Raw genomic sequence first — 55,415 nt, 5'->3', positions numbered from 1 at the left:
GGCCGTCGCCGTACCGGCGGGCTGGTGGCTGGCCCGGGACGCCGCACGGGGGCTCGGGCACGGCGTGGCCGGGTCGCGGCTGCTGATCAGGTCCGGCACGTTCAGCCGGGACCTCGTCGCCCTGCGGCGCGAGTCCGTCCTCTCCTGGACGTTCACCGGGACGCCGCTGTCCCGGCGTGCGGGGCTGCTCTCGGTCACGGCCGGGGTGGCCGGTGGCGAGGACGGCTACCGAATACCGGACATGTCGGCCCACGACGCCGTCGCCTTCGCCCACGCGGCAGCGCCCGGCATCCTCGACGACTTCCTCGTCCCGAACCACCGCGCGGCCCCGGCCTGACCCACGCCACGAACCGGACCGCGCCTGCCGCCCACGCCCAGCCCGTACCCCACCCTCGCGGACTCGCGGACTACGGCGAGGCTGCGGGCGGTGGTCGACGGCCACGGACGCCGGGCCGGCCACGGCCGCCGGCCACAAGGCCAGGGGCCAGGGGCCACGGCCGCCCGTCTACGAGTGGGGCGAGGCCGCCAGGGCGTGCACGGTGGGCTCGGTCTGCTCGTACAGGTTCAGATAGTGGTCGTAGAGCGCGGCGTACGTGGGGCCGTGTGCCGGGTCGGGGGTGACCGTGGATTCGATGGGGTTCCATGTGGCGATGTCCTCGCGGTGCGCGAGGCCGACGCCCACGGCGGCGAGGAACGCGTCGCCGTACGCGGCGCCGACGGTGTAGCGGGGCACCTGCTGCTCGCGGCCCGTGACGTCGGAGACGATCCGCGTCCACAGCTCGCGTGCCCCGCCGCCCACCGCGACGAGTCTGCGCGGGTCGCCGCCCGCCTCGGTCATCGCGGCCAGGTTGTGCCGTACGCCGAAGGCCGTGGCCTCCAGCGCGGCCCGGTACAGGTGCGCGCGTCCGTGCCGGAGGGTGAGCCCCGCGATGACGCCCCGCGCGTCGGGGTCGAAGCGCGGGGTGCGCTCCCCCGCGAAGTACGGCAGCATCAGCAGCCCCTCGGCGCCGGGCGGCAGTCCGGCCGCCTCGGCGGTCAGCGTGGCGTAGTCCGCGCCCGTGAGGTCGCGCAGCCAGGACGTCACCGCGCCCGAGGTGGCCATGCCGCCCGCGAGGCAGTACGTGCCCTCGAAGGCGCCCGCCGTGGACCACAGGCGGGCGTCGGGCACCGGCTCGGGGACCACGTTCACCAGGAACATCGTCGTGCCGTACATCAGCATCAGGTCGCCGGTGCCCGTCGCGCCCACGGCCGTGGCCTCGGACCAGGCGTCGACGGTGCCCGCCGTGACCGGCGTACCGGCCGGGATGCCGGTGGCCTCGGACGCCGCCGCCGACACCTCTCCCACCACGTCGGAGGGCCACACCAGCTCGGGCCACTCCAGGCCCGGCGCGATCTCTTCGCGCCAGTCCTCGATCCAGGCGCGCTCGCGCAGGTCGTAGAGCGGGGTGCACTGGCTGGCCGAGTGGTGGTCCAGTACGTACGCGCCCCCGGACCCCGGGCCCGAACCGGAGCCAGAGGGGTCCGTCAGGGGGTCCGTCAGGGGGTCCGTCAGGCGGTGGACGAGCCATGAACTCGCCATGTACCAGCGGCGGGTGCGCGCGTACACCTCGGGCTCCCGTTCCCGCAGCCACGCCAGCTTCGGGCCGACGGCCTGGCTGGTCAGCGGCGAGCCGCAGCGCTCCAGGACGCGCTGTGCGCCGTAGCGCGCGGTCTGCGCGGCGATCTGGTCGCCCGCGCGGGTGTCGACGCCGTAGAGGACGGCGGGGCGCAGCGGTGTGCCGTGCGCGTCGGCCGGGAGGAGGCAGGGGCCGATCCCGCTGACGCAGACCCCGGCCAGCGCGGTCACGCCCTCGCACAGCTCCCTCGCGAGGGCCCGCAGGTCGTGCCACCAGACCGTTTCGGCGTCGTGCTCGAACCAGCCGGGTCGCGGCGTCTCCGTGCGGTGCTCGCGCACGGCCTCGGCGACGAGCGTCCCGTCCGCCGCGTCGACCAGCACCCCCTTGGACGACGACGTGCCGATGTCGATGCCCAGCAGCAGTCCGTTCCGTGTCACGTGGCCTTCGCGCTCCCGTCGTGCCTCGCCGTTCGCCGTCGCGCCGTCGCCGTTCCGCCGCCGACGGCGTGCTCAGTCTCCAGACGGCTTCCTCAGTGTCCAGGAGGCGGCGTCATGCCTCCTCGTACGGGGCCCAGTTCCGTCCGCCGTCCTTCGAGGTCCACATGCCCTCGCCGTCGGCGATCCCGTACAGCGTCCGGCCGAGGGGGACGATCTCGTCGAAGGCGGCGGGCGTCTCCAGGCGGTGGAAGGAGGCGTTGGCGGGGGTGTCGGCCAGCCAGTAGCCCGCGTCGCGCTCGCCGATGAGGAGGCGGCCGTCGCGCAGCGCGGTCAGGGCGGGGTCGGTCAGGGAGGAGAGGGGGAGCCGCGAGGAGTCCGTGAGGGTGCGCCAGGTGGCGCCCGCGTCCGTCGTCAGGACGAGGGCGCGTACGCGCGGGTCGGGCGCCGTCTCGTCCTCGGCGAGCGTGACGGCTGCCGTGCCGCCGTCGGCGGCGAACTCCTGCGGCGCGGTGCCTTCCGGCAGCCCGAACGTGTGCCGCCCGCGCTCCCCCTTCGCCGTCAGCCAGGCGACGGACGCGTCCTTCTCGCCCCACATCGGCACCGACCACGTGGTGCCAGCGCGGTCGACGGCCGTGTGCTGGTTGTCGTCCGGCAGCCCGCCGAGCGGGGCGAGGGTGCCGGCGGACGGACGATAGGCGACGGTCGGCTCCAGCTCGTTGACCAGCACGTCCCCCTTGCGCACGGCCCGCGCGCCGTCCTCGGTGCGCAGCTCGCGCGCTTGGCCGCTCACGTCGAGGAAGAAGCCCTCGGTCTCCGCCTTCGGCGCGAACACGAACCCGCCCCCGACCCCGTGGACCTGCCAGTACCGGTAGCCCGCCTGCCCGTGCTCGGCGACCTCCTCGCCGTCCGGGCCGTAGACGCGCCAGGCGACGGCGCCGTCCTCGCCGCCCTCCTCGTCGCGCAGGTAGTAGGCGAGCAGCAGCGACCCGTCCGTGGCGCGGGCGACCTCGCTCGGGGCCCCGGCGGCCTCGATGATCTCGTCGGCGTCCGGGTCGGGGTCGGCGAGGACGCGCTGGAGCGCCGTGGCGCCGTCGGGTCCGGGCGAAGCGGAAGCGGACCCGCACCCCGCCAGCAGCGGCACGGCGCCGACGACGGCCACGGCGAGCGCCCTCGTGACCCGTGCGCCCCTGGCGCCCTTGCCGTACCCGGTCCTCGTCCCACTGCGCGCCGCCATGCGGATCAGCCCCCTGCCGATGGTTCTGACGATGGTTCCGTTGCGGTAGGGGACGCCGTGACGGAAGTGTCCAGTTCCGTCACGGCGTACGGTCAGCCCGTCGGGCGCAGCGCCGCGAGCTGTTCCTCGAAGGGGACGACCGTGTCGGGGTCGTACGCGTCCGCCCCGGCACCGGCGCCCGGAACCGCATCCGTACCTGCGCCCGCGCCACGGCCCCGTACCAGCAGGGCCAGCTCGCCCGCCGCCCTGTCGATGCGCGCGTGCAGCCCCTCGCCCGCGCCGCCGCCCGCAGCACCCTCCGTGCCGCCCCAGTCCTCCGACGCCGCGTACACGCCCGTGGGCACCACGAGGGCGCGCAGGTAGGAGAACAGCGGACGCATCGCGTGGTCCAGGACCAGCGAGTGGCGCGGGGTGCCGCCCGTCGCCGCGACGAGGACGGGCTTGGCGGCCAGCGCGGTGTTGTCGATGACGTCGAAGAACGACTTGAACAGCCCGCTGTAGGACGCCGTGAACACGGGCGTGACGGCGATCAGCCCGTCGGCCTCCGTGACCGCCTCCACCGCCTCGCGCAGCGCGGGCGCGGGGAAGCCGGTGAGCATGTTGTGGGCGATGTCCGACGCCAGGTCGCGCAGCTCGACCACGCGCACCTCGACCGTACGGCTGCCGTCGTCCAGGCGCTCCCTGGCCGCCTCAGCCAGCCGGTCCGCGAGGAGCCGGGTGGAGGAGGGCTGGCTCAGCCCGGCCGATACGGCGACGAGCTTCAGGGGTTCCATCGTGTGCGTCCTTTCCCGCTGATGTCTCTTTGCGTGTACGTATGCGTACGGGCCGGCCAGCCACCGGCCGGCCTGGGCGTCAGGCCCCCGGCGTCGCGCCCACCGCCGCGCCCGTGTTCGCCGACGCGCCCGTGTTCGCCGACCCGACCCGCGCCGCGTGCGTCGGCCCCTCCGGGACCTCCGCCGGGCGCCCGGCGGCGAACTCCTTGCGCAGCACCGGCACGACCTCCTCGCCGAGCAGGTCGAGCTGCTCCAGGACCGTCTTCAGCGGCAGCCCCGCGTGGTCCATCAGGAAGAGCTGGCGCTGGTAGTCGCCGAAGGACTCGCGGAAGGTGAGGGTCTTCTCGATGACCTCCTGCGGGCTGCCGACGGTCAGCGGCGTCTGGTCCGTGAACTCCTCCAGCGACGGGCCGTGCCCGTAGACCGGCGCGTTGTCGAAGTACGGGCGGAACTCGCGCACCGCGTCCTGCGAGTTCTTCCGCATGAACGCCTGGCCGCCGAGCCCGACGTACGCCTGCTCGGGCGTGCCGTGCCCGTAGTGCGCGTAGCGCTTCCTGTAGAGCTCGATCAGCCGCTGGAAGTGCTCCTTCGGCCAGAAGATGTTGTTCGCGAAGAACCCGTCGCCGTAGTACGCGGCCTGCTCCGCGATCTCCGGGCTGCGGATGGAGCCGTGCCAGACGAACGGGGCGACCCCGTCCAGCGGGCGCGGCGTGGAGGTGAAGCCCTGGAGGGGCGTGCGGAAGCGGCCCTCCCAGTCCACGACGTCCTCGGTCCACAGCTTGTGCAGCAGCGCGTAGTTCTCGATGGCCAGCGGGATGCCCTGCCGGATGTCCTTGCCGAACCAGGGGTAGACGGGCCCGGTGTTGCCACGGCCCATCATCAGGTCCACCCGGCCGTCTGCCAGGTGCTGGAGCATCGCGAAGTCCTCGGCGATCTTCACCGGGTCGTTGGTGGTGATCAGCGTCGTGGACGTGGAGAGGATCAGCCTCTCCGTTTGCGCGGCCACGTAGCCCAGCATCGTGGTGGGTGAGGACGGCACGAACGGCGGGTTGTGGTGCTCGCCGGTCGCGAAGACGTCCAGGCCGACCTCCTCGGCCTTCTTCGCGATGGCCACCATGGCCTTGATCCGCTCGTGCTCTGTCGGGGTCCGGCCCGTCGTCGGGTCGGCGGTGACGTCGCCGACCGTGAAGATCCCGAACTGCATGATCCTCTTCACCACCCAGGTAGTTTATCGTTCAACTAGTCCCTGGAACCCCAACGCCCGCCGCACTATTCCCGCCCCGGCCACGGGCCCTCCGGGCCAGGGGCCGTCCCGCAGCCTCGCAGCTCAGCAACCCCGCCGCCCAGCCGCCCAGCCGCCCGAGCCCTCAGCCGCCCAGCGCCGCGCGCCACTCCCGCACCCGCGCCGCCTCGACGGGCGAGCCCCAGCCGTGCGGTCGCGCGGCGCCGCCGATGTGGAAGGCGTGGACACCCTCGGCGCGCAGCCCCGCCACGTGGTCCAGGCGCAGCCCGCCCCCGACCATCAGGGTCTGCTCGTAGCCGGGCTCACCCGCGGCCGTGCGGGCGGCCTCGGCGCGCAGCGTCTCCAGCCCGTCGTCGACGCCGTCGGCCGAGCCCGCCGTGAGGTACGCGTCGAGCCCCGGCACATCCGCGAGCCGCTTGCGCAGCCCGTCGCGGTCGGCCGCCCTGTCGATGGCGCGGTGGAAGGTCCAGCGGCAGCCCCGTACCGCCTCGGCCAGCGCCTCGACGGCGGGCAGGTCGGGCTGGCCCGCCTCGTCGAGGAAGCCGAGCACGAACTCCTCCGCGCCCTCGGCCCGCAGTGCCGTCGCCCGTGCGCACAGCGCCTCGACCGCCTCCTCGCCCCCCGACGAGAAGCCGTCCGAGGCACGGAGCATCACGCGCACGGGGATGCCGACGGCCGCGCGGACCGAGGCGACGGTCTCCCGGGAGGGCGTGAGGCCGTCGGCGGCGATGTCGGTGACCAGTTCAAGGCGGTCGGCGCCTCCGGCCTGCGCGGCGCGCGCGTCGTCAGCGTCGAGGGCGATTACCTCAAGAATTGGTCTAGACATATAACAAAGCCTGCCATACCCCGGTCAGCCCTGGAAGACGCCGATCATCACGGAACACAATTGTTCCCATGGCTACGACCGAGGCGCACCACGAACTCCACGACAGCCTGCTCTCCCGCTGGGCGGCGCTGCTCGTCAGCGCCCGCGACGGAGCACAGGACCCGGACCCCTACCCGTACGGCGAGAACCTCCTCGCCCGCTGGAGCGAGCCCCAGCGGGAGTACCACACGACCGAGCATCTGCTCCACGTCCTCAACCGCGTCGACGAGCTGGCCCCGCACTCCCCCGGCGCCGACGTGGACGCGGTCCTGCTGGCCGCCTGGTTCCACGACGCCGTCTACCGCCCCGACCGCAGCGAGAACGAGGAGCGCAGCGCCCGCCTGGCCGAGCTGGCCCTCCCCGAGGCGGGGGTGTCCGAGGCGCGTACGGCCGAGACGGCGCGCCTCGTCCGGCTCACCGTCACGCACGACCCGGAGCCCGGCGACGCGGGCGGCGAGCTGCTGTGCGACGCGGATCTGGCCGTGCTGGCCGGTTCGCCCGAGGAGTACGCGCGCTACGCCGCCGCCGTACGCCAGGAGTACGCCTTCGTCCCCGACGACGCCTTCCGCGCGGGCCGCGCCGACGTGCTGCGTCAACTCCTCGGCCTGCCACAGCTCTTCCGCACCCCGTACGCGCAGGAGCACTGGGAACGCGTGGCCCGGCGGAACGTGGGCACCGAGCTGGAGCTGCTGACGGCGGCCACGGACGAGTGACGGCACCGGGCTCCCGAGGCCCTGGGCGTCCGGGCTGCCGGGCTGCCGGGCTGCCGGGAAGCGGAGCCCGTCGCACCATGGACACATGGCACGCGACGAAGGAACATCCGAAGGCACACGCGGAAGCACCCACGAAGGCTTGCGGCTGATCGACGCCTACGACACGGCCCTCGACGAGTTCGACCGGCTGGTGCACCGGGCCGGGGTTGGCCAGTGGGACGACGGGACGCCCTGCACCGACTGGTCCGTCAGGGACCTGGTCAACCACCTCGTCAGCGAACACCTTTGGGCTCCCTACCTGCTCGGGGGCTCGACGCTGGAGGAGGTAGGGGACCGGTTCGACGGGGACATGGTCGGCGACGACCCGGTACGGGCCTGGGAGAAGGCCGCGAAGGGGTCGCGGGAGGCGTTCCACAGGGACGGTGCGCTGGAGGGGCAGGTGCACGTCACGGGCGGCCGGATCCCCACGGCCGACTACGGGTGGCAGATGACCACGGACCTCGCCGTGCACGGCTGGGACCTGGCGCGCGGCATCGGCGTGAGCGGGACCGTCATCCCGGACGGGCTGGCGCGGACGGTCCACGAGCGGGTCGCGCCGCAGGTCGGCGGTTGGCAGGGCGCGGGGATCTTCGACCCGCCCGTCGAGGTCCCGGACACGGCGAGCCCGCAGGACCGCCTGGTGGCGCTGCTCGGGCGCCGCCCGTGAACGGGACGTAACTCCCGGCGAAGGTCCGGCGAAGGACTCCGGGCCGGGCCCACCTGGAGGAATGCGCGCCACGGCGGCGGGGTTGGTGACTGGCATGCCTGCCGATCCCGATCACGCCCCGTCGTCACACCCGCCCGCCCCCCGCTCCACGAAGGACCCCGGGAAGAACCGCACCCGGATGCCGATAGCGGTGCATATGCTCGGTTTGTCCGTATTCGCATTGGGCACGTCCGAGTTCATGCTGTCCGGGATCCTGCAACCCCTCGCCCGCGACATGGGCGTCTCCATACCGCAGGCCGGGATGCTGATCTCCGCGTTCGCGGTCGGGATGGTCGTGGGCGCGCCCGTGCTCGCCGCCGCCACGCTGCGGCTGCCGCGCCGCACGACGCTGATCGCGCTGCTCGCGGTCTTCGGGCTCGGCCAGGTCGCGGGCGCGCTGGCTCCCACGTACGAGGTCCTCTTCGCGTCCCGCGTCATCAGCGCCCTCGCCTGCGCGGGCTTCTGGGCCGTCGGCGCGGCCGTCGCCGTTTCGCTGGTCGCCGAGAACGCGCGGGCCCGCGCGATGGCCGTCATGGTGGGCGGCCTCAGCGTCGCCAACATCGCGGGCGTGCCCGCAGGGGCGCTGCTCGGGCAGCACGCGGGGTGGCGGTCCGCGTTCTGGGCCGTGGCCGCGCTGTCAGTGGTCGGCCTCATCGGGGTCGTCGCGCTCGTCCCGCGTACGGCGGTGCCGACCGGCGACGACCGGCCCCGGCTGCGCAAGGAACTGCGCATCTACGCCGACAAGCAGGTCTGGCTCGCGCTGGTCACCATCGCCCTCAACGCCGCCGCCGTCTTCGCCCTCTTCTCCTACCTGGGCCCGCTGCTGACCGACGCCGCCGGACTGGACGAGAGCTGGGTGCCCACTGTCCTGGGGCTGTTCGGGCTCGGCGGCCTGATCGGCACCGCGATCGGCGGGCGCATCGCCGACGCGCACCTGTTCGGCACGATGTACGGGGGCATCGCGGCGTCGACGGCTGTCCTGGCGCTGCTCGCCCTCCTCGCGCACAGCGCGGTGGCCGCGATCGCGCTGGCCCTGCTGCTCGGGGTGACGGCCTTCACGACGGCCCCGGCGCTGAACGCGCGCATGTTCAACGTCGCCGACGCGGCCCCGACGCTGGCCGGTGCGACGACCACGGCGTCCTTCAACATCGGCAACACGCTCGGGCCCTGGCTCGGCGGGCTGGTCATCAGCGCGGGCTGGGGCTACCCGGCCGTCGCGTGGGTCGGCGCCGCGCTGGCCGCCGCAGGCGTCGTCGCGACGGCGGTGGCGTCCCGCGTCCACCGCGCGCGGGGCGCCCGCGAGGCGGGTACGGGTGCGGGGGCGGGTACGGGCGGTTCGGTGCCGGTGCCCCATGCCCCGTCCCGCGTCGTCGCCTCCCACACCCCAGATGCCGAAGCGCAGCCTCTCTCCCCGGCCGACGCACCCCGCTGACGGAACTCCCACGGACGGGGCCCAGGACACGTGCCCCTGGCCCCGTCCACCTCAGAGTGACGCCACGAACGCGCTCCAGGCGTCAGCGCCGACGGCTATGACGGCCCTCTCGGGGCGCTTGCTGTCACGCACCGGCACCAGGCCGGGGAATTGGTCGGCCACCTCGACGCAGTCGCCGCCCTCCTGATTGCTGTAGCTGGACTTGCGCCAGATGGCGGCGCTCAGGTCGGGTCGGGGCACGCGAAGCACGGCGGGATTCCTCCACTACGTCTCTGAGCAAGTCGGCCGACCCAGCCGGGGGAAGCGCCAAGGCTCGCAGCCGGTCGTAGGTCGCGGCATAACCCTCCACCTCCTCGGCCTCCTCCACAAGTTGACCCGAATCCGCGCCCTCCGTGTATGCCACACGAGATCCGTCCGGCATGCGGAGCAAAGTGAGCGAACCGCCGAGCGCGGAGTGTTCCCCTGAGCTGAACGGCAGAACCTGAATCGTCAGCTTCTGCCCCGCCTCACCGTCACGGAGCAGCCGGAGGATCTGCGCGCGCATGGTGCCGCTGCCCCCGACCTCACGCCGCAGCACGGACTCGTCCAGCACCACCCACATCTCCGGCGCATCCGGCCCCCGCAGCCGAGCCTGCCTGTCGAGACGAGCCGCGAGCCTCTCGTCGAGCTGCTGCTGACTTCGCAGAGTGCGTCCTACGCGAAGGAGCGCTCGGGCGTATTCGGGAGTCTGGAGCAGACCGGGCACGACATGCGCCGCGTACTGCCGGATCTCCAACGCCTTGGCGGAAAGATCTATGAAGCGCTGCGACCAGTCCGGGAACGACTCCCGCCGGACATATGGCCAAAGGTCAACGAGTAGCCCATCAGCATCGAGCACATCATCGAGCTTCCTCGCGAGATCGAGTGTGGGCCGGGCTCCTGTCGCCCCCTCGATCTGAGAAATTCGTGTGCGCACCACAAAAATCTTCGCAGCCAACTCCTCCTGTGTGAGCCCAGCACGCTGCCGCAAGCGCGACACACGTCGCCCGAAGAGCACCGCCATTGTGGGGGCGCCAACGACTTCCTGATCCTTGGCCATTGATTAACTCCCGACGTTACTGCTCGCGCTGTAACGCCAACTCCCCTGGTCCGCCGACTGGTTTCGTACAACGCTGAGTATTCCGCATTCGACCAGCACGGACGAGAGGAACTGAAATGGCCGCGATGAAAAAAGACGAGCGCGACACCGAAGGGCGCGGAGAGGCGGAAGATGTCATGTATCAGCTTGCCGCTGCGCTGGGCCGTTTGGGCATCACCCTGCCTTCTCTGCGACTCGACCCCCTCTCCTATGCCGGAGGGCGAGCACCCCTTGTCGAACTGTCGCGCTGCAACCTCGACACCGCCCGCAAACTGACCGAGGTACTGAACGCCGTACCTCCGTCCCAGACGTAGCGCGCGCCGTGGAAGACCCCAACGTCTCCGTCTTCGCCGAACTCGCGGCCCGTGTCGACGCGTTAGGACGGGCGGTGAACGCCCAGTTGTACCGGGAGCACCCTCAGGACCGGCCCTGCGCCGTCGTGTGCGTGGTCTGCGTCCGGGCCGGACGGCAGCCGTATCCCTCTCGGATCATCAACCCAAGCTCTCGGATCATCGCCCCAAGGAAGTGAACCGATGTCCCCCACACACTCGCCGGAACCCGAGAATTCTCGTGTGCGTCGTCCTGCCGAAAGAGACACGTACAGGACTTTACGATCAGACGTGAATTCGGGCTCGGGATTCGGAACCGCCGCAGGCGTGTTGCTCTCGGTCTCGGTAATGGTCGCGTGGATCGCCATCATCATGGCTCCCGTACTTCATCGGTCACCCTAGAAACCGCGCACCGGAAAGTGGCCCCGCGCCCACATGGGCGGGGCGGGGGCGGAGCGCCCGTCAGTCCGTGGCGTCCTCGCGCCGCGCACCCGGCCGCTTGCGGCGCCGCAGCCCCGCCTCCGTGAGGCGCCGCAGCAGTTCCTTGCTGCCCACTTCGCGCGCACCGGCCCGCACGGCGTCGGCGTACCGCGTGCTCGGGACGTCGTAGTGGTCACCGTCGAAGGCGCGGCGCGGGCAGCCGATGGACGCGGCGAAGGCGTGCAGCTCGTCGTAGGAGATGTCGCTGACGAGGTGGGACCACATGCGGCCGTGCCCCGGCCAGTCCGGCGGGTCGATGTAGACCGTCAACGGACCTCCCCCGGCGCGGGGGCGGACCCGCTCGCCGTCACAGCTTCCGCCCCAGCGCCCCCACCCGCGCGACCGAGGTCGTCGTCTTCACGCAGACCCAGTGCGGGTCCTCCCCCAACTCCGGTTCGACGTCCAGCGCGTGCGGGTCTGTCCCCACGCACACGGGGCACAGCGGCCAGCGGCCGTAACGGTCCAGGAGCGCGTCCTGCACGTCCTGCGCGACCAGGCCGTCCACGAAGGCGACGCCCTCGGGCCACTGCTGGACCCACCACCGGCGGTGGGTGATCGACTCCTCGACGAGCGAGACCACGTCAGGCTGCGCGACCTCGCTCGCCTCAAGATCGGCGAGCACGAGCGCCCGCGCCGCGTGAAGTGCCTGCTCAAGCTGATCCATGTCTCCATTGCACCAGACACGGCGCGCCCACGTCCCGGCGTATCCCGGCACACGCCCGCCTCGGAGGCCTTGACGACGCCGCGTGTCGAAAATATCTTCCATCCGTGACGACAAAACTGAAGGAAACTTTCGCCAGCGGTGCGGCGGACCCCGCCCCCTCCGGCATACGTCCCGGACCACCGGGCCCCGCCGCGCTCGCGGCGAAGGTGCGCACCATGGCGCCGTCGATGACCCGCTCCATGCAGCGCGTCGCCGAGGCCGTCGCCGGTGACCCGGCGGGCTGCGCCCAGCTCACGGTGACAGGGCTCGCCGAGCGCACGGGCACCAGCGAGGCGACCGTCGTCCGCACCTCGCGGCTGCTCGGCTACCCCGGCTACCGCGATCTGCGCCTCGCACTGGCCGGGCTCGCGGCGCAGCAGGAGTCCGGGGCCGCGCCGTCCGTCACCGCTGATATCGCCGTCGACGATCCGATAGCCGACGTCGTCGCCAAGCTCGCGCACGACGAGCAGCAGACCCTCGCCGACACCGCAGCGGCGCTGGACACCGCGCAGGTCGAGGCGGCCGTCACCGCGCTGGCAGCGGCACGTCGCATCGACGTCTACGGCGTCGGCGCCTCCGGTCTCGTCAGCCAGGACCTCGCCCAGAAGCTGCTGCGCATCGGCTTCGTCGCGCACGCGCACGCCGATCCGCACCTCGCCGTCACCAACGCGGTCCAGTTGCGCGCGGGCGACGTGGCGCTCGCCATCACCCACTCGGGCCGCACCGTCGACGTCATCGAACCGCTGCGCGTCGCCTTCGACCACGGCGCCACGACGATCGCCATCACGGGGCGTCCCGACGGGGAGGTCGCGCAGTACGCGGACCATGTGCTGACCACCTCCACGGCGCGGGAGAGCGAGCTGCGGCCGGCGGCCATGTCGAGCCGTACGAGCCAGCTCCTCGTGGTGGACTGCCTGTTCATCGGGGTCGCGCAGCGCACGTACGAGACGGCGGCGCCCGCGCTCTCCGCCTCCTACGAAGCGCTCGCCCACCGCCACACGCCCCGCCCCACCCGCTGAGCCGCAACCCGCACACCACGCACCACGCACCGCCGAGACGACGCGCATACGGGGACGAAGGCGCGCCCGCGAGAAGACACGAGAAAGAGCCGCACCTTTCATGACCTCCTCCCCCACCGACGCCACGTACAGCGCCCTGCGCGCGCAGTTGGAGACGCTGACCACCGAGGCGTTCCGCAGCGAGCTGGCCGAGATCGACCAGCTCCCCACCCTTGAGATCGCCCGCATCATGAACGGCGAGGACACCACCGTGCCCGGTGCCGTCGCCGCGCAGCTCCCCCGTATCGCCGAGGCCATCGACGCCACCGCCGCGCGCATGGCCCGTGGCGGACGGCTCGTCTACGCGGGCGCGGGCACGGCCGGGCGCCTCGGCGTACTCGACGCGAGCGAGTGCCCGCCCACTTTCAACACCGACCCGGACGAGGTCGTCGGCCTCATCGCGGGCGGCCCCTCCGCCATGGTCACGGCGGTCGAGGGCGCCGAGGACAGCAAGGAGCTGGCCGCTTCCGACCTGGACGGCATGGGCCTGACCAGCGACGACACCGTCGTCGGCATCTCGGCCTCGGGCCGCACCCCGTACGCCGTCGGCGCCGTCGAGCACGCGCGCACCGCGCACGGCGCGCTCACCATCGGCCTGTCCTGCAACGCGGACTCCGCGCTCGCCGCAGCGGCCGAGCACGGTATCGAGGTCGTCGTCGGCCCCGAGCTGCTCACGGGCTCGACCCGGCTGAAGGCCGGTACGGCGCAGAAGCTCGTCCTCAACATGCTCTCGACCATCACCATGATCCGCCTGGGCAAGACCTACGGGAACCTGATGGTCGACGTCCGCGCGTCCAACGAGAAGCTGCGCGCCCGCTCGCGCCGCATCGTCTCCCTCGCGACCGGCGCCGACGACGCGACGATCGAGTCCGCGCTCACCGAGGCCGACGGCGAGGTCAAGAACGCCATCCTCATCGTGCTCGGAGAGGTGGACGGGCCCACGGCCGCGCGCCTTCTCGACACGTCGGGCGGACATCTGCGCGCCGCGCTCAAGTCCGCCCGCACCTGAGCCACCCACGCCCCACCCCGCCCCCCTGCACCTCAAAGAAGAGCGACTGCACCACATGAGCACCAGCACGCACCAGAACCGTCAGATCGCCGAGGCGATCCTGCCCCTCGTGGGCGGGCCCCGGAACGTCACCTCCGTCACCCACTGCATGACCCGGATGCGCCTGGGCCTCGTGGACCGCTCCCTGGTCGAGGACGAGGCGCTGAAGGCGCTGCCCGACGTGATGGGCGTCGTCGAGGACGACACGTACCAGATCGTGCTCGGGCCCGGGAAGGTCGCCCGCGTCACCCCGGAGTTCGAGGCGCTGGTGGCGGAGGCGACCGACGCGTCCGACGCGGCGGACACGCCCAGCACGGACCCCGCGAAGGACACGGCCCCCGACCGGAGCACCGGCCCCAAGACCGCCGAGGAGCTGGCGGCGGAGGGCGCGGCCCTGCGCGCGGCCCGCAAGCAGCGCAACGCGACCCCCGTGAAGCTCATGCTGCGGCGCATCGCCAACATCTTCGTGCCGCTCATCCCGGCCCTCATCGGCTGCGGCATCGTCGCGGGCATCAACGGCCTGCTCACCAACCTCGGCTGGGCCCCCGGCCTGGTCCCGGCGCTGGGCGCCATCGCGTCCGGCTTCATGTCGCTGATCGCGGTCTTCGTCGGGTTCAACACGGCCAAGGAGTTCGGCGGCACGCCGGTGCTGGGTGGCGCCGTCGCGGGGATCATCGTCTACGCCGGGGTCGCCGACATCTCCGCCTTCGGCCAGAAGCTCGCCCCAGGGCAGGGCGGCGTGCTGGGCGCGCTCTTCGCGGCGCTGCTGGCCGTGCAGGTCGAGAAGTGGTGCCGCCGCTGGGTCCCGGAGGCCGTCGACGTCCTCGTCACGCCCACCCTCACCGTCCTCGTCGCCGGCCTGGTCACCCTCTACGGCCTGATGTTCGTCTGCGGCGAGATCTCCACCGGCATCGGCCACTTCGCGAACTGGCTGCTCCAGCACGGCGGCGCCTTCGCGGGCTTCGTCCTGGGCGGGCTCTTCCTCCCGCTCGTGATGCTCGGCCTGCACCAGGCCCTCATCCCGATCCACACCACCCTCATCGAGCAGGACGGCTTCACGATCCTGCTGCCGATCCTCGCCATGGCCGGTGCGGGGCAGGTCGGCGCCGCCGTCGCGATCTTTCTGCGGCTGCGCCACAACACGTCGATCCGCAAGACGATCCGCTCGGCGCTGCCCGCCGGGTTCCTGGGCGTGGGCGAGCCCCTGATCTACGGCGTCTCGCTGCCCCTCGGCCGCCCCTTCATCACCGCCTGCGTGGGCGGCGCGTTCGGCGGCGGCGTGGTCGGCCTCTTCTACCAGCTCGGCACGTCCGTCGGCTCCACCGCCATCGGCCCCTCGGGCTGGGCCCTGTTCCCCCTCCTCAAGGGCAACCAGGACCTCGGCTCCATCGCCGCGATCTACGGCCTCGGCCTGCTCGCGGGCTACGCGGTCGGCTTCACCGCCACCTACTTCTTCGGCTTCAGCAAGCAGATGCTGACCGACCTCAACACCGTGCCCGAACCCGCCCCGGCCGACGCCCCCACCGACAACCCGACGGAGCCCACCCCACCGAAGACCCCGGCCCCGGCAAACGCGAACGCCAACGCCAACGCCTGACGGGGCCGCTGGCCCGCCTTCCGGACCCGCCCGTCACCCGTTCGGAGGACGGGCGGGAAATCCGGCCGAGTACGCTGTATCCGTCGGCGACGATGCGGCTCATGCAAGCAGCGATGAGTGCCGAGCCCGAGTACGACGAGTACGAATGGCCGCGCCCTCCCCAGGGCGGATACACGGCCGATGATCTGGACCGGCTGCCGAATCTGCCTCCGCACACGGAGCTGATCGACGGGAGCCTCGTCTTCGCGGCCCCGCAGACGAACTTCCACATGCGCATGGTCGATGTGCTGCTGACGCACCTTCGGCGTTGTGCGCCGCCGGAGGTCGCGGTCATCCGCGAGATGACGGTGACGCTCGGCCACCACGACCGCCTCGAACCGAACATCATGCTGGTCCGGACGGACGCCGACACGGGCCCGGACCAGACCACGTACCACCCCGAGGACGTACTCCTCGCCGCCGAGGTCGTCTCGCCCGACTCCATCGCCCGCGACCGCGAGGCCAAGCCGCGAAAGTACGCCGCGGCTGGCATCCCCCACTTCTGGCGCGTCGAGAACGACGGTGGCCGCGCGATCGTCTACGTCTTCGAGCTGGAGCCCGCCACCCGCACCTACGCTCCGGTGAGCATCCACCACGACCAGCTCAAACTGACGACCCCGTTCCCCCTCGACATCCCCCTGACAGAGGTCCAGCCCTGACGCCCCCGCTTCCGGCTCCCGACGGAGCCGCACCCGCGCCGCCAGCCAGCATGAAGGCCCGGCTCCGCACGCCGGACAACGCGCGAGGTCAGTCGCCGGAGCCCGGTTCCGGGTCCGGTTCCGGGTCCGGTTCCGGGTCCGGTTCCGGGTCCTGATCGGGTTCCGGGTCCGGGACCGTCGCAAGACGGTGGTCGATCTCCGCACGCATCCGCACCGTACGCGGATCGTCGTAGCGGCCGAGGAGCCGCAGCGCCTCCGCCCAGGACCGACGCGCCTGGCCCGGGTCCTGGATCTCCAGGGCCCGGGCCAGCCCGTCGAGGGCCGCGGCCTCGTTCCACGCGTCACCGAGCGCGCTGTGGGCCGCCACGGCGCGGCGGTGGAACGCGACGGACTCCGCCACCCGGCCGATCCGGTGGTACGTCGCCCCGGCCCCCTGCCAGGCGAGCGCCTCCCGGCTGTGGTCACCGAGGCGCCGGTGGAGCGAGGCGGAGCGGTGGTAGGAGACGAGCGCGTCGCCGGAGCGGCCGAGCGCTTCTTGCGCGTCGCCGAGCGCCAGCAGCCAGCACGCCTCCATCACGTTGCTGCGCAGGTCCAGGGCCAGCGCCACCGCTTCCTCCGCGGCGTCCAGCGCCTGCCGCGGCTCGCCGCGGTCGAGGTGGATCCCGCTCAGGATCCACAGCGCGTTGCCGATGCTCCGGGCGGCGCCTTCGTCCCGGTGGACCGCCAGTGCCCGGTGGATCGCCTCGTCCGCCTCGGCCAGCCGCCCGGCGCGGTAGTGCACGAGGGCGAGGTTGGCGACGGCGACGGTCTGCCAGTGGTTCTCGCCCAGTTCCCCGAAGAGGGCCGCCGCCTGCTCCAGCCGCTCCGCCGCACGGGCCAGCTCCCGCCCTCGCAGATGCACCAGCCCGAGCGCGTTGAGCGCTGCTGCCTCGCCCTCCCTGGCGCCCGTGTCGCGGTGGATGAGCAGCGCTTCCCGGTGGCAGTCGAGCCCCTCCGCCAGCCGGTTGAGCTTGGTGTGGGCGAACCCGAGGTCCTCCAGGAGGAGGGCCTGCGCGGGCCGGTCGTCCAGCCGCCGGGCAGCGGCCAGCCCGGTCCGGCCCATCGGCAGCCAGTCCGTCGTGAGAGAGGACGGCGCCTTGGCGTTCCAGAGCACGGCGGCCAACTGCCAGACGTACCGGTCGAGACCGGCGCGCTCGGCCGCGCGGACCAGGGGAAGGAAGTTGGGGTGTTCCCGCTCGGCCCAGTCCACAGCCTGGTCGTAGTCCGTGAAGGCCGACGGTGACACCTGGGCCTCGGGCTCTCCCAGGTCCAGGTGTGCCTCCGCGGGTCTGATCCAGCTCTGCGCGGCGTCGGCCGTCCGCACGTACCAGTCGAGCAGCCTCCGCAGCGCGGCGGAGCGCTCCTCGGCGACCTCCTCGCGCTGGGCGCACTCCCCCGCGTAGGCGCGCAGCAGATCGTGGAAGGCGAACCGGTCCGGCGCCGTCTGTTCCAGCAGATGCGCCCCGGCCAGCACGTCCAGCAACTGCCGCGCCCCGCGCTCCCTGACCCCCGCCAGCGCCGCGACGGCGCCGATCCCGAACTCGGGCCCCGGGTGCAGCCCGAGCAGCCGGAACAGCCGTGCGGCGTCCGGGGACAGTGCCCGATAGGACCACGTGAACACCGCGCGCACGGCCTCGGCCTCCTCCTCGTCCCCCGTGCTGAGCGCGTCCCACAGCGCCGATTCGTCGCGCAGATCGGCGATCAGCTCGTCCAGTCGCATGTGGGGGTGCCCTGCGGCGCGTTCCGCCGCGATACGCAGTGCGAGCGGCAGCCGCGCACACAGCCGGGACAGCTCGACGAGCTTGTCGACGTCGTCCGGGACCGGCCGGTACCCGGAGGTCACCGCACGCAGCAGCGCGACGGCTTCTTCCTCGTCCAGGGTGCCCAGGGTCAGCCGGTACGCGCCGTCCCGCACGGCGAGTCCTGACAGCCGCCCCCTGCTGGTCACCACGGTCAGACAGCGCGCTGTGCCTGGCAGCAGCGGGCGGACCTGGGCGACGGTGGCCGCGTTGTCCAGGAAGATCAGCATCCGGCGATCGGCCAGCAGCGAGCGGTACAGCGCGGACGCGTCCGCCGGATCGGCCGGAACCTCGGCGGGGGCGACCCCCAGCGCGGTGAGGAACCGCGGCAGCAGTTCCTCCGCGGTGACCGGTTCCCCCGGGTCGTAGCCGCGCAGGTTGACGTAAAGGTGCCCGTCGGGGAAGTGGTCCCGTATCTGGTGCGCCCAGCGCAGCGCGAGCGAGGTCTTGCCCGCGCCCGCGGTGCCGACGATCACGCAGACGGGTGCCACGAACGGCTCGCCCTCGCCGGAGAACGCCTCGTTCAGACGGCGGAGTTCCTGCGTACGGTTGACGAAGTTCCGTACGTCGCCGGGAAGCTGACGTGGCCTCGGACGCCGGTCGCGCTTCGGTTCGTCGCCATCGGCGGGGGCAGGGGCGGGTGCGTGGAAGTGGACGCCGCCGCTCACCTGGCCCGCCTGCACCACGTCACGGGAGGAGCCCGACAGGTCGGAACGCGTCCCGCTCACGGGCCCGTCCCCCTCGCCCTCCCCGTTCTCCACGCCTTCGCCGCTGATGCCTACTCCTCCGTCGTCCGGGAAGCGGGCCGGGGGCCGAGACAGCGGTCGGTGTAGGACATGACGTCCTCGCCGTCCGCGTAGAGATGCTCGATGAACCTCTCCCAGCGCCCGACGAGTTCCGGACCGGTGAACCTGACGCAGCCGTCGAGCAGTCCCGCGTCGGTGTAGACCACCTCGTAGAGCACGTCGCCGCCCAGGGTGACGACCTCCGGCAGCATGCCCCGGCCCTCCCACGGCTCCAGTGCCCCGGCGCCGACGACCCGGACCGGCATCCCGCTCTCGGCCTGGACCCGCAGGGAGTGCAGCTCCCACCACAGGTAGGGCGTCAGCGGTTCCTCCACCACGCGGACGCGGTGGAAGACGCTGTCCCGTTCCTTGTCCTCCCGCGCCACCTCACGCCAGTGCTCCCCCCGCTTCACGGCGAGCCGCAGCGCCTCGTCGTAGTCGCCGCGGCGGAACGCCTCCCAACTGGGCGAGTTCAACTCCTGGAAGTGCTGCCGCCGCTCGAACTTCCAACCCGCCCGGCCTGTGATTGCCTCCTTGTACCGCTGGAAGTCGCTCCTGTAGGCGTCGAGTCCGAGCCGCTCACCGAGATCGCGGTCGAGGGTGAGGTCGAGGCCGGAGGAGAACGGCGTACGGTCAGACATCGGCGATGTCCGGCTTCGCCGCACGGAGCGTGTTGCCCGGGATGACGACCAGCCGCTCTCCCCGCGAGATCCTGGCGTCCGGCGGAAGCCGGTCCGCGTACTCCGCCGTGAGGTCCCGGCCGATCACCGCGATGTCGCCGTTGTCCAGCTCCCAGATGTCGGGGCAACCGGTCTCGTCCTCCGTGTTCCCCAGTTCCTCGGCGGTCTTCCCCAGCCTGCGCGTGAACAACGCGGCCGGATCGGCCTCCCACACTCGTGCCATTCGAACCCACCCCACTTCGCTGGCGATCACGTCACGTCATTGATTACTTTACGGAGGGTGACGACGGCAGGCAACGCCACTACCGGACAGGCCGCGTCCCCCCGCCGCCCAGCCATGAGGGGCCCGGCCGCCGGAAAACGCCCGCGCGGCCGGGCCCCTCATGTCGCTGGACGCGTCGCGCGTCGCGCGTCACATCCTCAGCAGCCGGTCCATCGCCTCCCTGTACTGGCGCAGTGCCAGCCGGAGTTCCTCGGTCTCGGCCGTGCCGGCCGGGCCCGACGCGGCCGACGTGCCCGGCGCGGCCTCGCCGGGCCTGCCGCCGTAGTGGTCGTCGCCCTCGGGCTTGGCCGCCGCGCCACGCCACGGTTCGCGCAGGGCGCGCTGGCGCTCGACGAGCGCTTCGGTGATATGGCGGCTCAGCTCGTCGAAGACGGCATCCGCCTCCTCGACAGACCGGCGCGGCCCGTCCACGAACCCCGTGACGGCGTGCTGGAGGCGCTCGGCCAGGCGGTCGCGTTCGGTGCCGGGCACCAGCGGGCCCGCGTGGGGGTGCGTGGACTCGCGGGGGTCCAGGGGCGGTTCGTCGGCGCCGGGCCTGTCGGCGCCGCCCCGCTCCTCCGCCGAGGTCACGGGCGTGCCGGCGCTCCTCGGCGGGCCCGGATCAGCGCTGCCGCCGCCGCTGCGCCGGGGAGCCACGGCCGTCTCGGCACGCGCCCCCGTGGGGGGAGCGCCGGGCGGCGGGCCCGTCGGCGGCACGGGCGGCGGGGTCACGGGCGGAGCCGTGGTGCCCGGCGGCGTGCTGGCCGGGGGTGCGGTCGGCGGCGGTGTGGTGGGCGGCGGGGCCGCGCCGGGACGGTTCTCGTGGTCGTCCATGTCCCTGCTCACGGCGTCTCACTTCCCCTCGTCCGGTGGCGGCGGTTGCCGCCGATGGGCCAGCGCGAGTGCGTACGTCCGTCGTTCGCGTGGGCGCGCCCGTCAGGGGCCCCGGGAGGCGCGGCGCCGGGTGCTGTGGAGCCGGGGGCCGGGGTGCCGGGCGTGGCGGTTCCGCCGGGCGTGGCGCTACCGGGCGCGCCGGAACCCGCCGTACCGGGCCCCGTGGTCACCGGGCGGCGTCCCTTGCCCGCCGTCGCGGGACGGTCCTCGGCCAGCGCGTCGAACAGCGCCCGCGCCTCCAGCATCGCCTCGCGCATCCCCTCCGTACCGGCGCGGCCGTGCGCGGCGGCGTGCACCATGCGGTAGCCGTGGATGTGGTGGGCGTGGTGCACGGACAGCGCGTCCATGTGCTCGTCGGGCCGGTCGACGCCCGGGAAGCCGCGCTCCTGGGCGAGCCCGGCCAGCAACTGGTCGGCCTCAGCGATGGCCTCGTTCGGTGAGTCGACGAACCGCTCCTGGGCTCCGGCCCACCGGACCAGGTACTGCTCCCGCACCTCGGGGGTCAGCGGCTGGAGCCGCAGGCGCCCGTACCGCCTGACGCGCTCGTCCAGTTCGTGTTCCGCCGCCTTGACGTCGCCGTTGTGCCGCGCGAGGACCCGCTCGTACTCGGGGCCGAAGCGCCGTTTCAGACCGCCCTTGCCGCCGCCTTTCGCGCGGCTCATATAGAGGGCACCGGCGGCGAGGGCGACCACCACCAGTACCAGGATCACGATCACGACTGCGGTCATGTGTCCCACCCCGGGCTTTCGTCTCTCGTAGCTCGTGCGGCTCGTGAAAAACTTCGTGGAAACCTGCCCGGTCCGGTTAGCCCCGCTGCGGCGGGCTAAACCGCCGTGGGCGCGACAGCGGTTGGCGCGCCCGCCCCGTACAGCGCGCCCGTGCCCGGCCCCCTCCGTACGTGCGCCGTACGCCCTCCGTACCTGCCCACGGCATACCCACGCGCGCGACCCCCGTACGAGAATCCGTACGCATCCTTCGGCACCCCCTCCTACGCAGCCCGACCCCTGACACGCGCCGAGGGCGGCACCCCCGTGCAGGGGATGCCGCCCTCGGTCCGATCCGTACGGCGTGGAGCCGCCGATCCGCCGGGAGGAAACTCCGGTGGATCAGAAGTCCATGCCACCGCCCATGCCACCGGTCGGGTCGGCGGCGCCGGCCCCGGCCTTCTCCGGCTTGTCGGCGATGACGGCCTCGGTGGTGAGGAACAGCGCCGCGATGGAGGCGGCGTTCTGGAGCGCGGAGCGCGTCACCTTGGCCGGGTCGATGATGCCCTCGGCGATCATGTCCACGTACTCGCCGGTGGCGGCGTTGAGGCCGTTGCCCGGGGTGAGGTTGCGGACCTTCTCGACGATGACGCCACCCTCGAGACCGGCGTTGACCGCGATCTGCTTGAGCGGGGCCTCCAGGGCCAGCTTGACGGCGGCGGCACCGGTGGCCTCGTCGCCCTCCAGGTCCAGCTTCTCGAAGACGCTGGACGCCTGGAGCAGAGCCACGCCACCACCGGCGACGATGCCCTCCTCGACGGCGGCCTTGGCGTTGCGCACCGCGTCCTCGATGCGGTGCTTGCGCTCCTTCAGCTCGACCTCGGTGGCGGCACCGGCCTTGATGACGGCCACGCCGCCGGCCAGCTTCGCCAGACGCTCCTGGAGCTTCTCGCGGTCGTAGTCCGAGTCGCTGTTGTCGATCTCGGCGCGGATCTGGTTGACGCGGCCCTGAACCTGCTCGCTGTCACCGGCACCGTCGACGATGGTGGTCTCGTCCTTGGTGATGACGACCTTGCGGGCGCGGCCGAGCAGCTCCAGACCGGCGTTCTCCAGCTTGAGGCCGACCTCCTCGGAGATGACCTGACCGCCGGTGAGGATGGCGATGTCGCCGAGCATGGCCTTGCGGCGGTCGCCGAAGCCCGGGGCCTTGACGGCGACGGACTTGAAGGTGCCGCGGATCTTGTTGACGACCAGCGTGGAGAGGGCCTCGCCCTCGACGTCCTCCGCGATGATCAGCAGCGGCTTGCCCGACTGCATGACCTTCTCCAGCAGCGGAAGGAGGTCCTTCACGTTGCTGATCTTGGAGTTGACGATGAGGATGTACGGGTCCTCCAGCTCGGCCTCCATCCGCTCCATGTCGGTGGCGAAGTAGGCGGAGATGTAGCCCTTGTCAAAGCGCATGCCCTCGGTGAGCTCAAGCTCCAGACCGAAGGTCTGCGACTCCTCGACGGTGATGACGCCTTCCTTGCCGACCTTGTCCATCGCCTCGGCGATGAGCTCGCCGATCTGGGCGTCGGCGGCGGAGATGGAGGCGGTGGAGGCGATCTGCTCCTTGGTCTCCACGTCCTTGGCCTGCTCCAGCAGCGCGCCGGAGACGGCCTCGGTGGCCTTCTCGATGCCGCGCTTCAGCGCCATCGGGTTGGCACCCGCGGCCACGTTGCGCAGGCCCTCCTTGACGAGCGCCTGGGCGAGGACGGTCGCGGTCGTCGTGCCGTCACCGGCGACGTCGTCCGTCTTCTTCGCGACCTCCTTGACCAGCTCGGCGCCGATCTTCTCGTAGGAGTCCTCGAGCTCGATCTCCTTGGCGATGGAGACACCGTCGTTGGTGATCGTGGGGGCGCCCCACTTCTTCTCCAGCACGACGTTGCGGCCCTTGGGCCCGAGGGTGACCTTGACGGCATCGGCGAGCTGGTTCATACCGCGCTCAAGGCCGCGCCGCGCCTCCTCGTCGAACGCGATGATCTTGGCCATGTGAAGTGGTCCTCCCGGACTGGGGGTCCCCCCGGCGAAGCCAGGGTACGGATGATCCGGACCGCGCTGGCGCCCGCGACGGACGGCCTGCAACCCGGGCGGTTCCTTGCACCCACCCGGCTGCGGGCCTCACCGACCCGGTCCTTCGTTGTCACTCTCACTCGTAGAGTGCTAACGCCAATGATTAGCACTCGACCCCCGCGAGTGCAAGCGGCTGCGGCGGTTCGAAGGCCCGGCGCGGGGTGCTCGGCGGGGCGCGTGTATACGCGCGCGGACGTGCGCGGCTGTGCGCGCGGACGTGAACGGCCTCCGGCACGGGTCCGCGCGCCCTCCGTATCCGACGGTACGACTCCGGACCGGCCGACCGGTCCGGGCACCCCCCCCCATGAGCCGGGCCCCGGACGCCCCCGGACGAAAACACCCCCTGGACAGACATGAGGGGCCGCATCCGAAGATGCGGCCCCTCCACGCTCTGCGCAGTCTGGTCGGCGCTCAGCCGGTCACGCGGACCATGTCCGCCTGCGGCCCCTTCTGACCCTGCGAGATCTCGAACTCGACCCGCTGCCCTTCGTCGAGAGTGCGGTAGCCGTCCATCTGGATCGCGCTGTAGTGGACGAACACGTCCGCACCACCGTCGACCGCGATGAAGCCGTACCCCTTCTCCGCGTTGAACCACTTGACGGTGCCCTGAGCCATTCCTAACTCCCCTATTACTGGCCCTTGCACGAGCCCGCACTTCACGAACCCGGGTCAGACCTCACTTCTGCCTAAGCGGAAGCGTGCGCCGGAACGCGTCGACCGCGGCTGAATGTATCTGCACGGACGCCCTCTGCAACAGGTCAATCGGACGAGAATTCTGGGTACGGCCGATCGGGAATAAACGCTGAAGTCCCTTGAAATCAGGGCAAGTCGGGCCGGGCATAGGCCACCAACACGACAATTGCGGCCTCGTTTTGGGGCACAACTTGTCGCGTTCTCATATGCGCTGGGCGCGCACGGGGGAGGGGATTGACGCCACCCTATCGCGGCCCGGAATGCGGAATCGCTCCCTCCGGTCGGATCAGGAGGGAGCGATTCGACAATATTCGATGCGTTGACCGTTCACGGACGCTTCGGGCCCGTCATCAGTGAAGATTCAACGAAGACCCATCGAAGAATCATGGAGGTCCGGACAGCCGGACCCCGTCGGGGCTCGGCCCGGGCTCAGCAGCCGCCCGCGACGGCCGGGATGATGGAGACGCCCGCGCCGTCCGGCGTCGGCGTCTCCAGACCCTGCTCGAAGCGGACGTCGTCGTCGTTCACGTACACGTTGACGAAGCGGCGCAGCTTGCCCTCGTCGTCGAGAACGCGCGCGCCGATGCCCGCGTGGTTCTTCTCCAGGTCCGTCAGCACCTCGGACAGCGTGGCGCCCTCGGCGCTCACTTCGGCCTGGCCACCGGTGTACGTACGGAGAATGGTGGGGATACGGACATTCACGCTCATGATGCGAGGCCAGCCTCTCGGAAGGAGTCCAGGTTCGGACGGATGATGGCGGACGGCCCGGTGGTCGGGGCGACCGCGTCCAGGGTCTTGAGTCCGTCGCCCGTGTTGAGGACGACGGTGGTGAGGGAGGGGTCGAGCTTCCCTTCCTCGATCAGCTTCTTGGTCACGCCGACGGTCACGCCGCCCGCGGTCTCGGCGAAGATGCCCTCCGTGCGCGCCAGCAGCTTGATCGCGTCGACGACCTGCTCGTCGTTCACATCCTCCACCGCGCCGCCCGTACGGCGTGCGATGTCCAGGACGTAGGGCCCGTCGGCCGGGTTGCCGATGGCCAGCGACTTGGCGATGGTGTCGGGGCGCACCGGGCGCACGACGTCGTGCCCGTCCTTGAAGGCGCGGGAGACGGGCGAGCAGCCCTCGGCCTGGGCGCCGAAGATCTTGTAGGGCCTGTCCTCGACGAGCCCGATCCTGATCAGCTCCTTCAGACCCTTGTCGATCTTCGTGAGCTGCGAGCCGGAGGCGATCGGGATCACGATCTGGTCCGGCAGCTCCCAGCCGAGCTGCTCGCAGATCTCGTACGCGAGTGTCTTCGAGCCCTCGCCGTAGTACGGGCGCAGGTTGACGTTGACGAACCCCCAGCCCTCGCCCAGCGGGTCGCCGATCAGCTCGGAGCAGAAGCGGTTGACGTCGTCGTAGTTGCCCTCGATGCCGACCAGGTCACCGCCGTAGACGGCGGCCATCACGACCTTGCCCTGCTCCAGGTCGTGCGGGATGAACACGCAGGAGCGGAAGCCCGCGCGGGCCGCTGCGGCGCCGACGGCGCCGGCCAGGTTGCCCGTCGACGAGCAGGACAGCGTGGTGAAGCCGAAGGCGCGGGCCGCCTCCACGGCGATGGCGACGACGCGGTCCTTGAAGGAGTGCGTCGGGTTGCCGGAGTCGTCCTTGATGTGGAGGGACCCGGTGATGCCCAGCTCACGGGCCAGGTTGTCGGCCTTGACCAGCTTGGTGAAGCCCGGGTTGATGCTGGGCTTCGAGGCCACGTCGGCGGGGACGGGCAGCAGCGGCGCGTACCGCCAGATGTTGTCGGGGCCCGCCTCGATCTGCTTGCGCAGACCCTCGGGGTCGCCGCTGGGAAGGTCGTAAGCGATCTCCAGCGGCCCGAAACACGCCTCGCACGCGAAGACCGGGCCGAGCGGGATCCGCTCTCCGCACTCACGGCAGGAGAGCGCGACGGCGGGGCCGAGATCGACGGTGGCGTTGTCCTGCGGGGATACGGTGTCCTGCTGCTCAGCAGCTTGCACAGCCATGGAGGCGAGGCCCTTTCTCCTCATCTTCCCCGTGACGTATCTCGCCACGAGACGGAATTGGCACCTTCCCAAGCCGGGAGCCTCGCCATGATCGCGAGACCGGCTGGAGGGTTGCCGGGGCTTCAACGGGCCGTTTCCCTCTGCCCCTCTGGATGAGCGGTATGAAGTTTTGCGGTGCACGCACTGGACCGTGCAAGTGCACACTACGCAGATCGACCCCGACATGCGGTCGTCATCCGCGTTGTTCAAGACTGTAACCGAAGGCCCCGAGTCTTGAGATAGTCGTCCGAACCGCGAGATGGATCACATGGGGAGCGTCCAGTGCTGCCAGAAGTAGAGCAGTGGCTGAGCCATCGGTCCTGGTCAGCGACCGATCGCCGCCCGATCGGCGAGCTTCTCGCGGCCAAACGGAACGCGGGCAGCACCGTCAGCGTCGTGCTGCCCGCGCTCAACGAGGAGGCGACGGTCGGGAAGATCGTCTCCGTCATCCGCGGCGAGCTGATGACCGGGGTGGCGCCCCTCGTCGACGAGCTGGTCGTCATGGACTCCGGCTCCACCGACCGCACGGCAGAGGTCGCCGCCGCCGCGGGCGCGAAGGTGATCCACCGCGACGAGGTGCTGCCCCGGCTGCCCGCGCTGCCCGGCAAGGGCGAGGTGCTGTGGCGGTCGCTGCTGGCGACCGACGGCGACATCGTCTGCTTCGTCGACGCCGACCTCATCGACTTCTCGTCCGCCTTCGTCTCCGGGATCGTCGGACCGCTGCTGCTGGAGCCCGAGCTGCACCTGGTCAAGGCGATGTACGACCGCCCGCTCGGGTCCGACCCCGCGGGCGGGGGCCGCGTCACGGAACTGGTGGCACGCCCCCTGCTGAACCTCCACTGGCCCCAGCTCGCGGGCTTCGTCCAGCCCCTCGGCGGCGAGTACGCGGCGCGGCGCTCCCTGCTGGAGCGGCTGCCGTTCCCCGTCGGCTACGGGGTGGAGCTGGGACTGCTGATCGACGCGCTGCACACGGTGGGGCTCGACGCGCTCGGGCAGGCCGACGTGGGCATACGGCGGCACCGCCACCAGGACGGGCAGGCACTCGGGCGCATGGCCGCGACGATCTACCGCACCGCGCAGCTCCGGCTTTCGCGGGGGCATCTGGTGGGGGGTCTGCTGACGCAGTTCGAGCGCGAGGGCGAGGGCGGGTTCCGGGCGCGGGACCACTCGATCGCCACGGAGGAACGGGAACCCATGCGCGACGTCCCCGAGTACACCCGCCTCCACGCGGCGTAAGGGCACCCCCGTGCAACCCCGCACGCCCGGGGCGGGATGCGCGATGCGCCTTGGCGTGCCGAGGCACAAACCCAGCGCGGGACCCTACGGTGCCCGCTTCACGGGGCGACCGTCCCGCGCAACACCCCCGTGCAGGGGCAACCCTGCGTTTCCTTCCGCCCCCCGCGAAGGGTTACGTTTGGGCGGATCTCGGGGCGGCTAAGCTCCGCGCATGGTCGCCGAACCCGCCACCCCCTCAGCGCAGCCCCCGCACGCGCAGGTCCTGGTCGCGTCCAACCGTGGCCCGGTCGCCTACAGCGCCGCCCCTGACGGCACGCTCCAGGCCAAGCGCGGCGGCGGCGGACTCGTGTCCGGGCTGTCGGCCATCGGCCCGGACACCGACGCCGTGTGGGTGTGCGCCGCGCTCGGCGACGACGACCGCGAAGCCGCACGCCAAGCCGCACAGCGCGCCGCCGGCCGCACCGGCAAGCTGGACCCGGAGGACACCGGCGGCCAGTCCGTACGGATGCTGGACATCCCGGAGGAGACGTTCAGGGACGCGTACAACGGCGTGGCCAACTCCGTGCTGTGGTTCGTCCACCACCTGCTGTACCAGACCCCCGTCGAGCCGTCCTTCGACGAGGACTTCACGCGCCAGTGGACCTCGTACGAGCGCTACAACGCCGCGTTCGCCGACGCGCTCGCCGAGGAGGCGGGCGAGGGCGCCGTCGTGCTGGTGCAGGACTACCACCTCACCCTCGTCCCCGCGCTGCTGCGCGCCCGCCGTCCCGACCTGCGCATCGGCCACTTCTCGCACACCCCGTGGGCCCCGCCGGACTACTACGCGCTGCTTCCCGACGAGACCGCGGCGCAGGTCCTGCGCGGCATCCTGGGCGCCGACCGCGCCGGGTTCCTGACGTGGCGGTGGGCCGAGGCGTTCGCGGACTGCTGTGCGCGCGTGCTGGGCGCCGAGGTGACCTCGCGCGAGGGCGGCCACGAGCTGACGGTGTCGTACGAGGGCCGCACGACCCGCGTCGGCGTGCACGGACTCGGCGCCGACGCCGACTTCCTGCGCGAGCGCGCACACCGCGACGACGTGGCGGAGCGGATGGCGCAGTTGCGTACGCAGGTCGGTACCGGGCCCGACGGCGCGCCCCGGCGCACGGTCGTCCGCGTGGACCGCACGGAGCTGTCCAAGAACATCGTGCGCGGACTGCGCGCCTACCGCCGCTTCCTCGCCGACCACCCCGAGTGGCACGAGCGCGTCGTGCACGTGGCCTTCGCGTACCCCTCGCGGCAGGACCTGGAGGTGTACCGCGACTACACCGACGAGGTCTCGCGCGTCGCCGACGGGATCAACGCGGAGTTCGGCCGGGGCGGCTGGACCCCGGTCGTGCTGCACGTGAAGGACGACTTCGCGCGCTCGCTTGCCGCCTACCGGCTGGCGGACGTCGCGCTGGTCAACCCGATCAGGGACGGCATGAACCTCGTCGCCAAGGAGGTGCCGGTCGTCTCCGACGACGGCTGCGCGCTGGTCCTCTCGCGCGAGGCGGGCGCCTTCGCTGAACTGGGCGAGGACGCGCTCGTGGTCAACCCGTACGACGTCACGGCCACCGCCGAAGCGCTGCACGAGGCGCTGACGATGGAGCGGGACGAGCGTGCGGAGCGCACCAAGCGGCTGGCCGCGGCGGCCACGGCGCTCCCGCCGGAGCGCTGGTTCCTGGATCAGCTCAACGCACTCCGGTAGCGGCGCCGCACAGCGCAGCGCCCCCGCGCGGCGTCAGCGCAGCGAGTCCGCGAGGCGTCAACGCAGCGAGTCCGCGAGGCGCTCCAGCAGATCGACCACGCCAGCCGGGCCGTTCACAGTGAGGTCGGCGCGCTCGGCCAGTTCGGTCACCTCGTCGCTGCCGCTGCACACCAGCAGCCCCGGCACGCCCTCGCCGCGCAGCTTCTCCACCGCGCTGAAGGCGGCGAGGTCGCCGAGGTCGTCGCCCGCGTACAGGACCGCTCCGGCGCCCGCGGCGCGGACGAACTCGGCGAGTGCCGCGCCCTTGTCCACGCCGTGCGGGCGCAGCTCCATGACCATGCGTCCTGGCTCCGCGCGCAGCCCGTGCCGCTCGGCCAGCGCGGCCAGCGGCTCGCGCAGCAGCGCGAAGGCGCCCGCGGGGTCCTCGGCGCGACGGGTGTGGACGGCGAGGGCGCGGCCCTTGTCCTCCACCCAGGTGCCCTCCGGGGCCCGCAGCTCCTCCAGCAGGGTGGGCAGCTCGCGGCGCAGGTTCTCGATCTCGACGGGCGGTTCAGGGCGCCGCACGGTCCCCGTCGCCGCGTCCCAGCGCTCCGCGCCGTAGGCGCCGAGCACGGTGAGGTGGTCGAGGCCCGCTGCGCCCTCGAAGCCGCCGTAGCGCACGGCGGCCTCCACGGGCCGCCCCGTGATCACGGCCACGGCGCACAGCCGGGGCGCGAGCCGCGACAGCGCGGGCACGGCGCCGGGGTGTGCGCGGGCCTGCTCGGGGTCGGCGACGATCGGCGCGAGCGTTCCGTCGAAGTCCACGGCGACCACGGCACGGCCGGGCTCGGCCACGATCGCGTCGAGGGCTTCCCTGCCAGGGGCGGTACGAGGTGTGGGCACGGCGACCATGCCAGGGACACTACCGGCTGGCGGCCCGCACGTGACCATGCGCGACGCGGACGCGCACGGCCCCGCACCCGTACCGCGCCGCTCTCAGCGCAGTGCGCGCCGCTCCTCGCGCCGTGCGCGCAGCCGGTTGACCGTGACGGGGTCGTGGGCCAGGGCGCGGGGATCGTCCAGGAGGGCGTTGAGCAACTGGTAGTAGCGGGTCGGCGAGAGGCCGAGCCGCTCCCGTATCTCCCGCTCCTTCGCGCCGGGGCCCGGCCACCCGCGCCGCTCGACGGCGAGCACCGCCCTGTCGCGCTCCGACAGCCCCGACGCGGACCGCTCCTCGTGGAGCGCCACGCTCTCCCCCGCGCCCGCTCCGGTCTCCCCCGCTCCGGTCTCCTCCGTCATGCGTCCCAACGTAACCCCGGCCACTGACAACGGGCCGGGGCGGCGGCCTACTGGGCTGCCGTCTCCTCCGCCTCGGCCTTGCGCTGGAGGCCGCCGAGGACGCTCGCGGGGCTGCCGCCCTTCTCCACGGCCTTGCCGATCGACTTCTTGATCTCGGCGCTGACGTGCGCCCAGGAGACCTTGCCCGCCGGGTAGAACTCGGCGGTGGCCAGCTCGTCGAGGAAGCTCCACAGCTCCTTGTGGCCCTTGTCGCGCCGCATCCGCTCGCGGGCGGCCGTCGTCACGGGGAGCATGTCGTAGCGGTCGGCGAAGGCGTAGTGGTTCTTCTCGCTGTAGGCGAAGTCGAGGAACGCGCCGATCTGCTCGCGGTGCCCGTTCTGCTTGAAGCCCATCATCCAGTCCGCGACGCCCATGGTGGCCTTGGCGGGGCCGCCGTCGCCGGGCAGCACGGCCGTCCCGTACTTCACGTCGTGCCGGTCGGCCTGCTGCATCAGCGTGGGGTGGCCGTTGAGCATGCCGACCTCGCCCCGGCAGAACGCGTCGAAGAGGTCCTGCCTGTCGGTGCTGCCGGGGCCGGGGTTGGTGAGGCCCTCGCCGACGAGTTCGTCGCGGAGCCAGGTGAAGGCGCGGACGTTCTCGGCGGAGTCGATGGTGTAGGTGCCGACGGTGTCCGTGTAGCCGCCGCCCGCGCTGAGCATCCACATCATGGTCTCGGCCGGTGCCTCCTCGGGGCCGAGCGGCAGCCCGTACGGGATCTTCACGCCCGCGTCCTTGAGCGCGGCGGCTGCCCGCTTCAGTTCCTTCCAGCTCTCGGGCGGCGCCTCGGGGTCGAGCCCCGCCTCGCTGAAGAGGGTCTTGTTGTAGAAGAGCAGCCGGGTGCTGGAGGCGAACGGCATCCCGTACTGCACCCGGATCACCTCGCCCGCCTCGGCGAGCGAGGGCAGGAAGTCGGCCTGGACGGGGATGGAGAGCAGGTCGCTGGCCGGGTAGAGCTTGTCCTGGTCGGCGTAGTTGGCGTAGGCGCCGATCTGGGCGATGTCGGGTGCCTCGCCGCGCTTGACCATGTCGGCGACCTTCTTGTCGACGTCGTTCCAGCTGTAGACGGAGACGTCGACGGTGATGTTGGGGTGCTTCTTGGTGAAGGCGCGGGAGACCTCGTCCCAGTAGGTCTGGGTGCTGTTGTCGCCCCCCGGGTCGCCGTAGTCGGCCGCGACCATCTTGAGCGTGACGCCGTCGCCCGAGTCCGAGCCGCTGCCGCACGCCGTGGCGGTGAGTCCCACGGCACCCGTGAGGCCCGTCGCCGCCAGCCCCAGAAAACGCCGACGTTCCACGTGAACTACCCCTTTAGCCCCTGTATGGCCACCGGCCATCGTTCGCACTCGTCCCGTCGGCCGCGCCTTCGAGACCGCACACGTATGGAACGGAAGTCTCCACTCCGTACCCCACAAGGTCTACACCACCACCCCTACCACTTCCGCAACGGCCTTCTCCTGCCCAGGTCAGCACGGTGCACCGGCACTCGAAGAGCGTCAAAGATCCCGCCGGACGCGGCCGGACGCGGCCAGTCGCGCGAGTGGACTAGACCTTTCCCGTGCTCTCGCGGGAGACTGACCCCTGTGAGTCCTCGGGAATACGTCATCGCCCTCGACGTGGGCGGCACGGGAATGAAGGCCGCCCTCATCGGGCCCGACAACCAGCCGCTCCACGAAACACGCCGCGCCACCGACCGCGACCGCGGTCCCGAGGCCGTCGTCGAGGGCATCCTCGGCTTCGCGGCTGAGCTGCGCGCGTACGGCGTCGAACGGTTCGGGAACGAGCCGTCAGCCGCCGGTGTCGCCGTCCCCGGCATCATCGACGAGGCGAACGGCATCGCCGTCTACGCCGCCAACCTGGGCTGGCGCGACGTGCCGCTGCGCGCGCTGCTGAGCGCGCGCCTCGGCGGCGCGCTGCCCGTCGCGCTCGGGCACGACGTGCGCACGGGCGGGCTCGCCGAGGGCCGCATCGGCGCGGGTGAGGGCGTGGACCGCTTCCTCTTCGTGCCGCTCGGCACGGGCATCGCCGGAGCCATCGGCATCGATGGGCGCGTCGAGCCGGGGGCGCACGGCAGCGCGGGCGAGATCGGGCACATCTCGGTGCGCCCCGAGGGGCCGCGGTGCCGGTGCGGGCAGCGTGGCTGCCTGGAGATGCTCGCCTCGGCCGCGGCCGTCGGCCACGCCTGGGCGAAGGCGTGCGGCGACCCGCAGGCCACGGCGGCCGACGCGGCCAAGGCCGTCGAGTCGGGGGACCCGCGCGCCCTCGCCGTGTGGCGCGACGCGCTCGACGCGCTCGCCGCCGGGCTCGTCACGGCCCTGACCCTCCTCGACCCCCGCACGCTGATCATCGGCGGCGGGCTCGCGGAGGCGGGCGACACCCTGTTCGTGCCGCTTCGGGACGCGGTACGGGAACGGGTCACCTTCCAGCACATCCCGACGATCGTGCCCGCGGCGCTTGGGGATGCCGCAGGCTGCCTGGGCGCGGGACTTCTCGCCTGGGATCTTCTCTCCGCGGAGGTTGCGAGCCGATGACCAAGCGCAAGGTGCTGACCGGGGCACGGGTGGTGCTGCCGGGAGGCGTCGCCGAGAACGGGTGGCTGGCCGTCGAGGGCCGCACACTCGCCGCCGTCGGCCAGGGGGGCGCGGACGAGGGGTTCGACGGGGCGGGGGGCTCCGGCACGGCGGGGGGCTCCGGTGCGACGGGAGGCTCCGGCGCGACGGGAGGCTCCGGCGCGGGCGGCGACGTGCTCGACCTGGGCGGGCACTGGATCGTGCCCGGCTTCGTCGACATGCACGTGCACGGCGGCGGCGGCGCGTCCTTCTCCGCCGGTACGCCCGAGGAAGCGCTCAAGGCCATCGCCACCCACCGCGGCCACGGCACCACGACCATGGTCGCCTCGACCGTCACCGGCGACCTGGACGACCTCGCCCAGCAGGCGGGCACGCTCAGCGAACTCACCGAGCAGGGCGATCTGGCGGGCGTCCACTTCGAGGGCCCCTTCATCTCCCCGCACCGCTGCGGCGCCCACGAACCGGCGCTGCTGCGCGACCCCGCGCCCGCCGACGTGCGCAAGCTCGTGGACGCGGCACGCGGCAGCGCCCGCATGATGACGCTGGCGCCCGAACTCCCCGGCGGGCTCGACTCCGTACGGCTGCTCGTCGAGAACGGCGTCATCGCGGCCGTCGGACACACCGACTCCACCTACGACGCGACCCGCGAGGCCATCGAGGCGGGCGCGAGCGTCGCCACGCACCTCTTCAACGCGATGCCGGGGCTCGGCCACCGCGCGCCGGGGCCCATCGCCGCGCTCCTGGAGGACGAGCGGATCACCGTCGAGCTGATCAACGACGGCACCCATCTGCACCCGTCCGTACTGGAACTGGCCTTCGGCAGCGCGGGCGCCTCGCGCGTCGCCTTCATCACCGACGCGATGGGCGCCGCCGGGATGGGCGACGGCCGCTATCCGCTCGGCCCGATGGAGGTCGAGGTCAAGGAGGGCGTCGCGCGGCTGGTCGAGGGCGGCTCCATCGCGGGCTCCACGCTCACCATGGACCGCGCGCTCCGGCGTGCCGTGACCGTCGACGGCATCGCGGTCGAGGACGCCGTCCGCGCCCTGTCGGCGAACCCGGCGCGGCTCCTCGGCGTCGACGACAGGGTCGGCTCGCTGGAGGCGGGCAAGGACGCCGATCTCGTGGTACTGGACGAGGACTTCGCGCTCGTGGGCGTCATGCGGCGCGGCGAGTGGGTGGTCGAGCCGGGCACGGCGGTGCGTGCCGCGGGCTGACGGGCGGACGGGGTGACGGGCCGCCGGTCCACGGGGCCCGTGATGGGTCCGTGGTGGGTCCGTGATGGGTCCGTCACTCCCGTCGTCCCCGGTCACAGGGCCAACAGATCGCGCCAAAAGCCGAGTTCGAGACCGCTTCGGAACCCCCGGGGGGTCGCCTCCGGGGGTGTGCGATGGCATGATCGCTCGCGCGCGGTCGTCACCTCGTGTGCGCCCGCTCACCTGTCCGTTGTCGCCTGTCCGTCGTCACTGCTTCACCGATTCGCTGTCGTCGCTTCGCCGTTCGCGTCCGTGCGGCTGTTCCTGTACTCGGGGGCGGGTACCTGTCGTAGGGGGTTGTTCCTGGTGATCCTGACGGTCACGCTCAATACCGCCCTCGACCTCACCTACCGTGTCCCCCGCCTCGACGTCCACGGCTCGCACCGCGTCCGCGAGGTGACGGAGCGGCCCGGCGGCAAGGGCCTCAACGTGGCCCGCGTGCTCGCCGCGCTCGGGCACCGCACCGTCGTCACGGGCTTCGCCGGGGGCGGTACGGGACAGGAGCTGCGACGGCTCCTCGCCGAGGACACCTCATACCGCGCGCACGACGCGGGCTTCCCCGTCGAGGACGCGCTCCTGCCCATCGCGGGCAGCACGCGCCGCACCGTCGGCGTCGTGGACGAGTCGAGCGGCGACACGACGCAGCTCAACGAACCGGGGCCGCAGGTCGGCCCGGACGAGTGGGGGACGCTGCTCGCCGCCTACGGGCGGCTGCTGCGCGGCGAGCCCCACGACGGCGACCGCGCCCGTCCGCTTCCCGCGCCGCGCGCCGTCGCGCTGTGCGGGAGCCTGCCGCCCGGGGTGCCGGTCGGCGCGTACGCGCAGCTCATCAGGGAGGCGCGGGCCGCGAAGATACCCGTGCTGCTGGACACCAGCGGCGAACCCCTGCGGCGCGGGCTGGCAGCGCGGCCCGACCTCGTCAAGCCCAACTCGCAGGAGCTGGCCGGGATCACGGGGCACACCGAGCCGCTGCGCGCCGCACGCGGGGCGCAGCGGCGCGGGGCGCGGGCCGTCGCCGCCTCGCTGGGGGCCGACGGGATGCTCGTCGTCACGCCCGAGGGCACCTGGCAGGCGATGCCGCCCGAGCGGCTCTCGGGGAACCCGACGGGCGCTGGCGACTCGGCCGTCGCGGGGCTGCTGTCGGGGCTCGTCGAGGGGCTCGACTGGCCGGCGCTGCTGGCGCGGGCCGTCGCGCTGTCCGCGGCGACGGTGCGGTCTCCCGCGGCGGGCGAGTTCGACCGCGACGTCTACGAGGCGCTGCTCCCCCGCATCGCCCCGACCCTCCTGGCGACGGCACCCTGACCACCGGGCCCGCCGACCCGCCGGACCGCTGCCCAGGGGGCGAGGGCCGGGGGCCGGGGACTAGGACTGCTTCAGGGAGACCTGGTCGAGGTAGGCGTTGCACTGGTTGCCCTCGCCGCAGGCGATCTCGACCGTGTTCTCGCCCTTGGTCAGCGTGACCGGCGCCCACGTGGTCTGCCAGCCCTTCTCCCAGTTGCCCTTCGGCGAACCGATGAAGTTCTTCATCCCGAGCGGCTGCGCGTTCGCCTTCCCGTTCACGGACACCGTGGCGTTCGCGTCCTCGCCGGGAATGCCGTAGCGCACGTAGAGCCGGTAGTCACCGGCCTTCGGCGCCTTGACCGTCCACACGGCCTTCGCGCCGACCTGGTTGAAGCCCGCCACGTATGTGCCGCCGTCGGCCTCCGCGCCCTTCGTGTCCTTCGCGGGGGCCGCGCCGCCCTCCAGGCGGAGGCTGGCCGCGTCCTGCTGCGGGAGGCCCGAGTTCTGCTGCTGCTTGCCGTCGTCCGCCTCGTCCTGCTCGCCCTGGCCGCCGCCGTCGGCGGAGGCGCTGGGCGTGCTGCCGCCCGCCTGGTCGCCCGTGGCCTCGTCGTCGCTGTTGAAGACGATGGCCGCGCCGATACCGATCACGACCGCCGCGACGACCGCGATGGCCCCGATCAGCAGCCCGTTGCGGCTGCGGCCACCGCGGCCGTAGCCGCCGTCGCCGTGTCCGCCGCCGTTCCCGTGCCCGTTGCCGCCCGCGTGGTGCTGGCTCTGGCGGGTGGCGGCCCTGCCGCCCGGCACGGTCTCGGGCGCCGCGTAGTGCGCGCTGGGCTGCTGCTGCCCGTAGGCGGACTGCTGCTGTCCGTATGCGGCCTGCTGCCCGCCGTACTGGCGCTCGCCTACCGTGCGGACCTGGTTGTACGAGCGGCGGGGAACACCACGCTGTGCGCCGGACTGCGGAACCGTCGAGCCGTTACCGCCTTCCTGGCGGTACAGATGGGCAAACGGGTCGTCGCCCTGATCAGGCGTCTCACCCGTGCCGTTGTTCTCGGCGGTCATCCCCTGTCACTCCCTACTGCGTCAGGTATCCGGCCGAGCCTACCTCTCCGGGGTGACCCTCTTGCCAACGCCGGAATGATCAGGGGGCGGACGCCTTGTGAATCTCGCCATCCAGGGCCACGGGCCGTGTCCGCGGGGTTCCACGGGGTGTCACGGGGCTCCGGGGCCGTTCGCGCGGTCCTTCCCGCGCCACCTCGCGTCACCCCGCCCGGCGCTGCCCCTTCGAACGGGACCGCTTCTCGACGTACATCCGCTGGTCGGCGGACTGGAGCACTTCCTCGGCCGTCATCCCGCAGCCCGCCCAGCCGATGCCGAAGCTGGCGCCGACGCGGACGGCACGGCCGTCGACCCGGATGGGCGGGATGATCGCGTTCCGCAGCCGCACGGCCAGGTCCTGCGCGTCGGCCGGGCCGAGCCCGTCGGCGAGGACCACGAACTCGTCGCCGCCCATCCGCGCCACCGTGTCGTTGTCCCGCACGCCCTCCGAGAGGCGCCGCGCGACCTCGACCAGGACGGCGTCGCCGCAGTTGTGGCCGAACCGGTCGTTGATCGACTTGAAGCCGTCGAGGTCGCAGAAGAGCACGGCGAGACCCTTCTCACCCGGCCCGTCACCCTCGGGCGGCACCATGTGGACGTGGTGGTGGTCGTACCCGGCGTAGCCGCCGCTGGGCGCCGCGCCGTTGCCGCCCTCCACGCCCGTGCCGAGGCCGCCGCCCATGCCGGTGCCCATGCCTCCGGTGCCGCCCAGGCCCAGCTCGTCGAACTCGTCCGTGCTGAACGCGTGCACGCGCGGGTCCCCGCCGGCCAGCCCGGAGAGCGCGGGCCCCGGACCCGGGGTGGGGCCTGGGCTGTCGCAGAGCCTGCTGTTGAGGCGGGCGCGCAGCTCGGCGCTGTTGGGCAGGCCCGTCAGCGAGTCGTGGCTCGCGCGGTGGGCGAGTTGCAGCTCGTGGCGCTTGCGCTCCTCGATGTCCTCGACGTGGGTGAGCAGGAAGCGCGGCCCGTCGGCCGCGTCGGCGACGACGGAGTTGCGGAGCGAGACCCACACGTACGACCCGTCGCGCCGCGCCAGCCGCAGCTCGGCCCGGCCGCCCTCGGCCGAGGTGCGCAGCAGGGTGCCGATGTCCTCGGGGTGCACGAGATCGGAGAAGGAGTAGCGCCGCATCGCGGAGGCGGGGCGGCCCAGCAGGCGGCACAGCGCGTCGTTGGTGCGGATCAGGCGGCCGTGCTGGTCACCGCCCATCTCGGCGACGGCCATGCCGCTGGGCGCGTACTCGAACGCCTGCCGGAAGCTCTCCTCGCTGGCCCGCAGCGCCGACTGCTCGCGCTCCAGCCTGACCAGCGCGCGCTGCATGTTGGAGCGCAGCCGGGCGTTGGTGAGGGCGATGGCGGCCTGGAAGGAGTACATCTGCAACGCCTCGCGCCCCCACGCGCCCGGGCGCCGCCCGTTTCGGGGTTTGTCGACGGAGAGCACGCCGAGGAGTTCGGTGTCGGAGGCGTAGAGCGGGGCGAAGAGGCGGTCCATGGGGTGCCACTCGTCCGAGAAGCGGGGCGCGGGCCCGGCGGGGTGCCACTGGGGCACGTCGTCATCGTCGAGGACCCAGCCCTCGGTGTACGGGATGAAGCGCAGCTCGCCCCACTTCTCGCCCATCGAGAGGCGGCGGTCCCAGGAGGCGCGCGAGCCGACCCGGCCCGCCATCATCGCCTCGGCCCCGGCGCTCCCGGCGACGGCGGCGACGACGAGATCGCCGTCGGGCCGTACGAGATTGACCGCGGCTATCTCGAAGCCGAGCCCCTCCACGACGCCGTCGGCGACGGTCTGGAGGGTGTCGGCGAGACTGCGGGCGGTGTTGAGCTGTGCCACCACCTGGTGTAGCTGACGCAGACTGGCGAGGCGGACATAGGGCTCCGACTCGGTTTCCATCGCCCTCCCCCTGAGCCTCGGTCGTCAACTCCAGGTGTTCGCGGGACGTCATTGTCCGACTGCCACGGGCCACTGAATCACAGCGAGCTGTTCACCCGGTACACAGGGTCAACAATTAATGCCCTCTGTGACTCAAGTCACAAGAATCCAGGGTTGGTTGGGTGCGTTACGTGGAAGCGCTTCACGAATGGTCTCCGCTGGTCACGGGCCTTCCGAGGCATGTCAGGGCATCATGACGTCCGTACATGAACTCACCAGTACGCCACCCAATGCGCCCCCTTCGCACGCCGGTGCGTGCCCCCTCGCGTGCCCCTCTCCGCGCCGTTCACACCCCACCGACATAACAGGGCTTGACGGGAGATAACGGCCGATCGGGGGGTCGGCTTCCGGGTACGCCTCACGAGGGGCCTAGGACCCGCCTGGTTCCTGCGTCCGATGTGTCCACTCACCCATTCCGGTTAGCGTTCTTGACGTGTCCAACGCAGCGCAGCAGCAACAGACAGTGCCGACTCCCCCCTCTTCCGCCCCTTCCTCCTCTTCTCCCTCCTCCCCTCCGATGCCCCATGCTGGTGGCGTGAGCGAGGACGAGTTCCGGGCCGCCATGGCGCGGCTGGCGGCGGGCGTGGTGCTGGTTTCGGCGTACGACCCGGAGGAAGGCCCCCGCGGCGAGCCGGTGGGCATGACCGCCACCGCGTTCATGTCCGTCTCCCTCGACCCTCCCCTGGTCATGGTCAGCGTCCGCGACGGTTCACGGATGGACGAACTGCTGGAGCGCCAGCCCCTGTGGGCCGCCTCCCTGCTGAACGACGGCCAGCGGCAGACCGCCGACCGCTTCTCGATGAAGGGCCGCCTCAACGACCGGCTGCTCTACCGGGAGCTGCCCCACACCCTCGGCGAGGCCACGGGCGCGCCCCTGGTGACGGACGCGCTGGCCATGGTCGAGTGCCGCACGGAGCAGCGCGTGCCTGCGGGCGACCACACCCTCGTCATCGCGCGCGTCCTGTCGACGACGCTTCCGCACGCGAAGGAGAGCGGGCCGCTGGTGTACTTCCGTGGCCGGTACCGTTCGCTCGCCTGAGCCCGTCCGGGCCGGGCCCGGGGCCCGTGGAGGGGGCCGGGCGGGTCAGGTCCAGTCGCGGCCCGAGCGGCCGCGCTTCAGATCGCCGCGCTGCTGCTTGCTCCGCAGCCGCCGCTCGTTGGCCCCGCGCGAGACCTTCTTCTTGCGGCGGGGGCGCGGCGGCGGCGCCGTCGCCTCCGCGAGCAGCGCGGCCATGCGGGTGGCCGCCGTCTCGCGGTTGCGCCACTGGGAGCGGTGCTCGCCCGCGCGCACGACCAGCACCCCGTCCACCAGCCGCGAGGCGAGCCGCTCCAGCGCGCGCTCCTTCCACACCTCGGGCAGCGCCTCGGTGGCCGCGAGGTCGAAGCGCAGCTCCGCGCGGCTGTCGCTGGTGTTGACGTGCTGGCCGCCGGGGCCCGAGGAGCGCGAGAAACGCCACGACAGCTCGGCCTCCGGCAGGGAGACCGCACCACGGATGACGTAGGGACCGGACATGTGTCCCATGATCCCGCCTCAGCGCGCCCTCGTCACCGCCTTTTCGCGGAGGGGCGCGCGAGTGAAACGTAAAGAACGCAAAGAATCTGGAACCCGCCCGTCCCCCGTCCGCGTTGTGCAGGGTGGAGGACACCGACCCCTCTTCAGTACCTCACTACGAAAGGGCATCCCCATGGCTGTAAGCCTGTCCAAGGGCGGCAACGTCTCGCTCACCAAGGAGGCACCGGGCCTGACCGCCGTCACGGTCGGCCTCGGCTGGGACGTCCGCACGACCACGGGTACGGACTTCGACCTCGACGCGAGCGCCATCGCGGTGAACCCCAGCGGCAAGGTCTACTCCGACCAGCACTTCATCTTCTTCAACAACAAGGCGACGCCGGACCAGTCCATCGTCCACACCGGCGACAACGTCACCGGCGAGGGCGAGGGCGACGACGAGCAGATCAACGTCAACCTCGCCGCCCTCCCCGCCGAGATCGAGAAGATCGTCTTCCCGGTCTCGATCTACGACGCCGAGACGCGCAGCCAGAACTTCGGCCAGGTGCGCAACGCCTTCATCCGCATCGTCAACCAGGCGGGCGGCACGGAGATCGCGCGTTACGACCTGAGCGAGGACGCCGCCACCGAGACCGCCATGGTCTTCGGCGAGCTGTACCGCAACGGCGCCGAGTGGAAGTTCCGGGCCGTCGGCCAGGGCTACGCCGCGGGCCTCGTCGGCATCGCCCAGGACTTCGGCGTCAACGTCTGATCCGGGCCGACGCCTGATTCTGGCCGATTCCTGGCCAGCGTCCGACCAACGCCTGATCCCGACTGCCGGGCCCCTGGTCCGACGCCCGTACGCCGTGTTCGCCACGGCTGACCGGCGTCGGGCCGGAGCCCGCGCAGCACCGGTCGTCCGGTTCGGGACCCGCGACACGCGGGCTCCCGGGCGCATCCCGGACGCCACGGAGGCCGCCCGACCCGAGCACACGGGGCCGGGCGGCCTTCTCGCTCCGCGCGGAGTGCCGGGTGCGGAGCGCCGGGGTGCGGAGCGCCGGGGTGCGGAGCGCCGGGGTGCGGCCGTCAGCCGTACGGCCGAACCTGGCACGGGGCCCGTCGCCCGCGCACTCGGCGGACGAACCGGTCTCAGTCCTCGGCCGACACCTTCAGCAGCACCGTCCCGTGCGCCGGGACCGTCGCCTCGATCGTGCCGTCGCTGCTCGCGTCCTCGTGCTTCCACAGGTCGCGCAGCGTGTACGAATCGGCCTCGGGCAGTCCCACGTCGGCCGCCGTCGTGGAGATCTTCTGCTCCTGCTCGGACTCGTTGAACAGCGCCACGGCGCGGCTGCCGCCCTTGAGTTCCTTGGCGACGACCCAGCGCCCCTCCTCGGAGGAGACCACGCTGCCCTGCTTGCCCAGCTTGTCCTGGTCGACGGCGATGACCTCCTTGTTGCCGAGGATCTCGTACGTCGCGTCGGTCGCCGTGCGCAGGTCGGAGCCGATGAGGAGCGGCGCGGCCATGATCGACCACATGGAGAAGTGGGTGCGGTACTCCGTGTCGGTCATGCCGCCGTTGCCGACCTCCAGCATGTCGGGGTCGTTCCAGTGGCCTGGTCCGGCGTACGGGGCCAGCGGCAGGTTCTGCTTCATGATGCCGAGCATGCTGCCCCAGTTGTCGCTGATGTCGCCCGTCGTGCGCCACAGCTCGCCGTACTTCGCCGCCCACTCCCACGGCTTGTTCTGGCCCCACTCGCAGATGCTGTAGACGATGTCGCGCTTGGTCTTCTTCAGCGCCTTGTCCATCGCCGCGTAGCGCTCCTGGGCCGGGACGCCCTGGTTGTTGCAGTTGTCGTACTTGAGGTAGTCGATGCCCCAGTCCGCGAACTGCTGGGCGTCGCTCTCCTCGTGGCCGAGGGCGCCGGGGAAGCCGTTCCGGTTGCAGGTCTTGGTGCCGGCGCTGGTGTAGATGCCGATCTTCAGGCCCTTGGAGTGCACATAGTCGGCGACCGCCTTGATCCCGTTGGGGAACCGGACCGGGTCGGGCACCAGCTTGCCGTCGGCGTCGCGCTGCGGGAGGGCCCAGCAGTCGTCGAGGTTGACGTACTCGTAGCCCGCTTCCTTGAGCCCCTTCTCGACGAAGATGTCGGCGATGCCCTTGACCATCTCCTCGTTGAACTCGGCGCGGCAGTGGGTGGCGTTCCAGTTGTTGAAGCCCATGGGGGGCGTGCGGGCGAGTCCGCGCTTCGGCCCGCCCTTCGCCTCGCCCGTGAACGCGCCCGTGGACGCGCCCACGTCGGACGAGGGGGCCGGGGCCGCCTGGGGCGCGGCGGTGGCCGACGGCGCGTACAGCCCCGCTCCACAGATCAGGGTGACCGCAAGCGAACTGATCAGTCGTCTCTGGCGGGTTGGCAGTTGGCTCACTGTTCCGTCCTCCGTCCTCGCTGGACCGAAACCATTCCTTCCGCGCTGTTCCTTTTCGTTCGCCGTGCCCGCGTCGGAAGGCGCGAGCGAAGCAACGGTAGAGCTTGTGCGGGAGCGTTGGAAGGTTGTGCACGAATGTTCGTTTACGGGGGACGAAACGGAATGAATCCTTATTGCCTCCATGGCACCCATGGCCCCCGAGACCCCTGCGGCCCCGTGACACCATCGGAGCGTGCTCGATATCGGCTACTCCCTCTCCCGCCGCTTCCCCGACCCTCCGCAGACGGACTACCGCACCGCGGACGTACGGGCGCTGCGGCACGATCTCTTCTGCGGGGACGTGTATCTCGCCGACACGAAGGCCGGCGCCGAACTGTCCACAGCCTGGGGATGGCTGCCCGTGCTCGACTTCGCGTGGGCCCTGTGCGACATCGCCGAACGCCTCGACAAGGACCCGCGGGGCAGCCGTGCGCCCGGCCCTGTGCGGGCCGAGCTGGACTTCACCGAGAGCACGGACTGCCTGCTCTTCGAGCGCCGCTTCGGATGGGTGGAGATCACGGCCGACTGGTCACCGGCCGACGAGCCCCCGCTCTCCTTCCAGCACTCCACCCTGCGCAGAGAGGCCCGCGACTTCCTGCACGACCTCCTCGCCGACCTCACGGACATGCACGACGGGCTCGACGACAACCCGGTGATCTGGGACCTCCAGGCCCGCTTCCCCCGCGTCTGACCCCCGTCGGCCCGACCCGCCCCGTCGGCCCGACCCGCCCGGTTGGCCCGACCCGTCCCGACGGCTCAACCCGACACCCCCCGCCCCAGCGGCCTCACCCCTCCACCCGCACCCCCACCTGCGCGGCGAAGGCCGGGGCCAGGTCCACGAGCTGGGCCGAGCTGATCACGGCACCCGAGAGCCGGTCGACGCCCGCCGCGATGTCCAGTTCGGCGGCATCGCGCAGATCCACGTCCTTGAGCTTCGCCTGCCCGAAGTCCACCCCTCTCACCACGCACCCCGGGAAGGCGACCCGCTCCAGCGAGGCACCCGAGAAGTCCGGCTCGATCAGGACGCAGCCCTCGAAGGTGACGTCTTTCAGCGTGGACTGACGCAGATTCAGGAAATCGATCTTCCCGCCCCGCACCAGCACCCGCGTCAGCCGTGCCCCGTGCAGCTGGGTGCCGCCGAGCCGCGCGTCGGCCAGCTCCACGTCCCGTATCTCGGCGCGCGCCAGCCCCGTGCCGACTCCCCACACGCCCTCCGCCACCGTGTCGATGAACCGGGCCCGTTCGAGCTGGGCCTCGTCCAGCGCGCAGCGGTACAGCCCGCAGTCCAGGAAGGTGGCCCCCGCGCCGTCGGCGCCGCTCAGATCGAGATCCGTGAAGCCCACTCCGTCGTAGTCCCCGTCAGGACTCAGGCCCGCCTCCTCGTGGGGCCGCAGCACGGGCAGGCCGATCTCAGGGCGCTTGGGTCTGCCCACCGCACGCGCCCGTGCGTCCGTCCGCGCTTCCCCGCCCGCCGTCCTCGACACCCTCGTCCTCGCCATCCCCTCATCGTGCACCCCGCCACTGACAGTCCCCCCTGACCCGCGCCCGCACCCCTTGACTTCAACGTTCCTTCAAGTTGCAGGCTCCAGGCAGCCACCCGGAACGGACATCAGGAGCCAGCCATGCGTGCCGCCGTCCTTCATGCCTTCGGCCCCGCAGAGAACCTGCGCTACGAGGAGGTGCCCGACCCCTCGCCCGGCCCAGGCCAGGTGCGTATCGCCGTCGCGGCGGCGGGCGTCCACCTCATCGACACCGCACTCCGCGAGGGCCGTCAGCTCGGCCCCATCCCCCTCCCCGAGCTGCCGACCGTCCCCGGCCGCGAGGTCGCGGGCACGGTCGACGCGCTCGGCGAGGGAACCGAAACGGGCTGGCTCGGCCGGCGCGTCGTCGCCCACCTCGGCCAGGCGCCGGGCGGCTACGCGGAACGCGCCGTCGTCGCCGCCGCGTCCCTGCACCCGATACCCGACGGGCTCTCCGAGGCCCACGCCGTCGCCATGATCGGCACCGGGCGCACCGTCATGGGCGTCGTCGAGGGCCACGAGCCGGGCCCCGGCGACACCGTCCTCGTGCTCTCGGCCGCGGGCGGCATGGGCGCGCTGCTCACCCAGTACGCGCGGCACAGGGGCGCCCGCGTCGTCGGCGCGGCGGGCGGGCCGGAGAAGGCCGCGATCGTGCGCGACCTGGGCGCCGACCTCGCCCTCGACTACGGCAGGCCGGACTGGGCCGGCCGCGTGCGCGCCGAACTGCGCGACGAGCGGCCCGTCACCCACCTCTTCGACGGCGTCGGCGGCCCTCTCGGACACGCGGCGCTCGACCTCGTCGCACCCGGCGGCACCGCCTTCACCTACGGCAGTTCCTCCACCGCGTTCAGCGCGGCCATCGCGTCCGCCGTCACCGAACCGCCCGGGGAGGCGGGGGAGGACCACGGCATCACGACCGTCCCCCTGGAGGGGCGGAAGATGCTGGAGCGGCGGCGCGTCCTGGAGGAGCGGGCGCTCGCGTACGCGGGGCGCGGCGTCCTCGTCCCGCTCGTCCGGACGTTCCCGCTCGGCGAGGCCGCGGCGGCCCATCAGGCGCTCCAGAACCGCGGCACGGTCGGCAAGGTCGTCCTGCTCCCCTGACCGGTCCCGTGCCGTCGGACACCCACGTACGCACGGTGATGGCATGGCATGGCATGCCACAACGACATACCCTGCACCCGCGCCACCCTCGCCCCGCCCCGACGCCCCCTGGAGCCCCCGTGACCGAGCCCGAGCCCAAGCCCGAACCCGGCGCCCCCGCCACCGCGGCGGTCAGCGACCTGACCGGCAAGACCGTGATCCTCACCGGCGCGGCGCGCGGCATAGGCGCCGCGGCGGCGCGCGGGGCCGTCGCGGCCGGGGCGCGGGTCGTCCTCACCGACGTGCTGGAGGAGGAGGGCCGGAGGACCGCCGAGGCCCTCGGCGACCGCGCCCGTTTCGTGCGCCACGACGTGACGTCGGAGGAGGAGTGGCAGCGCGTGACCGACTTCGCCGCCGGGGAGTTCGGCTCGGTCGACGGCCTCGTCAACAACGCGGGCATCTCCATGGCGACGTTCCTCGCGGACGTCTCCGTCGAGGAGTTCCGCAAGGTGCTCGACGTCAACCTCACCGGCGTCCTCATCGGCATGAAGACCGTCATCCCCGCGATGCGCCGCGCGGGCGGCGGCTCCGTCGTCAACATCTCGTCCGCCGCCGGTCTGACGGGCCTGGCCCTGACGGCGGGCTACGGCGCCTCCAAGTGGGGCGTACGCGGTCTCACCAAGATCGGCGCGGTGGAACTGGGCACGGACAGGATCCGCGTCAACTCCGTCCACCCGGGCATGACGTACACCCCGATGACGGCGCGGGTCGGGATCGAACCCGGCGAGGGCGGGTACCCCAACACCCCGATGGCCCGCGTGGGCGAGCCCCACGAGATCGCCTCGGCGGTCTGCTTCCTGCTCTCGGACGCGGCCTCGTACATGACCGGAGCGGAGCTGGCGGTGGACGGCGGCTGGACGGCGGGGCCGACGGTCCGCTATGTGATGGGGCAGTAGCCGCGAGCCGCGAGCCGCGAGCCGCCAGCCAGCCACGAGCCGCTAGGAGCGCACGCGCGCCGAGCCCGCGTACTTGACGGTGCCGCCCCGCTGGAGGCTGGCGACGAGGCGGATCTTGCGGTGCTCGGGGAACGAGAGGTTGCAGACCCGGGTCTGGCCCCGGCGCGGGGCGCGGCACGTCTTGCGGGCGCGGGGGTGGCGGGTGTCGTTCGCGGTCACGACGAAGGCGTAGCCGTCGGCCCTGGTGTCCCGCACCTTCAGATACTCACCGCGCGCCGACCACGCCACCTTGCCGCCACGCCACCCGGACGCCGCCACGAAGCTGCTGCTCGCGGCCCGGTCGGCGCTCACGGCTCCGTCGGCGCTCGCGAATGCCGGGGCGGGCGCGGCCAGCGCGACGGCCGACGTCACCGCCACAGCCGTCACAACCATCGCCACGACCGACGCGACCGACGCGACCGACGCGCGAGCCCTCCGCCCGCACCCCTGTCTCCACCCCCACCGCACGCACACCACCCCCATGCGGCGCAGCGTAACAACGCCGCGCGCTTCCCCCACCGGCGTCGCGGGCCGGGCTAGGGGAACGCGACAGTCATGGAGAACCCGAAACTGGAACTCGCGGCCAAGCGTCACCGCGAGGCGGAGGCCGTCCTGAAAGCGGCCCGCGAAGACCTCCGTACCGAGGCGCTGGAAGCACTCCGCGCGGGCGCCGACCCCTCCGAGGTCGGCCGCGTCAGCGGCCTTTCCCGCGCCGACGTCCGCAAGCTCCGCAAGGAGGCGGGGAGTTGACCACGCCGCCCTGACCGCCCTGCGCCCGAAGTGGAGCGTGACGCTCCCCCGCTACCCGGAGGGGCATCGTGACCGTCGTCACAGTCGCCCGGCAGGGCGCGTCGCGCCAGACGCTCTGGCCTGCGCGTCCCTTACGCGCAACTTGAGTGAACCTGTTGCTCTTCGAATTCTTCTGTCGCTTCCGCAACCGTTCAGCGTCCGGACTTGTCTATGTCAGCAGTCCTTTCCGTTCCGCCTGTGGGGGCCGCAGGGGTGGCCGGATCAAAGAGGACGACCGATGCGTGAGTCTATGGAGGATTTGTGCGCAATCGAAGCAGGGGCCTGATGGCGGGCGCTGTGGGCGCCGCGGTGGTGGCGGCCGTCGCGGCCGGTGCGAACGCCGCAGGAACGGACAGCGACGGGTCGGCCCAGAACCAGCTCTCCACCGCAGCCGCCAAGGCGGCGAAGACCGCGGGCGACATCGACGGCGACGGCCACGCCGACCTCGGCGTCGGCGCGCCCGACGGCACCGCCTCCGGGAAGTCCAAGGCGGGCTACGTAGGCGTGACGTACGGCTCCGAGACCGGCGTCGACACCGCCCGGCACCTCAGCCTGACCCAGGCCAGCCCTGGCGTTCCCGGCACCCCCGAGGCCAAGGACCACTTCGGCTCTTCCGTGGTGCGCGGTGACGTCGACGGGGACGGCTACTCGGACCTGATCATCGGCGCGGACGGCGAGGCCATCGGCAGCACCAAGCAGGCCGGTTCCGTCACCGTCGTCTTCGGCTCCAAGAGCGGCCTGTCGAGCGACGCGATCGCCTTCCACTCGCCGAAGGTCACCGAGAACGCGCACTTCGGCGACAAGATCGCGGTGGGCGACTTCAACCACGACGGCCGGGCCGACATCGCCGTCTCCGACAACGAGAAGGTCCAGCTCGTCAACGGCGCCGCGAACCTGCGGGACACCGCCACCCCGAAGATGACCGCCGTGACCCCGCCCGGCGGCGGCGTCAGCATCGGGCACCTGGCCTCCGGCGACATCAACGGTGACGGCTTCGCCGACCTCGTCAGCGTCGCGTCCCAGGACTCCCCCTCCGACGAGGGCACGCTCGGGGTGCTGCCCGGCTCGTCGACGGGCATCAAGAGCACCCCGCTGGGCAAGACCGTCTCACTGTGGTTCGGCCAGTACCGCGCCGTCGTGGGCGACATCAACGGCGACGGCAAGGACGACGTCGTCACGGACACCGGCTTCTCGGACGGTCCGGACGAGCAGAAGCTGCGCACCTACCCCGGCACCGCCAGCGGCATGGACACCGCCAACCCGGTGGACTGGAAGGGCCCGGAGCAGGAGGGCGAGGCGTCCCGCCTCGCCGACATCAACGGTGACGGCCACGACGACCTCGTCGTCGGCAACACCGCAGCCGAGGCGCCCGGTGGCTACAACAACGCCGGTGCCATCACCGTCTTCAAGGGCAGCGAGAACTGGCTGACCGACGAGGGCTCCCAGACCTTCTCCCTCGACACCGAGGGCGTCCCCGGTGAGATGGAGGGCAACGACCACTTCGGCGAGACCGTCTCCCCGGCCGACTACAACGGCGACGGCAAGCCCGACCTCGCCGTCGGCGCGCCGAGCAAGGGCGAGGGCTCCGGCGCGGTGGCTCTCCTGTACGCGGGCGCCGACGGCCTGACCGCCGAGGGCTCAGCGCTCTTCGGCCCGGACGACCTCGGCTCTCCGGCGACGGACGCCGCGTTCGGCCAGGAGCTGTCCGCTCCGGCGACGAACTAACATCAACTAGCACCGGGGCTGGCGTTGGCGCCAGCACCACGCGCTGGACCGTACGGTCCCGTCGCCCCGTAACACGCGGGGCGGCGGGACCGTTCTGGTGCGCGGGGTGGTCAGGCGCGAGGCTCGGTCTCGGTCTCGACGCCTCCGGTCTCGACGCCCTCGGTCTCGACGCCGAGTTCGGTGAGCAGGTCGCGGACGTGCCGCTCGATCTCGTCGCGGATCGGCCGGACGCCCCGGACGTCTTGCCCGGCGGGGTCCGCCAGGGACCAGTCGAGATACCGCTTGCCGGGGAAGACGGGGCAGGCGTCGCCGCACCCCATGGTCACCACCACGTCGGAGGCGTGCACCGCGTCCGTGGTGAGCACTTTCGGACGGGCGTGTGCGAGGTCGATCCCCGCCTCGCCCATGGCCTCGACCACGGCCGGGTTGACCTGGTCGGCGGGGGCGGAACCGGCCGAGCGGACCTCGACCCGGTCGCCCGCGAGGTGGGCGAGGAAGGCGGCGGCCATCTGGGAACGTCCGGCGTTGTGCACGCACACGAACAGGACGGACGGCTTCGTGGGCACTGGTTCAGACACGTACGGAATCCTTGTCGGGAGGGGTTGACGCGGCGTCAGCGTCGACGCTGGAACTGGATCTGGGACCGTCGCCCGCCCCGGGGAAGAAGCGACGGCTGGCCAGCGCCACGTAGACGAGGCCGATGAGGACGGGCACCTCGATGAGGGGGCCGACGACTCCCGCGAGGGCCTGGCCGCTGGTGGCACCGAAGGTGGCGATGGCGACGGCGATGGCCAGCTCGAAGTTGTTGCCCGCCGCGGTGAAGGCCAGCGTCGTGGCCTTCGGATAGTCCAGCCCCACCGCTCGGCCCAGGGCCATGGATCCGGCCCACATGAGCGCGAAGTAGACCAGCAGGGGCAGCGCGATCCGGACGACGTCCAGGGGCTTGGAGGTGATCGCCTCCCCTTGCAGCGCGAAGAGGACGACGATGGTGAACAGCAGCCCGTACAGCGCGAACGGCCCGATGCGCGGGATCAGCTTGGCCTCGTACCAGTCGCGTCCCCTGGCCTTCTCGCCCAGGCGCCGGGTCGCGAATCCGGCCGCGAGCGGGATGCCGAGGAAGATCAGCACGCTGCGGGCGATCTCCCACACCGACACCTCCAGCGCGGCCTGTTCCAGACCGAGCCAGCCGGGCAGCACGCTCAGGTAGAACCAGCCCAGCGCGGCGAACGCGAACACCTGGAAGACGCTGTTGAGCGCGACGAGCACGGCGGCGGCCTCACGGTTCCCGCAGGCCAGGTCGTTCCAGATGATGACCATGGCGATACAGCGCGCGAGGCCGACGATGATCAGCCCGGTGCGGTACTCGGGCAGATCCGGCAGGAAGAGCCACGCGAGGGCGAACATCACGGCCGGGCCGAGCACCCAGTTCAGCAGCAGGGAGGGCAGCAGGAGCCGCCGGTCGCGGGTGACGGACTCCAGCCGGTCGTAGCGGACCTTGGCCAGGACCGGGTACATCATCACCAGCAGGCCCAGGGCGATCGGCAGCGATACTCCGGTGACGGTCACCTTCGCGAGTGCGTCCCCCAGGCCGGGCACGGCCCGCCCCAGGCCCAGACCGGCCGCCATCGCCGCCAGGATCCACACGGCCAGCCACCGGTCGAGGAAGGCCAGCTTCCCGGCCACCGCCCCGCCACCGTCGACGGCCGCCTTGGACGACGCCTTGGCGCTCATGAGGGGGTGCCCGTGCGCTGGGGCAGCGGGGTGCCCGAGGCGTGCGACGGCGGGGTGCCCGCGGGGCGGGTGAGGATGCCCGCGAGGCGGTCGGTCATCTCGGGGAGCAGCCAGTAGTACACCCACGTGCCGCGCCGCTCACAGTCGATGAGTCCGGCCTGCCGCAGCAGCTTGAGGTGGTGCGAGATCGTCGGCTGGGACAGATCGAAGGCCGGAGTCAGTTCGCAGACGCAGATCTCCCCGCCCGCCCGGGACGCGATCATCGACAGCAGCCGCAGCCGGATCGGATCCCCCAGGGCCTTGAACACCTTCGCCAGCTCCGTGGCCTGGTCCTCGCCCAGCGGAGCCGTCAGCAGCGCCGGACAGCAGCCTTCGACGTCCTGGCCGAGCACCTCAAGCTCTTGTTTCGACATGCCTCTATGTTGACGTTCTTCGATACAAGGCGCAAGCTAGGCATCGAAGGACATCAATACAGCCTGTTTGGAGGCTCGTCATGTCACGCGTACAGCTCGCCCTGAACGTCGCGGACCTGGAAGGTTCGGTGGTCTTCTACTCCAAGCTCTTCGGCGTCGAACCGGCCAAGCGCCGCCCCGGCTACGCGAACTTCATCGTCGACGAGCCGCCGCTGAAGCTCGTCCTGATCGAGGGCGAGGAAGGCCAGGACACCCGCCTGGACCACCTCGGGGTGGAGGTCGAGGAGACCTCCCAGGTCACCGCCGCCACCGAGCGCCTCAAGAACGCCGGCCTGGCCACCTTCGAGGAGAACGACACCACCTGCTGCTACGCGCTCCAGGACAAGGTCTGGGTCCACGGCCCCGGCAAGGAACCCTGGGAGATCTACACGGTCAAGTCCGACGCCACCCCCACCCCGTCGACCTGCTGCGGAACCTGACGGCGGGGCCGCCCGACCACGACGGGCCCGGCCCGCAGCCCACGCCAAGGACTGAGCGCCGCTCCAAGGCCCACCCCAAGGGCCTTGTTCGTCGACGAACAGGGCCCTTGACCTACGGAGCCACCTGCCGGGCTCGAAGCGACGGCTTTCTGCCGACAAGGCGTGTTCCGCCCCTGCCACGAGGCCCCGAAAGCACCATCCGGTACGCCGTTGGTCGTTGGCACGCAGGCTTGTTGATGTCAGCGCCCACACGACTACCCACGTTCTCGCTCCCCACGAGGGCAGCATGCGAACCGAACCTCACGAGGTTGCACAAGCAGGCAAGTTCCCACAAATGGGCCCCTGCTACATGAACGCGCCATGAACAGGGGGAGCCCACTGGAGTCTGGCGACGGGCGAGAATCACAGTTGTGGGGAGGTTGGAGTGCCTTCGGGGTCAAGTCCGTGGGGCCACTGGGCTGCCAGCCACCGCTTGTCCAAGTGCCTCGCAAGGCCAGCATCGGCAACCTGCCTGGCCAGGGCTTGTGCCTTCACGTGGCTCCCACGTCTCTCCCGAAATGAAACCACGCGTTGCAGCGGATCTGCATAACCGGCGTCAGCCGCCTGCCAGGCCAAGGCTTCAGCTCTCTCGTGGTCTCCCATTTCCTGCCGCAAGTCAACCAGGAAGGCTAGAGCGTACCGGTCACCAGCGTCGGCGCCCTGCTGTATCAATGCATCAGACCTCTCCTTTCCCTCTTTTCTTTGCGTGACCTGCAAGCCCAACCAAGTAAGGGCGTTCGGATTGCCAACGGCGGCTTCACGGGCCAAGGATTCGGCCCCCTCACAGTCGCCAGATTCCTCACGCCGGATGGCCAAAATTGTCAGAGCGTTCCAACTGCCGACAGCAGCGGCTTGCCGGGCTAGGGTTTCGGCTCGCTCACAGTAGCCAGATTCCTCACGCCGGAATACCAAATCTGTCAGAAATTTCGCATCACCTACATCGGCGGCTTGCCGCGCTAGGACCTCAGCCCTCTCATATTCTCCCGCCTCCTCGCACTGGAACCCCAAGATCACTAGGGCCCGCGAATTGCCCGCGTCGGCAGCTTTCCGAGCCAGAGTCTCAACCCCCTCGCAGCTCCCGGATTCTCTGCTCAATTCTGCCAGAATTTCCCAAGCCTGCGAATTTCCTGCGTCGACAGCTTCCCGAGCAAGGGCCTCAGCCCCTTCACGATCTCCCGCCCCCCTGCACCAATCTGCCAATAGCGTCAAGGCTTGCGGATTTCCTGCGTCGGCAGCTTCTCGTGCAAGGGTCTTAGCCTCTTCACGATCTCCCACCTCTCTGAGTAATTCGGCCAGAATTCTCCAAGCCCGCGGATTTCCTGTACCGACAGCTTCCCGAGCAAGGGCCTCGGCCCCCTCATAGTCTCCCGCCTCCCTGCGCAAGTCGACCCGAAGTTTTAGTACATTGGGCCCGCCTGTCTCGGCAGCCTGCCTCAGCACGGATTCGGCTTCACGGGAATTTCCTGAATTCCTTAACCAAGAAGCCAGATACATGAGAGCCTGCATATTTCCTGCCTCAGCAGCCCGCCGCAGCACAGATTCGGCTTCACTAAAATTTCCGGATTCTTTCAGCCAAGTAACCAAGGCTAGATAGGCGTCCGGATGCCCGGCTTCGACAGCGCGACGCTGGAGATCATGCGCCCACTGCAGACGATGTCGCGCATAAGCCTCCCTAGCAAGGCTAAACAAATCGTCAGGGTTCGTGAGGCCAGCATGTACTGAGTGCCAGAACGAGGCAGGCGGACACACTCGACGGCGGGTCTCGCGACCGTGCTGTTCGAGGTAATCGGCCAGCCGGAACACGGGTCCTGACACAGAGCCGTGCAGCGTAAAGGGGTGAGGTGTGCCCGGTGGGCAGACAATGACGCGGCGTAAGGGAGCTTGCTTGCCATGGACCCGTTTGGCGAGTTCAGCATAAGCGGCTTCCGCCCAGTCATCGGTCAGGTCGTCGCAATCGATATCAGTCAGGTAGCCGAGTGCGGCGGAAGTAAGGAATGCCTGTGGCAAGTTCAGCCCGACTCCCAGCCGACGTGCGTCCATAGCTGCCCGCAGCAATGCCTGAGCCTCGGGGGAGCCGTTTTCATAGCAGTGCAACAACTCGGGAGCACCGGCCAAATCCTGAGTCACACGCCCGTGTGTACCAGATCGAGTCAGAGCGTCCGCAAGCATCTGGTCGCCGCCCCGTGCCAGTTGAGTGGCGGCTGCCAGCGCCTCTGCGTCAAAACTTTCCGGCAGGCTTACGATGCGCCCGGCCAAAAGTTCTCGCGCCCGACTAGTCGGGTCCGACTGGCCGGCTACCGGCAAAATTGTGTACTGTCGGACGTATTCGGGCCATAGAGTTCCCAATACCAGGACAGGTGACCGCTGTTCGTCGGTGAGCAGCGCGTGCAGCGCGGCAGCGATCTGCTCGCCCACGTGTGCATCACCAATGTAATGCTGGGCTTCGTTGAGCCACACCACGGTTCGTGGCCGGACGAATGCAAGTTGGCTGAGAGCTGATTCCGCGCGAGTGGGGTCGAATGGGTGCCACAGCTTCCACCCAGCGTTTGCCAGCGGCCTAACGGCTTCCCAACAGGCACGTGTTTTGCCTGTCGAGGAGGTACCGGACAAGACCATCATTCTACTGCGGCCAGCTTGGGCGTGCCGTACCGCTTCGGCTAGCACTCGGTCATGCTCCCGCGGTACGTATCCAGGCAGCAGCCGCTGCCTGGATAATTTGCCTCTATCCGGAGCCATACCGGCAGGATGAACCTCAAGATCATGGGGCTCCCACTGCTCTATAGGCCTGCCCGGTCCCAGCTCCTCTTCAATGGCCGGTTCAGCCACTCCCATCGCGGCAGTCCGCCGCAGCTCCAGCAGTTCCTCCACTGGCATGCCCAGAGCTTTAGCGAGTCCAGCCAGCGTCTTGGCCGACGGCACCGGTCCTTCAGGCTGAAACGCCTCCGACACGGTCGTACGCCCCAGCCCGGAACGGCGGGCTAACTGTGTCTTGTCCAGCCCCGAAGCGGCCAGTCCGTCACCAAGCCACCGGCGTAGCTCGGCGAGAGCCGCATCGGACTTTCTCTGCTTTTCGGGCACCTGCCCCCCAGCCTTAAGTGTTCATCGGTGTGCATCTTCGTCCGCAGTGAACCCCGGCGTACACCGTTTCCGCGACCTTCGACGGCGTCAACGGCCCATCGCCTACAAGGAGGCTGACGTGTCCATCGCCGTCGCTCTGCTCACTGCCGCACACGTAGTCGTCTTCGCGCTGCTCGCCGCTGCCAGTGCGGGCAAACTCGCCCGTTTGGACGGTGTGAGCTACCCCGCCGCCGTCAAACAGGCTGCCGCTGCGTTCACGGTGGTACTCACTCTCGTGGCCACTCTGGCAACCGCCATTGCTACCGTGTGCACCTGACCCTCAGCTATGACTACGAAGCCGCCGCCCTGTGGAATGCCCACGCCGGGGATGCTCTGGCGCCGCTTCATCACTTGCCTGCGCCGCGAGGTCGACAAGCGAGTCCGGCTTCACCCTGCGGACTTTCCCTGGCCAGCCCGCGTCTCGACACCGAGACGGCGACAGGCGCCCCTGACTGGCCGCTGCGCTTCGGCGCCTATTCCTGACCGCGCTCAAGCAACGTCGCCAGCGACAGGAAGCAGACCGGAAGAACGCCCGGCCTCTCTGACGGAAAAACACCGGACTGATCTTCACCACCCACTATGGGACCCCATCGAGCCCGGCAACCTCACCTGCGCCTTCTCGGTCCGCATCCGACAAGTACGGCGCCGTACAGCGTCCCTCTCAGTGGCTACGGCCAATCCCCAAGGGCCCACGTCACCGGATAGCGACCAGCTTGGTGGCATACGGCTGTCCCCTCAGGTCAGCAGATTGCTCCCCATTACGGAATTACGGGGCAGAATGGGTGATACGGACCCGACGAGCACAGGCCGGGCCCTGCGATAGCTCTACGGAGGTGGCAGCTATGTCACAGCAGGTTCTCGGCCGGGGGCACACGACAAGTGCGGAGGCGTTCTGGTACGTGCTCGGGTGTCTGGCCTTCGGCGCGTCCTACTTCGCGAAAGTTCCCGTCAAGAAGGCGCTCAGTGAGTACGAGCTGGTCGAAAGGACTAGGTCGTTTCTGATGGCTCTTGCTGGGGTGGGTGGATCAATGCTGGGGATGGGCAGGCGCGTCGTATGGTGCGGCGACAT

53 protein-coding genes, 3 pseudogenes and 1 riboswitch (1 of these 57 running past the window's edge) are annotated in these 55,415 nt (G+C 71.3%); of the genes and pseudogenes, 24 read left to right on the top strand and 32 right to left on the bottom strand.

Going from position 1 to position 55,415, the window contains the following annotated elements; all coding sequences use genetic code 11:
* Positions 1–337, top strand: the 3' end of a protein-coding gene (locus tag ACYVOO_RS37655; protein WP_461020230.1) for a PH domain-containing protein. It extends 1,355 nt beyond the left edge of the window; the window shows 337 of its 1,692 coding nt (coding positions 1,356–1,692); the start codon falls outside the window, past its left edge; its stop codon occupies positions 335–337.
* 168 nt (positions 338–505) lie between these two features.
* Here ACYVOO_RS37655 and ACYVOO_RS37650 read toward each other — a convergent pair whose 3' ends face one another.
* The 5 genes from ACYVOO_RS37650 to ACYVOO_RS37630 form a co-directional block, all read right to left on the bottom strand.
* The gene (locus tag ACYVOO_RS37650; protein WP_461020229.1) at positions 506–2,053 is read right to left on the bottom strand and encodes an FGGY-family carbohydrate kinase; all 1,548 of its coding nucleotides are present in this window, start codon (positions 2,051–2,053) and stop codon (positions 506–508) included.
* Positions 2,054–2,165: 112 nt separating this feature from the next.
* The gene (locus ACYVOO_RS37645; RefSeq protein WP_461020228.1) at positions 2,166–3,287 is read right to left on the bottom strand and encodes a hypothetical protein; all 1,122 of its coding nucleotides are present in this window, start codon (positions 3,285–3,287) and stop codon (positions 2,166–2,168) included.
* A gap of 92 nt (positions 3,288–3,379) precedes the next feature.
* Positions 3,380–4,060 carry an FMN reductase gene (locus ACYVOO_RS37640; protein WP_461020227.1) on the bottom strand — a complete coding sequence of 227 codons (681 nt, stop codon included), beginning with the start codon at positions 4,058–4,060 and terminating at the stop codon, positions 3,380–3,382.
* Positions 4,061–4,139: 79 nt separating this feature from the next.
* The gene (locus ACYVOO_RS37635; protein ID WP_461020395.1) at positions 4,140–5,264 is read right to left on the bottom strand and encodes an LLM class flavin-dependent oxidoreductase; all 1,125 of its coding nucleotides are present in this window, start codon (positions 5,262–5,264) and stop codon (positions 4,140–4,142) included.
* Between the two features lie 163 nt (positions 5,265–5,427).
* Entirely contained in the window at positions 5,428–6,129 is a 702-nt protein-coding gene (locus ACYVOO_RS37630; protein ID WP_453344760.1) for a copper homeostasis protein CutC, read from the bottom strand.
* Positions 6,130–6,197: 68 nt separating this feature from the next.
* On the opposite strand from ACYVOO_RS37630, the gene ACYVOO_RS37625 reads away from it, so the two are divergent.
* From ACYVOO_RS37625 to ACYVOO_RS37615, 3 genes are all read left to right on the top strand, one after another.
* Positions 6,198–6,881 carry an HD domain-containing protein gene (locus ACYVOO_RS37625; protein ID WP_461020226.1) on the top strand — a complete coding sequence of 228 codons (684 nt, stop codon included), beginning with the start codon at positions 6,198–6,200 and terminating at the stop codon, positions 6,879–6,881.
* An 85-nt stretch (positions 6,882–6,966) separates the two neighbouring features.
* Complete coding sequence (locus tag ACYVOO_RS37620) at positions 6,967–7,587, top strand: TIGR03086 family metal-binding protein (protein WP_461020225.1); 621 nt, start codon at positions 6,967–6,969, stop codon at positions 7,585–7,587.
* 178 nt (positions 7,588–7,765) lie between these two features.
* On the top strand, positions 7,766–9,058 hold the full coding sequence (locus ACYVOO_RS37615) for a Cmx/CmrA family chloramphenicol efflux MFS transporter (protein WP_461020224.1): 1,293 nt from the start codon (positions 7,766–7,768) through the stop codon (positions 9,056–9,058).
* A 51-nt stretch (positions 9,059–9,109) separates the two neighbouring features.
* On the opposite strand, the gene ACYVOO_RS37610 is transcribed toward ACYVOO_RS37615, so the two are convergent.
* Together ACYVOO_RS37610 and ACYVOO_RS37605 are read right to left on the bottom strand one after the other, a co-directional pair.
* The gene (locus ACYVOO_RS37610; RefSeq protein WP_461020223.1) at positions 9,110–9,220 is read right to left on the bottom strand and encodes a DUF397 domain-containing protein; all 111 of its coding nucleotides are present in this window, start codon (positions 9,218–9,220) and stop codon (positions 9,110–9,112) included.
* Entirely contained in the window at positions 9,183–10,100 is a 918-nt protein-coding gene (locus tag ACYVOO_RS37605) for a helix-turn-helix domain-containing protein (RefSeq protein ID WP_461020394.1), read from the bottom strand. Before ACYVOO_RS37605 ends, ACYVOO_RS37610 begins: the two co-directional genes overlap by 38 nt.
* Before the next feature lie 152 nt (positions 10,101–10,252).
* Here ACYVOO_RS37605 and ACYVOO_RS37600 point away from each other — a divergent pair, with 152 nt between their 5' ends.
* The gene (locus tag ACYVOO_RS37600) at positions 10,253–10,489 is read left to right on the top strand and encodes a hypothetical protein (protein WP_461020222.1); all 237 of its coding nucleotides are present in this window, start codon (positions 10,253–10,255) and stop codon (positions 10,487–10,489) included.
* A 477-nt stretch (positions 10,490–10,966) separates the two neighbouring features.
* On the opposite strand, the gene ACYVOO_RS37595 is transcribed toward ACYVOO_RS37600, so the two are convergent.
* Together ACYVOO_RS37595 and ACYVOO_RS37590 are read right to left on the bottom strand one after the other, a co-directional pair.
* Positions 10,967–11,254 carry a DUF4031 domain-containing protein gene (locus ACYVOO_RS37595; RefSeq protein WP_461020221.1) on the bottom strand — a complete coding sequence of 96 codons (288 nt, stop codon included), beginning with the start codon at positions 11,252–11,254 and terminating at the stop codon, positions 10,967–10,969.
* Positions 11,255–11,291: 37 nt separating this feature from the next.
* Positions 11,292–11,648, bottom strand: coding sequence for a hypothetical protein (locus tag ACYVOO_RS37590; protein WP_461020220.1), 357 nt, complete (start codon positions 11,646–11,648; stop codon positions 11,292–11,294).
* A 104-nt stretch (positions 11,649–11,752) separates the two neighbouring features.
* Between ACYVOO_RS37590 and ACYVOO_RS37585 the strand changes: the two genes are divergently transcribed.
* From ACYVOO_RS37585 to ACYVOO_RS37570, 4 genes are all read left to right on the top strand, one after another.
* Positions 11,753–12,706 carry a MurR/RpiR family transcriptional regulator gene (locus tag ACYVOO_RS37585; protein WP_453344751.1) on the top strand — a complete coding sequence of 318 codons (954 nt, stop codon included), beginning with the start codon at positions 11,753–11,755 and terminating at the stop codon, positions 12,704–12,706.
* Between the two features lie 100 nt (positions 12,707–12,806).
* Positions 12,807–13,754, top strand: a complete 948-nt coding sequence (gene murQ, locus ACYVOO_RS37580) for an N-acetylmuramic acid 6-phosphate etherase (protein ID WP_461020219.1) — start codon at positions 12,807–12,809, stop codon at positions 13,752–13,754.
* A gap of 55 nt (positions 13,755–13,809) precedes the next feature.
* On the top strand, positions 13,810–15,390 hold the full coding sequence (locus ACYVOO_RS37575) for a PTS transporter subunit EIIC (RefSeq protein ID WP_461020218.1): 1,581 nt from the start codon (positions 13,810–13,812) through the stop codon (positions 15,388–15,390).
* A 101-nt stretch (positions 15,391–15,491) separates the two neighbouring features.
* On the top strand, positions 15,492–16,088 hold the full coding sequence (locus ACYVOO_RS37570; protein ID WP_461020217.1) for a Uma2 family endonuclease: 597 nt from the start codon (positions 15,492–15,494) through the stop codon (positions 16,086–16,088).
* A gap of 88 nt (positions 16,089–16,176) precedes the next feature.
* On the opposite strand, the gene ACYVOO_RS37565 is transcribed toward ACYVOO_RS37570, so the two are convergent.
* From ACYVOO_RS37565 to thrC, 9 genes and pseudogenes are all read right to left on the bottom strand, one after another.
* Positions 16,177–18,654, bottom strand: coding sequence for an ATP-binding protein (locus ACYVOO_RS37565; protein ID WP_461020216.1), 2,478 nt, complete (start codon positions 18,652–18,654; stop codon positions 16,177–16,179).
* Positions 18,655–18,704: 50 nt separating this feature from the next.
* A complete protein-coding gene (locus ACYVOO_RS37560; protein WP_461020215.1) occupies positions 18,705–19,352 on the bottom strand; it encodes a DUF6879 family protein in 648 nt (215 codons plus the stop codon).
* The gene (locus ACYVOO_RS37555) at positions 19,345–19,614 is read right to left on the bottom strand and encodes a hypothetical protein (RefSeq protein ID WP_461020214.1); all 270 of its coding nucleotides are present in this window, start codon (positions 19,612–19,614) and stop codon (positions 19,345–19,347) included. The genes ACYVOO_RS37560 and ACYVOO_RS37555 overlap by 8 nt, the downstream gene beginning before the upstream one ends.
* Positions 19,615–19,803: 189 nt before the next feature.
* The gene (locus tag ACYVOO_RS37550) at positions 19,804–20,499 is read right to left on the bottom strand and encodes a hypothetical protein (RefSeq protein WP_461020213.1); all 696 of its coding nucleotides are present in this window, start codon (positions 20,497–20,499) and stop codon (positions 19,804–19,806) included.
* 194 nt (positions 20,500–20,693) lie between these two features.
* Positions 20,694–21,275 (bottom strand): annotated as a pseudogene (locus ACYVOO_RS37545) (hypothetical protein); the annotation flags it as partial.
* A gap of 378 nt (positions 21,276–21,653) precedes the next feature.
* A complete protein-coding gene (gene groL, locus ACYVOO_RS37540) occupies positions 21,654–23,282 on the bottom strand; it encodes a chaperonin GroEL (RefSeq protein ID WP_461020212.1) in 1,629 nt (542 codons plus the stop codon).
* A 492-nt stretch (positions 23,283–23,774) separates the two neighbouring features.
* Positions 23,775–23,978, bottom strand: coding sequence for a cold-shock protein (locus ACYVOO_RS37535; RefSeq protein WP_016472377.1), 204 nt, complete (start codon positions 23,976–23,978; stop codon positions 23,775–23,777).
* A 507-nt stretch (positions 23,979–24,485) separates the two neighbouring features.
* On the bottom strand, positions 24,486–24,764 hold the full coding sequence (locus ACYVOO_RS37530; RefSeq protein ID WP_453344741.1) for a MoaD/ThiS family protein: 279 nt from the start codon (positions 24,762–24,764) through the stop codon (positions 24,486–24,488).
* Positions 24,761–26,068 (bottom strand): threonine synthase, encoded by a 1,308-nt coding sequence (gene thrC, locus ACYVOO_RS37525; protein WP_461020211.1) that lies wholly within the window; start codon positions 26,066–26,068, stop codon positions 24,761–24,763. The genes ACYVOO_RS37530 and thrC overlap by 4 nt, the downstream gene beginning before the upstream one ends.
* 17 nt (positions 26,069–26,085) lie before the next feature.
* Positions 26,086–26,227, bottom strand: a riboswitch (SAM riboswitch).
* Positions 26,228–26,389: 162 nt separating this feature from the next.
* On the opposite strand from thrC, the gene ACYVOO_RS37520 reads away from it, so the two are divergent.
* Together ACYVOO_RS37520 and ACYVOO_RS37515 are read left to right on the top strand one after the other, a co-directional pair.
* Positions 26,390–27,343 carry a glucosyl-3-phosphoglycerate synthase gene (locus ACYVOO_RS37520; protein ID WP_461020210.1) on the top strand — a complete coding sequence of 318 codons (954 nt, stop codon included), beginning with the start codon at positions 26,390–26,392 and terminating at the stop codon, positions 27,341–27,343.
* A 211-nt stretch (positions 27,344–27,554) separates the two neighbouring features.
* Positions 27,555–29,069: an alpha,alpha-trehalose-phosphate synthase (UDP-forming) gene (locus ACYVOO_RS37515; protein ID WP_461020209.1), complete on the top strand. Its 1,515-nt coding sequence runs from the start codon at positions 27,555–27,557 to the stop codon at positions 29,067–29,069.
* A gap of 57 nt (positions 29,070–29,126) precedes the next feature.
* Here ACYVOO_RS37515 and otsB read toward each other — a convergent pair whose 3' ends face one another.
* The 3 genes from otsB to ACYVOO_RS37500 form a co-directional block, all read right to left on the bottom strand.
* Entirely contained in the window at positions 29,127–29,960 is an 834-nt protein-coding gene (gene otsB, locus ACYVOO_RS37510; protein WP_461020208.1) for a trehalose-phosphatase, read from the bottom strand.
* An 84-nt stretch (positions 29,961–30,044) separates the two neighbouring features.
* Complete coding sequence (locus ACYVOO_RS37505; RefSeq protein ID WP_461020207.1) at positions 30,045–30,347, bottom strand: DUF3263 domain-containing protein; 303 nt, start codon at positions 30,345–30,347, stop codon at positions 30,045–30,047.
* A gap of 47 nt (positions 30,348–30,394) precedes the next feature.
* On the bottom strand, positions 30,395–31,678 hold the full coding sequence (locus ACYVOO_RS37500) for an ABC transporter substrate-binding protein (RefSeq protein ID WP_461020206.1): 1,284 nt from the start codon (positions 31,676–31,678) through the stop codon (positions 30,395–30,397).
* Positions 31,679–32,011: 333 nt separating this feature from the next.
* Between ACYVOO_RS37500 and ACYVOO_RS37495 the strand changes: the two genes are divergently transcribed.
* The 3 genes from ACYVOO_RS37495 (at position 32,012) to ACYVOO_RS37485 (ending at position 35,505) form a co-directional block, all read left to right on the top strand.
* The gene (locus tag ACYVOO_RS37495; protein ID WP_461020393.1) at positions 32,012–32,911 is read left to right on the top strand and encodes an ROK family protein; all 900 of its coding nucleotides are present in this window, start codon (positions 32,012–32,014) and stop codon (positions 32,909–32,911) included.
* Positions 32,908–34,164 carry an N-acetylglucosamine-6-phosphate deacetylase gene (gene nagA / locus ACYVOO_RS37490; RefSeq protein ID WP_461020205.1) on the top strand — a complete coding sequence of 419 codons (1,257 nt, stop codon included), beginning with the start codon at positions 32,908–32,910 and terminating at the stop codon, positions 34,162–34,164. The genes ACYVOO_RS37495 and nagA overlap by 4 nt, the downstream gene beginning before the upstream one ends.
* 345 nt (positions 34,165–34,509) lie before the next feature.
* Complete coding sequence (locus ACYVOO_RS37485) at positions 34,510–35,505, top strand: 1-phosphofructokinase family hexose kinase (protein ID WP_461020204.1); 996 nt, start codon at positions 34,510–34,512, stop codon at positions 35,503–35,505.
* Between the two features lie 60 nt (positions 35,506–35,565).
* On the opposite strand, the gene ACYVOO_RS37480 is transcribed toward ACYVOO_RS37485, so the two are convergent.
* Positions 35,566–36,546 carry a carbohydrate-binding protein gene (locus ACYVOO_RS37480; RefSeq protein ID WP_461020203.1) on the bottom strand — a complete coding sequence of 327 codons (981 nt, stop codon included), beginning with the start codon at positions 36,544–36,546 and terminating at the stop codon, positions 35,566–35,568.
* A gap of 199 nt (positions 36,547–36,745) precedes the next feature.
* Positions 36,746–38,467 carry a diguanylate cyclase CdgB gene (gene cdgB, locus ACYVOO_RS37475; protein WP_461020202.1) on the bottom strand — a complete coding sequence of 574 codons (1,722 nt, stop codon included), beginning with the start codon at positions 38,465–38,467 and terminating at the stop codon, positions 36,746–36,748.
* A gap of 556 nt (positions 38,468–39,023) precedes the next feature.
* On the opposite strand from cdgB, the gene ACYVOO_RS37470 reads away from it, so the two are divergent.
* Positions 39,024–39,545, top strand: a complete 522-nt coding sequence (locus ACYVOO_RS37470) for a flavin reductase family protein (protein WP_453344729.1) — start codon at positions 39,024–39,026, stop codon at positions 39,543–39,545.
* A gap of 45 nt (positions 39,546–39,590) precedes the next feature.
* Here the strand turns inward: ACYVOO_RS37470 and arfB are convergent, their stop codons facing one another.
* On the bottom strand, positions 39,591–40,019 hold the full coding sequence (arfB, locus tag ACYVOO_RS37465) for an alternative ribosome rescue aminoacyl-tRNA hydrolase ArfB (protein WP_461020201.1): 429 nt from the start codon (positions 40,017–40,019) through the stop codon (positions 39,591–39,593).
* Between the two features lie 172 nt (positions 40,020–40,191).
* Between arfB and ACYVOO_RS37460 the strand changes: the two genes are divergently transcribed.
* Complete coding sequence (locus ACYVOO_RS37460) at positions 40,192–40,767, top strand: TerD family protein (protein ID WP_453344727.1); 576 nt, start codon at positions 40,192–40,194, stop codon at positions 40,765–40,767.
* A 383-nt stretch (positions 40,768–41,150) separates the two neighbouring features.
* Here the strand turns inward: ACYVOO_RS37460 and ACYVOO_RS37455 are convergent.
* Positions 41,151–42,419, bottom strand: a pseudogene (locus ACYVOO_RS37455) (glycoside hydrolase family 27 protein); the annotation flags it as partial.
* Positions 42,420–42,651: 232 nt separating this feature from the next.
* On the opposite strand from ACYVOO_RS37455, the gene ACYVOO_RS37450 reads away from it, so the two are divergent.
* Positions 42,652–43,149 carry a hypothetical protein gene (locus ACYVOO_RS37450; RefSeq protein WP_461020200.1) on the top strand — a complete coding sequence of 166 codons (498 nt, stop codon included), beginning with the start codon at positions 42,652–42,654 and terminating at the stop codon, positions 43,147–43,149.
* 94 nt (positions 43,150–43,243) lie between these two features.
* Here ACYVOO_RS37450 and ACYVOO_RS37445 read toward each other — a convergent pair whose 3' ends face one another.
* A complete protein-coding gene (locus tag ACYVOO_RS37445) occupies positions 43,244–43,957 on the bottom strand; it encodes a pentapeptide repeat-containing protein (protein ID WP_461020199.1) in 714 nt (237 codons plus the stop codon).
* 123 nt (positions 43,958–44,080) lie between these two features.
* Between ACYVOO_RS37445 and ACYVOO_RS37440 the strand changes: the two genes are divergently transcribed.
* Complete coding sequence (locus ACYVOO_RS37440) at positions 44,081–45,079, top strand: zinc-binding dehydrogenase (RefSeq protein ID WP_461020198.1); 999 nt, start codon at positions 44,081–44,083, stop codon at positions 45,077–45,079.
* Between the two features lie 119 nt (positions 45,080–45,198).
* Positions 45,199–46,014, top strand: coding sequence for a glucose 1-dehydrogenase (locus ACYVOO_RS37435; RefSeq protein WP_461020197.1), 816 nt, complete (start codon positions 45,199–45,201; stop codon positions 46,012–46,014).
* Between the two features lie 42 nt (positions 46,015–46,056).
* Here the strand turns inward: ACYVOO_RS37435 and ACYVOO_RS37430 are convergent, their stop codons facing one another.
* Complete coding sequence (locus ACYVOO_RS37430; RefSeq protein WP_461020196.1) at positions 46,057–46,446, bottom strand: hypothetical protein; 390 nt, start codon at positions 46,444–46,446, stop codon at positions 46,057–46,059.
* Positions 46,447–46,608: 162 nt separating this feature from the next.
* On the opposite strand from ACYVOO_RS37430, the gene ACYVOO_RS37425 reads away from it, so the two are divergent.
* Together ACYVOO_RS37425 and ACYVOO_RS37420 are read left to right on the top strand one after the other, a co-directional pair.
* On the top strand, positions 46,609–46,803 hold the full coding sequence (locus ACYVOO_RS37425; protein WP_461020195.1) for a hypothetical protein: 195 nt from the start codon (positions 46,609–46,611) through the stop codon (positions 46,801–46,803).
* A gap of 300 nt (positions 46,804–47,103) precedes the next feature.
* Positions 47,104–48,567, top strand: coding sequence for an FG-GAP-like repeat-containing protein (locus ACYVOO_RS37420; RefSeq protein WP_461020194.1), 1,464 nt, complete (start codon positions 47,104–47,106; stop codon positions 48,565–48,567).
* Between the two features lie 110 nt (positions 48,568–48,677).
* On the opposite strand, the gene ACYVOO_RS37415 is transcribed toward ACYVOO_RS37420, so the two are convergent.
* From ACYVOO_RS37415 to ACYVOO_RS37405, 3 genes are read right to left on the bottom strand one after another with little or no spacing between them, the layout of a single operon-like run.
* The gene (locus ACYVOO_RS37415; RefSeq protein WP_461020392.1) at positions 48,678–49,133 is read right to left on the bottom strand and encodes an arsenate reductase ArsC; all 456 of its coding nucleotides are present in this window, start codon (positions 49,131–49,133) and stop codon (positions 48,678–48,680) included.
* A 4-nt stretch (positions 49,134–49,137) separates the two neighbouring features.
* Positions 49,138–50,298, bottom strand: coding sequence for an ACR3 family arsenite efflux transporter (arsB, locus tag ACYVOO_RS37410; RefSeq protein WP_461020193.1), 1,161 nt, complete (start codon positions 50,296–50,298; stop codon positions 49,138–49,140).
* The gene (locus tag ACYVOO_RS37405) at positions 50,295–50,711 is read right to left on the bottom strand and encodes an ArsR/SmtB family transcription factor (protein WP_461020192.1); all 417 of its coding nucleotides are present in this window, start codon (positions 50,709–50,711) and stop codon (positions 50,295–50,297) included. The genes arsB and ACYVOO_RS37405 overlap by 4 nt, the downstream gene beginning before the upstream one ends.
* Positions 50,712–50,791: 80 nt before the next feature.
* On the opposite strand from ACYVOO_RS37405, the gene ACYVOO_RS37400 reads away from it, so the two are divergent.
* Positions 50,792–51,190, top strand: a complete 399-nt coding sequence (locus ACYVOO_RS37400; protein WP_461020191.1) for an ArsI/CadI family heavy metal resistance metalloenzyme — start codon at positions 50,792–50,794, stop codon at positions 51,188–51,190.
* A 402-nt stretch (positions 51,191–51,592) separates the two neighbouring features.
* Here ACYVOO_RS37400 and ACYVOO_RS37395 read toward each other — a convergent pair whose 3' ends face one another.
* Both ACYVOO_RS37395 and ACYVOO_RS37390 read right to left on the bottom strand, forming a co-directional pair.
* A complete protein-coding gene (locus tag ACYVOO_RS37395) occupies positions 51,593–53,644 on the bottom strand; it encodes a tetratricopeptide repeat protein (RefSeq protein ID WP_461020412.1) in 2,052 nt (683 codons plus the stop codon).
* 444 nt (positions 53,645–54,088) lie between these two features.
* Positions 54,089–54,307 (bottom strand): annotated as a pseudogene (locus tag ACYVOO_RS37390) (helix-turn-helix domain-containing protein); the annotation flags it as partial.
* 118 nt (positions 54,308–54,425) lie between these two features.
* Between ACYVOO_RS37390 and ACYVOO_RS37385 the strand changes: the two are divergent.
* Both ACYVOO_RS37385 and ACYVOO_RS37380 read left to right on the top strand, forming a co-directional pair.
* Positions 54,426–54,623, top strand: a complete 198-nt coding sequence (locus tag ACYVOO_RS37385) for a hypothetical protein (RefSeq protein ID WP_461020190.1) — start codon at positions 54,426–54,428, stop codon at positions 54,621–54,623.
* Between the two features lie 565 nt (positions 54,624–55,188).
* Positions 55,189–55,415 (top strand): hypothetical protein (locus ACYVOO_RS37380; RefSeq protein WP_461020189.1); only part of this gene is annotated, 227 nt, incomplete at its 3' end.

The organism is Streptomyces daliensis (assembly GCF_054782395.1).
The sequence above is the reverse complement of the archived record's forward strand: the minus strand, read 5'-3'. Positions and strand labels throughout refer to the sequence as shown.

Excerpts from the sequence above, each read along its gene's own strand:
- ACYVOO_RS37645 (WP_461020228.1), bottom strand. The coding sequence starts at position 3,287 with ATGGCGGCGCGCAGTGGGACGAGGACCGGGTACGGCAAGGGCGCCAGG.
- ACYVOO_RS37640 (WP_461020227.1), bottom strand. The coding sequence starts at position 4,060 with ATGGAACCCCTGAAGCTCGTCGCCGTATCGGCCGGGCTGAGCCAGCCC.
- ACYVOO_RS37635 (WP_461020395.1), bottom strand. The coding sequence starts at position 5,264 with ATGCAGTTCGGGATCTTCACGGTCGGCGACGTCACCGCCGACCCGACG.
- ACYVOO_RS37630 (WP_453344760.1), bottom strand. The coding sequence starts at position 6,129 with ATGTCTAGACCAATTCTTGAGGTAATCGCCCTCGACGCTGACGACGCG.
- ACYVOO_RS37625 (WP_461020226.1), top strand. The coding sequence starts at position 6,198 with ATGGCTACGACCGAGGCGCACCACGAACTCCACGACAGCCTGCTCTCC.
- ACYVOO_RS37620 (WP_461020225.1), top strand. The coding sequence starts at position 6,967 with ATGGCACGCGACGAAGGAACATCCGAAGGCACACGCGGAAGCACCCAC.
- ACYVOO_RS37615 (WP_461020224.1), top strand. The coding sequence starts at position 7,766 with ATGCCGATAGCGGTGCATATGCTCGGTTTGTCCGTATTCGCATTGGGC.
- ACYVOO_RS37605 (WP_461020394.1), bottom strand. The coding sequence starts at position 10,100 with ATGGCGGTGCTCTTCGGGCGACGTGTGTCGCGCTTGCGGCAGCGTGCT.
- ACYVOO_RS37600 (WP_461020222.1), top strand. The coding sequence starts at position 10,253 with ATGGCCGCGATGAAAAAAGACGAGCGCGACACCGAAGGGCGCGGAGAG.
- ACYVOO_RS37590 (WP_461020220.1), bottom strand. The coding sequence starts at position 11,648 with ATGGATCAGCTTGAGCAGGCACTTCACGCGGCGCGGGCGCTCGTGCTC.
- murQ (WP_461020219.1), top strand. The coding sequence starts at position 12,807 with ATGACCTCCTCCCCCACCGACGCCACGTACAGCGCCCTGCGCGCGCAG.
- ACYVOO_RS37575 (WP_461020218.1), top strand. The coding sequence starts at position 13,810 with ATGAGCACCAGCACGCACCAGAACCGTCAGATCGCCGAGGCGATCCTG.
- ACYVOO_RS37570 (WP_461020217.1), top strand. The coding sequence starts at position 15,492 with ATGCAAGCAGCGATGAGTGCCGAGCCCGAGTACGACGAGTACGAATGG.
- ACYVOO_RS37560 (WP_461020215.1), bottom strand. The coding sequence starts at position 19,352 with ATGTCTGACCGTACGCCGTTCTCCTCCGGCCTCGACCTCACCCTCGAC.
- ACYVOO_RS37555 (WP_461020214.1), bottom strand. The coding sequence starts at position 19,614 with ATGGCACGAGTGTGGGAGGCCGATCCGGCCGCGTTGTTCACGCGCAGG.
- groL (WP_461020212.1), bottom strand. The coding sequence starts at position 23,282 with ATGGCCAAGATCATCGCGTTCGACGAGGAGGCGCGGCGCGGCCTTGAG.
- ACYVOO_RS37535 (WP_016472377.1), bottom strand. The coding sequence starts at position 23,978 with ATGGCTCAGGGCACCGTCAAGTGGTTCAACGCGGAGAAGGGGTACGGC.
- ACYVOO_RS37530 (WP_453344741.1), bottom strand. The coding sequence starts at position 24,764 with ATGAGCGTGAATGTCCGTATCCCCACCATTCTCCGTACGTACACCGGT.
- thrC (WP_461020211.1), bottom strand. The coding sequence starts at position 26,068 with ATGGCTGTGCAAGCTGCTGAGCAGCAGGACACCGTATCCCCGCAGGAC.
- ACYVOO_RS37515 (WP_461020209.1), top strand. The coding sequence starts at position 27,555 with ATGGTCGCCGAACCCGCCACCCCCTCAGCGCAGCCCCCGCACGCGCAG.
- otsB (WP_461020208.1), bottom strand. The coding sequence starts at position 29,960 with ATGGTCGCCGTGCCCACACCTCGTACCGCCCCTGGCAGGGAAGCCCTC.
- ACYVOO_RS37505 (WP_461020207.1), bottom strand. The coding sequence starts at position 30,347 with ATGACGGAGGAGACCGGAGCGGGGGAGACCGGAGCGGGCGCGGGGGAG.
- ACYVOO_RS37495 (WP_461020393.1), top strand. The coding sequence starts at position 32,012 with ATGAAGGCCGCCCTCATCGGGCCCGACAACCAGCCGCTCCACGAAACA.
- nagA (WP_461020205.1), top strand. The coding sequence starts at position 32,908 with ATGACCAAGCGCAAGGTGCTGACCGGGGCACGGGTGGTGCTGCCGGGA.
- ACYVOO_RS37480 (WP_461020203.1), bottom strand. The coding sequence starts at position 36,546 with ATGACCGCCGAGAACAACGGCACGGGTGAGACGCCTGATCAGGGCGAC.
- cdgB (WP_461020202.1), bottom strand. The coding sequence starts at position 38,467 with ATGGAAACCGAGTCGGAGCCCTATGTCCGCCTCGCCAGTCTGCGTCAG.
- ACYVOO_RS37470 (WP_453344729.1), top strand. The coding sequence starts at position 39,024 with ATGCCCCATGCTGGTGGCGTGAGCGAGGACGAGTTCCGGGCCGCCATG.
- arfB (WP_461020201.1), bottom strand. The coding sequence starts at position 40,019 with ATGTCCGGTCCCTACGTCATCCGTGGTGCGGTCTCCCTGCCGGAGGCC.
- ACYVOO_RS37460 (WP_453344727.1), top strand. The coding sequence starts at position 40,192 with ATGGCTGTAAGCCTGTCCAAGGGCGGCAACGTCTCGCTCACCAAGGAG.
- ACYVOO_RS37445 (WP_461020199.1), bottom strand. The coding sequence starts at position 43,957 with ATGGCGAGGACGAGGGTGTCGAGGACGGCGGGCGGGGAAGCGCGGACG.
- ACYVOO_RS37440 (WP_461020198.1), top strand. The coding sequence starts at position 44,081 with ATGCGTGCCGCCGTCCTTCATGCCTTCGGCCCCGCAGAGAACCTGCGC.
- ACYVOO_RS37430 (WP_461020196.1), bottom strand. The coding sequence starts at position 46,446 with ATGGTTGTGACGGCTGTGGCGGTGACGTCGGCCGTCGCGCTGGCCGCG.
- ACYVOO_RS37425 (WP_461020195.1), top strand. The coding sequence starts at position 46,609 with ATGGAGAACCCGAAACTGGAACTCGCGGCCAAGCGTCACCGCGAGGCG.
- arsB (WP_461020193.1), bottom strand. The coding sequence starts at position 50,298 with ATGAGCGCCAAGGCGTCGTCCAAGGCGGCCGTCGACGGTGGCGGGGCG.
- ACYVOO_RS37405 (WP_461020192.1), bottom strand. The coding sequence starts at position 50,711 with ATGTCGAAACAAGAGCTTGAGGTGCTCGGCCAGGACGTCGAAGGCTGC.
- ACYVOO_RS37400 (WP_461020191.1), top strand. The coding sequence starts at position 50,792 with ATGTCACGCGTACAGCTCGCCCTGAACGTCGCGGACCTGGAAGGTTCG.